Origin of the sequence: Variovorax endophyticus, assembly GCF_025376855.1 — a bacterium.
Taxonomy (GTDB): Bacteria; Pseudomonadota; Gammaproteobacteria; order Burkholderiales; family Burkholderiaceae_C; genus Variovorax.
On record NZ_JAHUTH010000029.1, the window covers coordinates 1 to 56,511 of the forward strand.

At 65.2% G+C, this 56,511-nt stretch carries 51 protein-coding genes, 1 tRNA gene and 2 pseudogenes (1 of these 54 only partly in view); 24 read left to right on the forward strand and 30 right to left on the reverse strand.

Features of this window, described 5'->3' with window-relative positions:
• The first annotated feature begins 172 nt into the window (after positions 1-172).
• The gene (locus KV106_RS30300; protein ID WP_261214721.1) at positions 173-1,135 is read left to right on the forward strand and encodes a 3-hydroxyacyl-CoA dehydrogenase; all 963 of its coding nucleotides are present in this window, start codon (positions 173-175) and stop codon (positions 1,133-1,135) included.
• Positions 1,136-1,193: 58 nt separating this feature from the next.
• Here the strand turns inward: KV106_RS30300 and KV106_RS40020 are convergent, their stop codons facing one another.
• Both KV106_RS40020 and KV106_RS30310 read right to left on the reverse strand, forming a co-directional pair.
• Positions 1,194-1,733, reverse strand: coding sequence for a DUF6351 family protein (locus KV106_RS40020; RefSeq protein ID WP_314733658.1), 540 nt, complete (start codon positions 1,731-1,733; stop codon positions 1,194-1,196).
• Between the two features lie 575 nt (positions 1,734-2,308).
• A pseudogene (locus tag KV106_RS30310) lies at positions 2,309-2,641 on the reverse strand (acyl-CoA dehydrogenase family protein); the annotation flags it as partial.
• Positions 2,642-3,026: 385 nt separating this feature from the next.
• Here KV106_RS30310 and KV106_RS30315 point away from each other — a divergent pair.
• The 5 genes from KV106_RS30315 (at position 3,027) to KV106_RS30335 (ending at position 8,048) form a co-directional block, all read left to right on the forward strand.
• Positions 3,027-3,392: a hypothetical protein gene (locus tag KV106_RS30315; protein WP_261214723.1), complete on the forward strand. Its 366-nt coding sequence runs from the start codon at positions 3,027-3,029 to the stop codon at positions 3,390-3,392.
• Between the two features lie 544 nt (positions 3,393-3,936).
• A complete protein-coding gene (locus KV106_RS30320; protein ID WP_261214724.1) occupies positions 3,937-5,136 on the forward strand; it encodes a cation:proton antiporter in 1,200 nt (399 codons plus the stop codon).
• A gap of 270 nt (positions 5,137-5,406) precedes the next feature.
• The gene (locus KV106_RS30325; protein WP_261214725.1) at positions 5,407-7,041 is read left to right on the forward strand and encodes a histidine kinase famiy protein; all 1,635 of its coding nucleotides are present in this window, start codon (positions 5,407-5,409) and stop codon (positions 7,039-7,041) included.
• A gap of 469 nt (positions 7,042-7,510) precedes the next feature.
• Positions 7,511-7,720, forward strand: coding sequence for a hypothetical protein (locus KV106_RS30330; protein ID WP_261214727.1), 210 nt, complete (start codon positions 7,511-7,513; stop codon positions 7,718-7,720).
• A gap of 121 nt (positions 7,721-7,841) precedes the next feature.
• On the forward strand, positions 7,842-8,048 hold the full coding sequence (locus KV106_RS30335; RefSeq protein ID WP_261214729.1) for a hypothetical protein: 207 nt from the start codon (positions 7,842-7,844) through the stop codon (positions 8,046-8,048).
• 1,503 nt (positions 8,049-9,551) lie between these two features.
• On the opposite strand, the gene KV106_RS30340 is transcribed toward KV106_RS30335, so the two are convergent.
• A complete protein-coding gene (locus KV106_RS30340; RefSeq protein WP_261214735.1) occupies positions 9,552-9,800 on the reverse strand; it encodes a hypothetical protein in 249 nt (82 codons plus the stop codon).
• A 604-nt stretch (positions 9,801-10,404) separates the two neighbouring features.
• Here KV106_RS30340 and KV106_RS30345 point away from each other — a divergent pair.
• A complete protein-coding gene (locus KV106_RS30345) occupies positions 10,405-10,737 on the forward strand; it encodes a hypothetical protein (RefSeq protein ID WP_261214737.1) in 333 nt (110 codons plus the stop codon).
• Positions 10,738-11,723: 986 nt separating this feature from the next.
• The gene (locus tag KV106_RS30350) at positions 11,724-12,107 is read left to right on the forward strand and encodes a hypothetical protein (protein ID WP_261214739.1); all 384 of its coding nucleotides are present in this window, start codon (positions 11,724-11,726) and stop codon (positions 12,105-12,107) included.
• Positions 12,108-12,659: 552 nt separating this feature from the next.
• On the opposite strand, the gene KV106_RS30355 is transcribed toward KV106_RS30350, so the two are convergent.
• The 8 genes from KV106_RS30355 to KV106_RS30390 all read right to left on the reverse strand — a co-directional run bounded on the left by KV106_RS30355 (position 12,660) and on the right by KV106_RS30390 (position 22,784).
• Positions 12,660-12,965 (reverse strand): hypothetical protein, encoded by a 306-nt coding sequence (locus tag KV106_RS30355; RefSeq protein WP_261214741.1) that lies wholly within the window; start codon positions 12,963-12,965, stop codon positions 12,660-12,662.
• A 589-nt stretch (positions 12,966-13,554) separates the two neighbouring features.
• Entirely contained in the window at positions 13,555-15,510 is a 1,956-nt protein-coding gene (locus tag KV106_RS30360; protein ID WP_261214743.1) for an Ig-like domain-containing protein, read from the reverse strand.
• 246 nt (positions 15,511-15,756) lie between these two features.
• Entirely contained in the window at positions 15,757-17,052 is a 1,296-nt protein-coding gene (locus KV106_RS30365; protein ID WP_261214744.1) for a porin, read from the reverse strand.
• A 73-nt stretch (positions 17,053-17,125) separates the two neighbouring features.
• Positions 17,126-18,739 carry an AMP-binding protein gene (locus KV106_RS30370; RefSeq protein WP_261214746.1) on the reverse strand — a complete coding sequence of 538 codons (1,614 nt, stop codon included), beginning with the start codon at positions 18,737-18,739 and terminating at the stop codon, positions 17,126-17,128.
• A gap of 1 nt (position 18,740) precedes the next feature.
• Positions 18,741-19,736 (reverse strand): Bug family tripartite tricarboxylate transporter substrate binding protein, encoded by a 996-nt coding sequence (locus KV106_RS30375; RefSeq protein ID WP_261214748.1) that lies wholly within the window; start codon positions 19,734-19,736, stop codon positions 18,741-18,743.
• On the reverse strand, positions 19,733-20,977 hold the full coding sequence (locus KV106_RS30380) for a thiolase family protein (RefSeq protein ID WP_261214749.1): 1,245 nt from the start codon (positions 20,975-20,977) through the stop codon (positions 19,733-19,735). The genes KV106_RS30375 and KV106_RS30380 overlap by 4 nt, the downstream gene beginning before the upstream one ends.
• Position 20,978: 1 nt before the next feature.
• The gene (locus tag KV106_RS30385) at positions 20,979-21,971 is read right to left on the reverse strand and encodes a fumarylacetoacetate hydrolase family protein (RefSeq protein WP_261214752.1); all 993 of its coding nucleotides are present in this window, start codon (positions 21,969-21,971) and stop codon (positions 20,979-20,981) included.
• A 12-nt stretch (positions 21,972-21,983) separates the two neighbouring features.
• A complete protein-coding gene (locus KV106_RS30390) occupies positions 21,984-22,784 on the reverse strand; it encodes a cyclase family protein (RefSeq protein WP_261214753.1) in 801 nt (266 codons plus the stop codon).
• Between the two features lie 94 nt (positions 22,785-22,878).
• On the opposite strand from KV106_RS30390, the gene KV106_RS30395 reads away from it, so the two are divergent.
• A complete protein-coding gene (locus KV106_RS30395) occupies positions 22,879-23,565 on the forward strand; it encodes a TetR/AcrR family transcriptional regulator (protein WP_261214754.1) in 687 nt (228 codons plus the stop codon).
• A 91-nt stretch (positions 23,566-23,656) separates the two neighbouring features.
• Here the strand turns inward: KV106_RS30395 and KV106_RS30400 are convergent.
• Positions 23,657-23,923: pseudogene (locus KV106_RS30400) on the reverse strand (IS5/IS1182 family transposase); the annotation flags it as partial.
• Between the two features lie 129 nt (positions 23,924-24,052).
• Here KV106_RS30400 and KV106_RS30405 point away from each other — a divergent pair.
• Together KV106_RS30405 and KV106_RS30410 are read left to right on the forward strand one after the other, a co-directional pair.
• The gene (locus KV106_RS30405) at positions 24,053-24,490 is read left to right on the forward strand and encodes a VOC family protein (protein WP_261214756.1); all 438 of its coding nucleotides are present in this window, start codon (positions 24,053-24,055) and stop codon (positions 24,488-24,490) included.
• A gap of 260 nt (positions 24,491-24,750) precedes the next feature.
• Positions 24,751-26,541 carry an MORN repeat-containing protein gene (locus tag KV106_RS30410; protein WP_261214758.1) on the forward strand — a complete coding sequence of 597 codons (1,791 nt, stop codon included), beginning with the start codon at positions 24,751-24,753 and terminating at the stop codon, positions 26,539-26,541.
• Positions 26,542-26,606: 65 nt separating this feature from the next.
• On the opposite strand, the gene KV106_RS30415 is transcribed toward KV106_RS30410, so the two are convergent.
• The 3 genes from KV106_RS30415 to KV106_RS30425 form a co-directional block, all read right to left on the reverse strand.
• The gene (locus tag KV106_RS30415) at positions 26,607-26,804 is read right to left on the reverse strand and encodes a hypothetical protein (protein WP_261214760.1); all 198 of its coding nucleotides are present in this window, start codon (positions 26,802-26,804) and stop codon (positions 26,607-26,609) included.
• Positions 26,805-28,132: 1,328 nt separating this feature from the next.
• Positions 28,133-28,660, reverse strand: coding sequence for an ankyrin repeat domain-containing protein (locus KV106_RS30420; RefSeq protein ID WP_261214762.1), 528 nt, complete (start codon positions 28,658-28,660; stop codon positions 28,133-28,135).
• A gap of 210 nt (positions 28,661-28,870) precedes the next feature.
• A complete protein-coding gene (locus KV106_RS30425) occupies positions 28,871-29,110 on the reverse strand; it encodes a hypothetical protein (protein ID WP_261214764.1) in 240 nt (79 codons plus the stop codon).
• A gap of 375 nt (positions 29,111-29,485) precedes the next feature.
• On the opposite strand from KV106_RS30425, the gene KV106_RS30430 reads away from it, so the two are divergent.
• Positions 29,486-30,715: a YbdK family carboxylate-amine ligase gene (locus tag KV106_RS30430; protein WP_261214766.1), complete on the forward strand. Its 1,230-nt coding sequence runs from the start codon at positions 29,486-29,488 to the stop codon at positions 30,713-30,715.
• Here KV106_RS30430 and KV106_RS30435 read toward each other — a convergent pair.
• From KV106_RS30435 to KV106_RS30450, 4 genes are all read right to left on the reverse strand, one after another.
• Complete coding sequence (locus tag KV106_RS30435; protein ID WP_261214769.1) at positions 30,687-31,298, reverse strand: urea carboxylase-associated family protein; 612 nt, start codon at positions 31,296-31,298, stop codon at positions 30,687-30,689. The genes KV106_RS30430 and KV106_RS30435 overlap by 29 nt on opposite strands.
• Positions 31,299-31,308: 10 nt before the next feature.
• Complete coding sequence (gntA, locus tag KV106_RS30440) at positions 31,309-32,004, reverse strand: guanitoxin biosynthesis heme-dependent pre-guanitoxin N-hydroxylase GntA (protein WP_261214771.1); 696 nt, start codon at positions 32,002-32,004, stop codon at positions 31,309-31,311.
• Positions 32,005-32,320: 316 nt separating this feature from the next.
• Positions 32,321-33,634, reverse strand: coding sequence for an Nramp family divalent metal transporter (locus tag KV106_RS30445; protein ID WP_261214773.1), 1,314 nt, complete (start codon positions 33,632-33,634; stop codon positions 32,321-32,323).
• A gap of 250 nt (positions 33,635-33,884) precedes the next feature.
• Positions 33,885-35,207 (reverse strand): aspartate aminotransferase family protein, encoded by a 1,323-nt coding sequence (locus tag KV106_RS30450; protein WP_261214775.1) that lies wholly within the window; start codon positions 35,205-35,207, stop codon positions 33,885-33,887.
• 95 nt (positions 35,208-35,302) lie between these two features.
• On the opposite strand from KV106_RS30450, the gene KV106_RS30455 reads away from it, so the two are divergent.
• On the forward strand, positions 35,303-36,160 hold the full coding sequence (locus KV106_RS30455; RefSeq protein ID WP_057594756.1) for a LysR family transcriptional regulator: 858 nt from the start codon (positions 35,303-35,305) through the stop codon (positions 36,158-36,160).
• An 89-nt stretch (positions 36,161-36,249) separates the two neighbouring features.
• The gene (locus KV106_RS30460) at positions 36,250-36,444 is read left to right on the forward strand and encodes a hypothetical protein (RefSeq protein ID WP_057594757.1); all 195 of its coding nucleotides are present in this window, start codon (positions 36,250-36,252) and stop codon (positions 36,442-36,444) included.
• Between the two features lie 22 nt (positions 36,445-36,466).
• On the opposite strand, the gene KV106_RS30465 is transcribed toward KV106_RS30460, so the two are convergent.
• The gene (locus KV106_RS30465) at positions 36,467-37,051 is read right to left on the reverse strand and encodes a TetR/AcrR family transcriptional regulator (RefSeq protein ID WP_261214778.1); all 585 of its coding nucleotides are present in this window, start codon (positions 37,049-37,051) and stop codon (positions 36,467-36,469) included.
• 230 nt (positions 37,052-37,281) lie between these two features.
• Here KV106_RS30465 and KV106_RS30470 point away from each other — a divergent pair, with 230 nt between their 5' ends.
• Positions 37,282-38,541, forward strand: a complete 1,260-nt coding sequence (locus KV106_RS30470) for a porin (protein ID WP_261214780.1) — start codon at positions 37,282-37,284, stop codon at positions 38,539-38,541.
• A gap of 161 nt (positions 38,542-38,702) precedes the next feature.
• Here the strand turns inward: KV106_RS30470 and KV106_RS30475 are convergent, their stop codons facing one another.
• Positions 38,703-39,932 carry a glutamate carboxypeptidase gene (locus KV106_RS30475; RefSeq protein ID WP_261214782.1) on the reverse strand — a complete coding sequence of 410 codons (1,230 nt, stop codon included), beginning with the start codon at positions 39,930-39,932 and terminating at the stop codon, positions 38,703-38,705.
• A gap of 169 nt (positions 39,933-40,101) precedes the next feature.
• Here KV106_RS30475 and KV106_RS30480 point away from each other — a divergent pair, with 169 nt between their 5' ends.
• Positions 40,102-40,344, forward strand: a complete 243-nt coding sequence (locus KV106_RS30480; protein ID WP_261214784.1) for a hypothetical protein — start codon at positions 40,102-40,104, stop codon at positions 40,342-40,344.
• Between the two features lie 113 nt (positions 40,345-40,457).
• Positions 40,458-42,413: an alpha/beta hydrolase domain-containing protein gene (locus KV106_RS30485; protein ID WP_261214786.1), complete on the forward strand. Its 1,956-nt coding sequence runs from the start codon at positions 40,458-40,460 to the stop codon at positions 42,411-42,413.
• Between the two features lie 141 nt (positions 42,414-42,554).
• On the opposite strand, the gene KV106_RS30490 is transcribed toward KV106_RS30485, so the two are convergent.
• The 5 genes from KV106_RS30490 to KV106_RS30510 all read right to left on the reverse strand — a co-directional run bounded on the left by KV106_RS30490 (position 42,555) and on the right by KV106_RS30510 (position 46,522).
• A tRNA-Ser gene (locus tag KV106_RS30490) sits at positions 42,555-42,644 on the reverse strand.
• A gap of 81 nt (positions 42,645-42,725) precedes the next feature.
• Positions 42,726-44,057: a serine--tRNA ligase gene (gene serS, locus KV106_RS30495; RefSeq protein WP_261214788.1), complete on the reverse strand. Its 1,332-nt coding sequence runs from the start codon at positions 44,055-44,057 to the stop codon at positions 42,726-42,728.
• A gap of 50 nt (positions 44,058-44,107) precedes the next feature.
• Positions 44,108-45,073: a threonine/serine dehydratase gene (locus tag KV106_RS30500; RefSeq protein ID WP_409976572.1), complete on the reverse strand. Its 966-nt coding sequence runs from the start codon at positions 45,071-45,073 to the stop codon at positions 44,108-44,110.
• On the reverse strand, positions 45,070-46,038 hold the full coding sequence (ispH, locus tag KV106_RS30505; RefSeq protein WP_057597300.1) for a 4-hydroxy-3-methylbut-2-enyl diphosphate reductase: 969 nt from the start codon (positions 46,036-46,038) through the stop codon (positions 45,070-45,072). Before ispH ends, KV106_RS30500 begins: the two co-directional genes overlap by 4 nt.
• Before the next feature lie 31 nt (positions 46,039-46,069).
• Positions 46,070-46,522: an FKBP-type peptidyl-prolyl cis-trans isomerase gene (locus KV106_RS30510; protein ID WP_057597301.1), complete on the reverse strand. Its 453-nt coding sequence runs from the start codon at positions 46,520-46,522 to the stop codon at positions 46,070-46,072.
• A gap of 107 nt (positions 46,523-46,629) precedes the next feature.
• Between KV106_RS30510 and radC the strand changes: the two genes are divergently transcribed.
• Together radC and KV106_RS30520 are read left to right on the forward strand one after the other, a co-directional pair.
• Entirely contained in the window at positions 46,630-47,307 is a 678-nt protein-coding gene (radC, locus tag KV106_RS30515; protein WP_261214797.1) for a RadC family protein, read from the forward strand.
• Entirely contained in the window at positions 47,307-47,978 is a 672-nt protein-coding gene (locus tag KV106_RS30520; RefSeq protein WP_057597303.1) for a Smr/MutS family protein, read from the forward strand. The genes radC and KV106_RS30520 overlap by 1 nt, the downstream gene beginning before the upstream one ends.
• Positions 47,979-48,010: 32 nt before the next feature.
• Here KV106_RS30520 and KV106_RS30525 read toward each other — a convergent pair whose 3' ends face one another.
• From KV106_RS30525 to fabV, 4 genes are all read right to left on the reverse strand, one after another.
• Complete coding sequence (locus tag KV106_RS30525) at positions 48,011-50,086, reverse strand: bifunctional 2',3'-cyclic-nucleotide 2'-phosphodiesterase/3'-nucleotidase (RefSeq protein WP_261214800.1); 2,076 nt, start codon at positions 50,084-50,086, stop codon at positions 48,011-48,013.
• 151 nt (positions 50,087-50,237) lie between these two features.
• Complete coding sequence (locus KV106_RS30530) at positions 50,238-51,461, reverse strand: NAD(P)/FAD-dependent oxidoreductase (protein ID WP_261214801.1); 1,224 nt, start codon at positions 51,459-51,461, stop codon at positions 50,238-50,240.
• A gap of 28 nt (positions 51,462-51,489) precedes the next feature.
• A complete protein-coding gene (locus KV106_RS30535) occupies positions 51,490-51,909 on the reverse strand; it encodes a group II truncated hemoglobin (RefSeq protein ID WP_261214803.1) in 420 nt (139 codons plus the stop codon).
• A 3-nt stretch (positions 51,910-51,912) separates the two neighbouring features.
• Positions 51,913-53,115: an enoyl-ACP reductase FabV gene (fabV, locus tag KV106_RS30540; RefSeq protein ID WP_261214805.1), complete on the reverse strand. Its 1,203-nt coding sequence runs from the start codon at positions 53,113-53,115 to the stop codon at positions 51,913-51,915.
• Positions 53,116-53,316: 201 nt separating this feature from the next.
• Between fabV and KV106_RS30545 the strand changes: the two genes are divergently transcribed.
• The 5 genes from KV106_RS30545 to KV106_RS30565 form a co-directional block, all read left to right on the forward strand.
• Complete coding sequence (locus tag KV106_RS30545) at positions 53,317-54,144, forward strand: ABC transporter substrate-binding protein (RefSeq protein WP_261214807.1); 828 nt, start codon at positions 53,317-53,319, stop codon at positions 54,142-54,144.
• 162 nt (positions 54,145-54,306) lie between these two features.
• Complete coding sequence (locus KV106_RS30550; protein WP_261214815.1) at positions 54,307-55,002, forward strand: amino acid ABC transporter permease; 696 nt, start codon at positions 54,307-54,309, stop codon at positions 55,000-55,002.
• A gap of 19 nt (positions 55,003-55,021) precedes the next feature.
• On the forward strand, positions 55,022-55,756 hold the full coding sequence (locus KV106_RS30555; RefSeq protein ID WP_093340827.1) for an amino acid ABC transporter permease: 735 nt from the start codon (positions 55,022-55,024) through the stop codon (positions 55,754-55,756).
• On the forward strand, positions 55,753-56,496 hold the full coding sequence (locus tag KV106_RS30560) for an amino acid ABC transporter ATP-binding protein (RefSeq protein ID WP_261214818.1): 744 nt from the start codon (positions 55,753-55,755) through the stop codon (positions 56,494-56,496). Before KV106_RS30555 ends, KV106_RS30560 begins: the two co-directional genes overlap by 4 nt.
• Positions 56,493-56,511: the beginning of an isopenicillin N synthase family dioxygenase gene (locus KV106_RS30565; RefSeq protein ID WP_261214820.1), read on the forward strand. The gene runs 1,007 nt beyond the window's last position; the window shows 19 of its 1,026 coding nt (coding positions 1-19); its start codon is at positions 56,493-56,495; its stop codon lies off the right edge, out of view. The genes KV106_RS30560 and KV106_RS30565 overlap by 4 nt, the downstream gene beginning before the upstream one ends.

A 56,511-nucleotide genomic window follows, 5' to 3' on the forward strand; every position in this document is an offset into this window, starting at 1 on the left:
GCAGATCCGCGCGATCCAGGAAGGCGCCATCCCCGAGGGCACCGGGCCCGATTCGCAACGAGTGATCGTGCGAGCGGGCAACTACTTCGAGTGAGGTTCGAGGCGACGACGGCATGGCCGCGTCGCTCTGGGCCTCGTTCGCCCGCATTGCAACAGCCGATGAGCAAAGATCATGATGAATGGAAACAACGAGAACTCCCGGGTCGCCGTCGTTGGCGCGGGGCTGATCGGCCGCGCGTGGGCGGTCGTATTCGCGCGATCGGGCTTCGACGTGTGCCTCTACGACATGTCGGCGCAGGCCTTGAAGGATTGCGAACAAGCGGTCCTGGCAAGCCTCGAGGACCTGAATGGCTATGGTCTTCTTAAGGAGAGCCCGGAGGCGATCGTGCGAAGGATTTCGACCACTACTTCCTTGCTGGAGGCCGTGAACGGGGCGATCTTCGTGCAGGAGAACGTTAAAGAGACGCTGGAGATGAAGAGGCAGATCTTCTCGGAGTTGGACCAACTGGTGGCGCCGGGCGTCCCCATCGCGAGTTCGACCTCGTGGATTCCGTCTTCGCGATTCACCGAGGATCTGTTGCATCGTGATCGTTGCCTCGTCGGGCACCCGATCAATCCGCCCCATGTCGTTCCTCTCGTGGAAGTCTGTCCAGCCCCCTGGACCTCGCGCGAGGCGGTCGAGTGCGCGCAGCGTATCTACCGGGCTGCCGGACAGTCGCCGGTGCTCCTGCGCCAGGAGATCGAAGGTTTTCTCGTCAACCGTGTTCAGGGCGCGGTGCTCAACGAAATGATGTCGCTGCACGAGCAAGGGTATGCCTCGGTGGAAGATCTCGATGCGGTGATGCGGGATGGGCTGGGCATGCGGTGGGCGTTCATGGGGCCGTTTGAAACCATCGACCTGAATGCGCCTGGCGGTCTGCTCGACTACGCGGATCGGTTCGGGCCGACCTACCAGCGCGTCGCTCGGGAAAGCATACTGTTCGATTGGAATGCCGAGGCTCTCGGGCTGATGGAGGCAGAGCGCCGCGACCGGTTGCCGCTATCGCGGATTACGGAGCGATCGGGGTGGCGGGACCGCTGCCTGATGCAACTCGCGGCGCAGAAGCGAAAGTTCGTCGCCGACGGCGCGGACTGACGCGGTCCGGCGCGCCGTGGCGATATTGAACGAGTGGCAGTGTCGACGCCCATGCGCATCAAGGCACTGCTACTGATACGGGCGCCGTGCCCAGGGGCCGGCCGCCAGGGCCGGCAGCGAAGCTCAGCCAGGGCGTGACCGGCACTTGGCCGACGCCGAGTTTGTCCCAGTCGCACACGCTGTCTGGGAAGACGATTGCCAGCCGCGCCTTCTGATCGTCGGTGAACCGCGCGCCGCCATCGGTAGCGTCGCCGAGGTCCAAGGGCTTCACCTGACACTTGTAGATGCTCTCGGCGCCTGGGCCGCCAGCCACCTGGCGCGGCGACGACCGCTGCTTCACGGGCAGGCCGCGTCTTCGACGCCGATGGTGGTGGCGAGGTCGGCGGCGTTGGCGCTGTACGTCTGCGAAACTTGCCGCAGGCCAGTCGATGGCCCGCCATCGCTCTGTCGGGCTTTGGCCGGCCCGAAGACATGGAGCGGTCAAAGGCCGCGGGTTTCGATCTACATCTGCACAAGCCTTTGTCGATGGAGGCTTTGAGCGAAGCCATGACGAGATTGGGACAGCGCCCGTAGAAGTCGGCGTGAGATCTTCACTCACTGTCGGCGCGGAACAGGCCGATCCACATTACCTAGCAGCCTCGGCGAAAGAGTCAGAATGATGGCGATGACGCTTCTCTCCCCTGAGCGGGTGCAGCCACAGAGGATGACAAGCCAATGCTGGCGAAGCCGCGTCGCTTGCTCGGCGCTCATTAACGCTGGCGAATATGGAGCCAGCGCGCCGAAGTCTGACGGGGCCCGCTGCAGGCTCGGCTGAAGGTCAGAACACGCAGCCACTCCGCCACCTCGCCGCCACTGTCATCCAGTCCGCCGACAAGGCCTACCGTTGGCGCGTCGCGGAGCTCAACCCAGACGGGAGGTGGTTTACGGTTGATGAGCAACAAAATTCCGAGGAGACCTACAGCGCGGCCATGGCAGCCGGTTTGGTGCAGTTGCAGGGCCTGGTCGAAGACCTTGCCCTCGGTCCGCGGGAGGATGATTCGGAAGTGCATCCTGTCAAGCAGAAGGGCGGGCTGTTGGGATTCGGGTTTGGTATACAGAGGGACTGAAGTCGTGTAGTCGAGGCAAACACCGTTACGAAAGGCGCGATCAAGCCCAGGCGCTGCAAGGCGCGCGGATCTTGAGGATCTTCGCGTCACGGTAGTGCTGCGCTGCGCCGGTCTCCTCGATGAAGCCCATGCAGCCATGCACCTGCACGCATAGCGAGGTGATCTCCAGGCTTATCTCGGTGCCGTAGCCGCTTGACCAGCGACATCATGAATCGGAAAAGGCTTGGTTGTGTTTGCGCGCGCCGGCATCGGGATGGTGCCGCGCGGTTTCCTGGGCCGCGGCGTCCACGATGGGCATTGCACGGCTGCCTTCGGTGTAGGCACGTATGGTCATCAGCGTGCGTTTCACGTCGGAGTTATGGATGATCGCCGCGTTCGCATCGATCGAGTGGCCGACTGGATGGCAGGGTGGCTGTTCCCCCACGTACTGACGCTTTCACCGACCACCGGGCTGGAGCGCAGATTTCAGCAGTCAGCTTCCACGGGAGCCAACACCTCATGGAGCACAAAGAAGCAAACGGCCCAGAAACACATGGATGCTAGGTTACGACCGCTTATGGCGGAGGGGCGAGCCCTGAGGGAATCGAAGGCTCACGCTTCGGTTTACGCATGCCTCCGAGTACAGAACAAGAATTTGCTCTTCTAGATCCGGCCTGTGCCTGTCGGCATCCTTTCCGACATCCGTGGCGAAGGCCGCCGACTATGCTTGTCCAACAGGTTGGAAGTCTTGACTCGGAAGTTCGGTTCCAACTTCGCCCTTATCCGCCCCATCCGAAATGACTTTGATGAACTCACCGTCCTTCCATCCGTTCGTTCTGAGAAAGCAGCCAAAGATGCCCGCCTTAAGCGGTGGCGGGCGCGATGCGCTGTCGCATTCCGAGCGTTATCAGGAATGGGAATTTCACTATAGTCTTATGCCGGTGCCGGTGCCGGTGCCGGTGCCGGTGCCGGTGCCGGTGCCGGTGCCGGCGCGCGCCGCCTTCTTCGGCACCGTGCAAATCCATCGTGAGGGCAAACGTCATTGCGAGCTGCCGATCTTCGAACCGCAGTGCAATGCGCTCGCCTCGATCGACCTGTTGCGCGAGCAATGCCTCGCGTGGATCGAGAACTGCCCGGTCGTGGCGAGTCAGCCGGCGACTTCCGTGAACTGAGCCATGGACTGGATGTCCTGGGTGAGATGGGCCGCGTTCGTCGCCTCGGTCGGCGCCGTTTGGCTGGTTGCATCGAATGCGAAGGACTAACGCAATACTGGGTTCTGGGTATTTCTCGCGAGTAACGCCCTTTGGGTTATCTGGGACCTATATTCACACGCTTGGGCGCTGAATGCGCTCCAGGTTTGCCTGGCCGCCATGAATCTGCGCGGCCTCCACAAGACTGAGAGTGCTTCGCAGAGTTGATCGGCGAGGGACCCGGGCCGGAAAATGGCCTCGTCGGGAGAACACCCCCAGCGTCTTCGGTCGAGCAAGGCTTAGCCATATGGAAAGCACAAGGGCATCTATGGGTTCTGCCCGTTACTAGGATCGCGCCTGCGAACCAGATCTGCGCAGTGGCACTTCTGAATTTTGGTTACCCTCTCCGCTGCTTTCGGATGCCCCAGCAGCTCGACTTACGATTGAACACAGGTCTATGGAGCTGTTTCACGCCGCCGGGATCGCTGGCTCCTGCACTTCCGATCTTCTCTTCAACGTCGCTTGAATGACTACCTCCGAGATCTTCCTCGTCGCGATGTTGATCATCTTCTCGGTGCCATACCTTGTCTGGCGTCTGGGGCGGACCGACTACTTCGCGCCGTTGGTGGTGGTGCAGATCATTACTGGCATCGTGCTGGGGCCGGGCGTGCTGGGCGCGGCGTTTCCGGATTACTATACGTTCGTCTTCAACGGTCCAGTGATCCAGTCGCTCAACGCCGTCGCGCAGTGGGCCGTGATGATGTTCGTATGGATCGCGGGCATCGAGCTCGACTTGCGCAAGGCTTGGGTGCACCGCCGAGAAAGCGGCATCACGGCAGGCTTGGCGCTCGGCGTGCCGTTGGCCTTCGGTGCCGTGGCAGCGCTTGCCTTGCTGCCCTACCCGGGCTGGATGGGCGCCCGTGGCACGTCCTGGCAGTTCGTGCTGGGTATCGGCATGTCGTGCGCAGTGACGGCCCTGCCCATCCTGATCCTGCTGATGGAGAAGCTGCAGATCCTGCGTCAGCCGATAGGCCAGCGCATCCTGCGCTACGCGAGCCTGGACGACATCGCCATCTGGGGCGTCTTGGCGCTGATCCTCATGGACTGGGAACGGGTCGGCAGGCAGGCGGGCTTCCTGGCAGTCTTCGCCGTTGCTTCGATCCTGTTCCGCCGGCTGATGATCCGCGTCCCGGAGCGCGATCGCTGGTACGCCGGGCTGATCTGGTTGGCGGCCTGCGGGCTCGGCGCCGACTGGTCGGGGCTGCACTACATGGTGGGGGCCTTCATCGCCGGGGCAGTCATGGACGCGGAGTGGTTTGATCAGCACCAGATGGACTGGCTGCGTCACAACGTGCTGTTGGTGATCATGCCGGTGTTCTTCCTGAGCACCGGCCTGCGAACCAATTGGCAGGCCGGCGGCGCCGCGGTGTTCCTCGTGGCGGCAGTGCTGTTGGTTGCGGCGGTGGCCGGAAAACTGATCGGGCTTCGCTTAGCCGGGCGGCTGTTGCGTTGGCAACCGGGTGAGGCTTCGTTGATCGGCTGGCTGCTGCAGACCAAGGCCCTCATCATGATCATCTTCGCCAACGTGCTGCTGGACAAGGCGATCATCACCAATGAGACGTTTACTGCGCTGCTAATCATGGCCGTGGCGAGCACCATGCTGACAGTGCCGGTCGTGTCGCCAAAGCTGCAGCGCATGAGAGAGCTTGTCCTGCGCTCACGCTGAATCGAGATTTCTGGCGCCTATGGCTCCCCTCCAGGGCGCTCGAGGGGGCCGACACAGCAACGTCTACGCTGTCCTCCGGACATCGCCGTGTAGACCATTGGTTTGTGCGACGTCCAGAAAACCAGCTCCCTATGTCTTTTGACATGCGCGAAGCGAGCAAACGCGCGCATAGTGCGTGACGTTGACCGTTACTCACATTACGAAGTTCCCTTCGAAAGAATCGGGGAAAATTGGAGAGTCATATGGGCGAAGGCCCTAAAAATCTAATCCATGGAAATTCCCGAGAAGCCGTCTTTTACATCCACAAGCGTTCGTGCTGAAGGAGGTCCGAACGAGTTTCGAGACCACAAAGACGACATTTTCTTTGCCGCAATCGAGACGACGCGGATGCCAATGCTGGTGACTGACCCGCGGCAAGAAGATAATCCAATCGTCTTTGCCAACAGGGCATTCGTCGCCATGGTTGGCTATTCCATGGAAGAAATTATCGGCAATAACTGCCGATTTCTGCAGGGCGCGGCTACCGACCGTGCATCGGTTGCTGCCATCCGGGAAGCAGTTCTTGCGCGCAAGCAGATCAATATCGAGATATTGAACTATCGCAAGGACGGGACCAGCTTTTGGAATGCGCTCTTCATCTCTCCTGTATACGATCCGACTGGTCAGCTGATTTACTTCTTTGCCTCGCAGCTCGATGTCAGCCGCAGACGAGACGCCGAGGATGCGTTGGCGCAGGCACAAAAGATGGAGGCGCTTGGTCAGCTCACCGGCGGCATCTCGCACGATTTCAACAACCTTCTGCAGGTCATGTCAGGCCACCTGGATATTCTTGCCGTGAGGCTGGACAAGGGCGCGTTGGATGAGCAGAGCATGCGTCGCGGCGTCGAGAATCTGAGATCGGCCATTTCGAAGGCTTCGAATCTGACGCAGCAGTTGCTCGCTTTCTCTCGCCGTCAACGTCTGCGCGGTCGGGTCGTCAGCCTGAATGCGGTCGCGCGTGGCATGTCCGAACTCGCTGCGCGAACGCTCGGTGAGTCGATCAGAATCGACTTCGACCTGGCTGAGGATGCGGGGAACATCGAGATCGATACGACACAGCTCGAAGTCGCGATTCTCAACGTGCTGGTGAACTCCCGGGATGCAATGCCCAACGGTGGCACGATCACCTTGCGGACGCGGCAGGTGGTCGTCGCCTCGAATGCCGGCACAGGGCCGGACATTCTGGCGCCCGGGACTTACGCATCTCTGTGCGTGTCTGACGAGGGCGAAGGGATCGATCCGGCGATGTTGCCGAGGGTCATGGATCCGTTCTTCACGACCAAGGCGGAAGGCAAGGGCACCGGGCTTGGCTTGTCGATGGTCTACGGTTTCGTGAAGCAGTCTGGTGGTGCCACGTCGATCGAATCGAAGATCGGCTCGGGCACGACGATTTGCATGTATTTTCCGACCGCCGCTTCCGCGCTTTCGGTCGACATCACTTCGCCTACGCGTTCGACGATGCGTGGCGGAGATGAAACGATCCTCCTCGTCGAGGATCGCGAGGAGGTCGCAACGGTTGCACAGGGTATGCTGGAAGGCCTTGGGTACGCGGTCCACATCGCGGAGGATGGGGAGTCGGCGCTGAAAAAAGTCGAAGAAATCGGCGCAGATCGGATCGACCTGTTGTTCAGCGACGTGATGATGCCTGGCAGGATGAACGGGTACATGCTCGCCAGAGAAATACAGAAGGTGTCGCCTTCAATGCGGATCCTTCTTACCAGTGGATTCGACCGCGACCTGAGCACGTATGAGGCGGCTGCGCCGTCGGAGTTTGAGCTTATCAAGAAGCCGTACCGGCTCCTTGATTTGGCTCGGCGTGTGCGCGATGTGCTTGACGGACCGACCGGCGTCGGCCCGGCGAAATAGGGGAACGGACGAGCTCGACCAGTCTTGTCCGTTGTTCGCCTGCATGATGCCGATTTCGTTGCTCAAGGTGCTGGCATCAAGTGCCCTCCCGCTCAGGCTCGACGGCGCTTCGAACGCTCAGGTGGTCTCGAAACTCGTGTTTGCGGGGTTGATAGAGGTCGACTTCCATTTCGCTGGCGGGCGTTCTGACCTCTACCGTGGTGACCTCGACGCGACCGTCACTGCAATCACCCCTGCCGGGCGCGAGTTGCTCGCTAGCCTCCAGGGTTCGTGGCGAAGCAGACAGCCGCGCGGTTCTTGACGTCTTCCTGTGGCCCTGGGCCGGCGCGTTGAGCCCTGAAAAGGCGAACACACGCGAAGGCGTTTTCGGGCAAGTCTCTGACACGAAATTCGGATCGACCCTTTAGCATCGCCGCTATGGGCAGAAAAACTGCTACTTCAGCAGTAACCCCCAGGAGAAGGATGAGACATGGCTCGATTCGACGAAAGCCTGTTTGCCGCTTGGGCGGCATCGGAGACGACGATCCACGATCTGCTGCGTCAACTTGGGCCGGACGCACCTATAGGCCTCCTGGACGAAGTTGCAGCTCTCAAGCTTGAGGCTAACAAGCGGTTTATGGACTTGTGGTCCGCTGGAATCCTCGCCTCAGTGGACGGTCCAGTCCGCGTTCATCACTGACCAACCCGCAGAGAGCGGGACGCTGTCAAAGTCGCACCGGCCTTCGCCTCTTCCCGCATCCGTGGTGCCGAGATCGGCTAAGCCAATCGGGTGTGACGCGTTCTCCTAGGAGCTTTCATCGATGGGGTCGTTCAACAAGCGCTATGACGCCTGGGCCGAAGCAGAGGCCAAAGTCTATGAAGCCATGGACAGGCATGGCCCGCTCGGCCATGACGAGGTTGATCACCTTCGCGAGCGGGCCAATCAGCTGCTGGCGGAACTATGGGGTGAGACAAACCCCCCTGTTCTGCCTGAACCCACTGACGGCGGCAAGCGTGAGGGCTTTTGAGTGCGCGCCGGCCCTTCGCGCAGGTGGGCTGGCTGTGGCTGATGCTTACCCGTGCGCATCGTTGACGGCGTCGCCTTTGGTCAGTTGAACTGGCCAGGCCGCCGGAGCGCGAGCGATGGAGCGGGTCCTTTGTGAGGGCGCTGCGTTGGGCTGGAAGTGAGTTGCGCCTCCGCCGTGGGCACCGGCGAGGGGGCACTCGGACGGTCGCGCGAGACGTGAACGGCGCTAGGGCAGCAAACGACTCGGCTCGCTATGATTTGCGCGAGGGGAGTTTGGGACCTGCAATCGAGGTGTCAGCGATGCGCAAACTTTTGACAGTCGAAGACTCTTTTCAGATTTCCGGACGCGGGTTGGTCGTCGTTCCCTGCCCGAAAATTGACGAGTACGCTGGGCCAGACGCGCCTCAGGCTGAACTGCGTTTGCCCGACGGGGAAGTCGCCACGGCGACGCTCAGGATCGAGCGTTCTTTTTTCTCTCCGCCACCTGTCGAGCCTCGCTGGACCTGCGTCCTGCCGAGCGCGTCGAAGGCTGACGTTCCAGTCGGCACCGAGATCTGGGTTCCGGAGCGATTTCGTCCGGACTCGGCCACGGGCGCGAGCATCTGAGAAGCGCTCGCAACGAGGGACTGCAGTAGCGCGGGGGCTCTGATGCGAACCCTGCATTGCATACCGAGTCGTGCTCCTCTGATCGTGGCGAGAGGATGGGAGGTCCTCGTGCGAGCAACGATAAGGAACCTTGCGCTCGGGGTGCGTCGCTCTTAGAGGCTGAGAGCGCTGCATGCGGTGACTTCCTAAATCACACACTGACCTAGCTCTTTTAGATTCTCGCCTCGCCAATTTGACTCAGGAGGATGCGAATGTCGGGCGGGACGTTTGAGAAGCTGTTCGGAGCGTGGACCGCTGCGGAGGCGGATTTATACGAGGCTCTGGATCAGTGGCCGTTGGAGCACTGCACCGAGTGGGAGGAAAAGTTCAAGTTGATGAAGGCTATAGCCGATGAGAGGTATACCGCTCTCTTTGGCGCACGGACCTCGGTCTCGCCCACTTTCAACGTGGGTCGTGGGAACTTGGGCGCAGTTCCGTCGGATCGCGATGATCGGTAGCCTGGCAGACCGGAGTTCAATGATGCCGAATCCCTCTCTCGCGCAACGCTATGCTGAGTGGGCAGCTGCCGAAGCGGCCGTCATCGAGGCCCAAAACGATCCTGGAGGTGTCGATGCGGAAGCGTTGGCGGCGTTGAAAGCCCGATCTGGGAGCCTGTGGGTGGCGCTTTGGTCGGAACCAAACGAGAGCGCGGCCAGCGACCCATCCCCTCAATGAAACTGGCATCTGGGCTCGAGCGCGAGAGATCCTACGAGATGAACCGCCCTGAGATTCGTTGCTCGCGCCGCCCCCGCCTGATCACGGGAGCAGGCGGCGCTCCTCACCAAAGCCTGCGCCGTAGGCCGCCCCGCTGGTCCTCGTGTCGAGCGACGGCATCGCGCCTTGTGGAGCCTGATTTCCATCAGCTCGCCCCGCGGCTGAAGGCAGGCGTTTGCATCTCGTCCAACGCTTTGCGCCCGGCCGGGGTGATCGCGGTAACGGTCGCGGTCTGCGCGCTGCTGCGCCGGAGAGCACCTTGGTCGTCAGGGTCAAACTGAGCCTCGACCAGCCCGGCGAACACCAGTTTCGATAGAAGGCGAAGTTCTCCGCCATCCGTGATCACGCAGGGGACTGAGCGCTTGGCAATTAACGAAAGAAGATGGAGGGCCATCGGAGACGTAGGCATGAAGTTTTCGACGGGGCAAAAGTGTCGAATGGTCTCCGGCTCAACCTTGTAGGCAAACTCCGCGACGCGTCACGCGTACCCCTGGCCTAGCCTCTTTGGGCTGGCTGCTCACTCGTCCGGCGTCGTCGTGAGAGCTCGAAGTGTGTGCAGCCGCTCGGCCGCGTTCGTGAACGCTGCCTCGATGTCCGCTCCTGTCGGTATTGGATACCCAGCAGGAGGGGTGAGCGCCACCCGGAGCCGCTCGCAGGCCGCCTCCCAGGCAACTAAAGCGATGGCTCTTCTTTTGGAAAGAGGCATGCTGGAATTTTAGAGACCTGTTCTATGTCTTTTCATATAGAAGAGGTCAGTCCGCTGAGCACGAAAAGTCAAACTTGTCCGACACGTCTCAAAAGGCGCAAGTCCTACATTTCCCACGCTGCGGCTCCTGCCGTAGCACCTTGCTGTAAACCTCAGCCCGGCCGCGTGCCGGGCTCTTTTTTGGGGGCAGCGCTCGATTGGGACCTGCTGGGCAACTGGGTCTTGAAAGTTTCCGCAGCCGCTCCTAAATTGATCACCGTCGAAGTTTTGGTCAACCGAAAAGGAGGCTTCTATGACCATGAACTTGCTGCGGCAGATCGCGAGTTCCCGCCTGCCAATCTCGTTCTATCGAACCGAAGACATCGATCAAGTACGGATCCTCAGGGCGGCCGGACTCGTCGTGGCGCTGATCCCTGCACCCTCCAATCCGCTCACGCTTTCGGGTGACGGTCTGGCTGCTCAGGTACTGGCGGTCACGCAGAAGGGGCGGGAAGAACTGGCCAGGTTCGACTACCCGGAAGCTCGGCCACCCCTGTGGCGGAAACGTATGCCGCGAATTTTCACGAAGCATCGCTGGCCCCCGCGGCCACATAGTGGGCCTGCCGCGCCAACCAGGATGCAGTAGGCCAGCGGTCGTCAACAAGCTGCGGCGCTTGCGGTTAGACACGCCGGTGTTCAAAAGCTTGTCAGGGATCGCACTGGTCGACAGAACTTAAACGCAAAGGGCGCGCTGACGGGCGACCCCTACCCGCCGTGTCTGTCGATCGGCAGTCGAGCGCACGGGGGAGCCGCCACTACTTGGCCGGCGTCCTCCGCCTGCGAGCCCATGACTCGCCGATGTGCCAGTTGCCGCCGCCTCTCACCCGGGTTTCGCCTGACGAGGGGCGTTCTTCTGAAGCGATCGAGACGAGAATTCGACCTGGGCACGAGTGACCTCATCCTCGGATCGGAGCTGCAGCTTTTTGCAATTCGCGCATTGGTACAGCCGCCAAGGAAGCAGACGCATCCAGGGACGACGTTCGACGCGATATAGGTGGTTGGGGGTACAGCCGCACGATTGAAAAACGGACATGTCTAGGACTAGTTCGAAAGTTGCACTCATTATTTCGAGGCAACCGTGACAAAGGTCACCGTTTTCCGTGGGAAGTTGTGATCCGGCTAACAGGTTGGACCGCAAGTTCACGAAGGGCGGCTCTTACAGGCCCTGACAAGCTGGTGGGGCGGAGCTATGCGTGTGGTCCTGCACCGGCGCATGCGCGGGTGAACGCTGCCGTGCGGCTGCCTTACGGGGGAGTAGTCGACGGAGGCTGGTGGAGAAACATGATCTTCGTCTCCACATTGTTAAAACCTAGTCCTACAGTCTGTTTCGAGACTTCCAAGTCACATCGCAGCTTGTGTGTGCAACTTGGAGGAACAGCATGCCGATGGATTTGCTTCGTCGGATTGAGCGCGTCGCGCTGCCGCTCGTGCTTCGGGATGAGAGAGACGTGCGAAGCACGATCGTGCTTGAGGCCGCGGCGATGATCAAAGCCCACCTCCCGGCGAATGAGCACATGAGCACGCGCCCGGCAGTGGTCTTTCGGATCACTGACACTGGGCGGCAGGCATTGAGTGAACTTCGCCCCCTGGACGCTGGTGAGCCAACGCGTGGATAACTCCCCCTTCCCGTCGGCTCACGAGCCCTCCAGCAGGCCGGAGCTTCTGGGGGACCTGGCCTGCAAGTTTGATCTCGCCATCCAGGCTGGAGATACCGGCCGCGTGAAAAGGCCCGTGCGGGCCGTCTTTCGGGCAGCGTATCGCAGTGAGGTGGAGGCTTGGTTGCTTACTCCAGGCGAGCGGTCCAGAACAGACCAGGATCTGGTGCGGCAGTATTTGCTAGAGCTGCGCGATCTGTCGTATGAGGACGAGCCGCTGATGTGTGTCGCCGAGGTGGTGGAAGACAGACGAGCGGCTGCGATGATCGCCGCGGTTTTCCTAAAGTACTTGGTTGAGTAATGGGAGGGGCGACGGTGCCGTAGGCCCGACGTCCGAGCGCGGCGTCGACTTGCTAACGTCCGCCGGGCTCGAATCGCAGCGATGCGCTTCCGCCGCGCTCGGCGATGTAGGCGAGGACCTCTGCCTCCAACCGCGTGCGCACTTCCGCCTCGCTTTCATACATGAACGCAGCAAACACGCTGACCAATCGAAGCCCACACCACACTTCTGCGCGCCCGCCCCAAGCGCCCCCGGAAAGCGGGTGAACGGCCAGCGTGAAGCGCCAAAGTGGTGGAGTATCGAGAGGCATGGGCAGTGAGTAAATTTCCTCTCACAGTGCCAGGCGTTGCGACGTGTCTGATCCAAACGTCGGACGAGAACTCAGGGCGGTTGCTGCGCGCCAGCGTCGCCGACCGAAGGACGAGTGTGATCGGGCGCTGCCGCTCAGCAACTGCCCATCCTCCGGGCTGGGCGAGATCCTGGAGCGTTCGGGGCAGGGCGGCGAAGAAGCTTCATCGGAGCGGCCGAAATCGCTATGCAAGTGGGCTAGGTTTCAAGCGCCACGCCCGAACTCTAGTAAGGAAGGAATGAAGGCCCGCCTGCACGCTTCTCGTTCGGCGAGTCAGAGTTTTGCCGTCCGTAGTCATCGTCAAGGTCGAACTCCGCCTGCAGTTCCTGGATCGCTCGCACAACTCCGCTGTGCTGATGACGATTGAGCAGCACCGGCACGGCCCACTGTCTCGTTTCCCCCGGCCCTAACTTGGGGCGCACAGCCCCGAGGTGAACGTCTCTCGCCAGATCATCCGGCGGAAGAATGGCGCCTAGGCGCTCGAGCAGGAGTCGTTTCAGCTCTCTTGCGGTGCGGATTGGCTTGGACATGACGAGAGCATAGTTGTTGCCGTCAAGCCCGATGAGAGTCCGGAGAAGTACCGGGGCGCCCAGCGGCCGCATCACGCGCCGGCGTCTGACGGCCGAAGGTCCGCTGACAGGGCCTACCGTTGGCACGTGGCGAAGCTCGCCACAGTCGGCCACTGCGGTGGTGGTTGCGCTGGCCAACGTACTGTCGACCTATTCGTTTCCGGTTGCTATGGGGAGCGCATCCGCTAAACGCATGGAGGGAGCGTGTCAGGAATCTTGTGTGTGAGGCGTACATGACCATTCGGAGCATGTATGCCAAACAACAAGAAGCCGATGCCGCAGTTACCGGCGATCTTGCCAGCCAAATCCACAGTGCGCGTGCTCCGCCCGATGTAGCGGCGCATCGCATCGTCCGACCCGACACCGACAACATCCCGTCTTTGGCGGCCACGACGTGCGCGATCGAGAAGTTCTTGTCGGGCGTGATGACCGTGCCGTGGAGGTGCCCGGTATCGGGGATGGAGGAGGCCTCTCGGCTCTCTCAGTCCCGTCGAATACTGCGGGCCTCGGACTTGCGGCCGGCGCAAGGTCGCCGACTGCAGCCGCAGCATCAATAAATGATCGTGACGGAGCCGTCGCCGCCGATGCCGAGTGCGCTGCCGAGGTTGCTGCCGTTGGTGCCGGTGGCATAGGTCGCGCCGCCGGGTCCCATGCTGCCGCCGCCGCCGCCGCCACTTCCGTAATTGCCATTGAAGCCGCCGCCGCCGCCACCACCGAAGCCGCCGCCTCCGCCCCCGCCCAACTGCGCGCCGCTTCCACCCGCGCTGCTGTCGCCGTTGCCGCCGGTACTCGAGGTGCCGACCCCTCCTTGTCCACCGATGCCGTTGTTACCACCGGCCGCGTTGCCCCAGCCGGAGCCGGGCGATCCCGAAGCCGTGCCGTGTCCTCCTCCATCGCCGCCGCCTGTTCCGCCGGAACTGGCACCGGCGCCGCCACCGCCACCGGCAATGATGAGGTCGGTCGCAGCCCGCTTGACGCGCGTTGCGCCGCCGCCGCCAGCACCGCCGAATGTGGCGTTGCCGCCGCCGCCGACCCCGGCTTGGCTGGGACTGCCACCGCCGCCCACGAACATGGTCAGTGTTTCCCCGGGCACGACCGTCAACGTCGCAGTCACCTGGCCGCCATTGCCCCCGTTGTTGTCCGAATACCCACCGCCGCCGCCGCCGAGTGCGACCACCTGAATGGATGTGACGCCGGCCGGCACGGTCCATGCCGCGCTGCCTGCCGCGGAGAAAACGGTCCTGGGCTGGACTGTCAGCAAGGCGGACACATGTAAACCGCCGGATGAGGCGGTGATGGCCGCGTTGCCGCTGCTCACGCTCGTGGCGAGGCCTTCCGATCCAGCCGCGTTGCTGATGGTCGCGACCGCGGGCGCATCGGATGCCCAGGTCACCAGGCTCGTGATGTCCTGCGTGCTGCCATCGCTGTAGGTGCCCGTTGCAGTGAACTGCGTCTTTCCACCGGAGGTTCCGCCGATGGAGGCCGTCGCCGAAGAAGGCGTCACCGCAATCGATGCCAGGGTCGCCGGTGCGACCGTCAGCCTCGCGGTCGCGACAGTCCCGGCCAGAGTGGCCGTGATGTCCGTGGCGCCGATGCCCACCGCGGTGGCGAGGCCCAGCGCGTTCACGGTGGCCTTGGAGGCATCGCCCGATCCCCAAGTGACCTGGGTGGTGAGATCCTGGGTCGACTGGTCGCTGTATGTTCCCGTGGCCGTGAACTGCTGCGTCGTGCCGAGCGCAATGCTCGGCGTTGCCGGTGTGACGGAAAGCGAAGACAGCGCGGCTGCGCTGACATCGAGGATCGCCGTGGCGAACGGCGACGATGGGCAGAGGGTCGCGCTCCGGCACGTCGCGGTGATCGTTGCCGTGCCCATACCCAACCCGTTCGCCATTCCGGTCCCGTCCACCGTCGCCACGCTGGCGCTGGACGAGCTCCAGTCCACCTGGGTGGAGATGTTCTGGGTCGTCCGGTCCGAAAGAGTGGCCGTCGCGGTGAACTGCGCGATTGTGCCCTTGGCGATGCTTGCAGTGGCCGGCGTGAGGGCGATGCTTTCCACCGTCGCTGCCGTCACCGAGAGCGTGGTGCTGCCGCTCTGTCCGCCGAGGCTGGCCGTGACCGTGGTCGAGCCCGGCCCGACGCCGACGGCCTTGCCGGACGTGTCCACGCGGGCCACGCCCGCGTCTGAGACGGTCCATGCGGCGGTGGCCGTGACGTCGCTGTGCGTGTCGTCGCTGTAGATGGCCGTGGCGGCCAATTGAACCGATGTGCCGGCTGCAAGGGCGGGGTTCACCGGCGTGACCTCGATCGCGACCAGCGTCGGCGGCGGAGCCGGGGTTGCAGGCGGCGTAACCGGCACGAAGGACGCTCCTGCGGAACCGCCGCCTCCACCGCAGGCGCCCAGCGCCGACAGCAGCAGGGACGCGAGGACGATCTGCAAAGCCCGGAGCACGCGCCGGCACAACGAGAACTGAAATTGCGGCGAGCGCATCGTGGCAACGGAGGTCATGCGGGGTTCCTGTCGGGCAGGTCTTGTTCGAAGCGGCGAAGCTCGCATGGGCGCGAGCTTCAGGGGCGCAGCCGGGGCGGTTGCGAGGCTGGAATGTCGCTGGATGCTACGGAAAAGCTCGTGCCAGTTGAATACCCGAAAACTGGTACGAGAGGGCCGGCCCCGACCCCGAAGGACCGCGGCCTGCCATCGAAAGCTGCCTCGGCTTGACGTCACGCCTCCCTTGGACGGACCGCACGGCGCTCCTCAGAATGCGTGCCGGATTCCCAGGTCGTAGCCGACGCTGCTCGAGGGGGCATAGCCGGCAGTGGCCCCTGGCATGACAGTTGCGAACCTGACCCCTCCTCCAGGGCTGATGGCCATGGGCGGATTCAGAGCGCCATTCCATTGGAACCTGGTTCGCGCGATGGTGGCGTAGAGCGCCGTACGCTTCGACAGGTTGTGCACATAGCCGACGGCGAACTTCTCGATCCTGGCATCGTTGTCGTGCACCCATCCGGCAGGACTCAGGGCATTCACCGCGCGCGCAGAGGCATGGTGGATGCGCGAATAGGACGCACGGATCAATCCAGGACCGACCGGTGCCGTGATGCCGATCAGGCCGCCCGTGTACTTCCCATTGCTTTCGCTCCTGAAGGTGTATGGAATGCCGCCGGACTGGCCCGCGGTCAGCTTGCTGCGCTCGTCCCTGATCTGCGACAACTGGCCGAACAACTTGACGACATCGAAATCGTAGGAGAGCCCCGCGTTGAGGGTCTTCAAGCGGTCCTTGTCGAATCCGCCGAGGTCGTCCTTGGTGTCCTCCTGGTAGGCGATGGCCAGGTTGAGGGGACCACGCTGATAGCCAAAACGGCCCCCGACATTTCGCCCGCCCTTGCTCGGGCTGTTGCTCACTCCGTCCTGCTTCGGGTTCTCGTGCATGGAGTACATGAGCTGCCCGTAGAACCCGCCGAGGTTGCCCGGCAGGAAGTAGCCGACGCTGTTGGAGGCACGAACGTAGTTGTCGAAGGGCATCAGGTTCGCGGGCGACTTTCCGTGGCTGGTCGCGAGCCCCGTGCCGATCGGATTCCAAAGGTTTGCGCCGACCCCTACCGTGCCGAAGGGATCGAAGACCGTCAGGTTCCAATAGGTCGGCACGTAGTCGCGGCCGAGGCGAAGTTCGCCGAAAGGTCCGGACAGGCTCACCGTCGAGCGGCGGTCGAAAACGCCGAGACCTTGGACCCCGTCGTCGGGCGTCAGCGTGGACTCCAGCCAGAAGCCCGCAGCCAGGCCGCCGCCGAGGTCCTCCTGCCCGCGAATTCCCAGGAGAGAGGGTGTGTATGCGCCCGAGGCGAGTTTGGTGGCGCTTTGCGACAGGGTGCCTGGCGCCAGGAGCAAGGCGGAAGGCAGGCCGGCACGCAGCGAGCTCCTGGTCTGGTAGTGACTCAGGGAGACGTCGACGACACCGTAAAGCGTGACGGATGATTGAGCCCAGCTCGCAGGGCCAATGGAAAGCGATGCGAGTGAGATCGGAAGAAAAAGCGAACGCCAATGGTTGTGCATGAATGTTTCTTCGGTTGTTCTTGATGGGGGAAGGGAGCAACGGCCTGTCGCCGTCTGCGGGCTGGTCGGTCGGCTAGGCTGAAGGCGCCAGGGACACCGTCCTGGCCATCCCGTTGCGCAGCCACTCCTCCAGCACCCGCGCGAGCGGCTTTTCCGATGCGGTCTTGGGGATCGCGGCGACCACCATCAGCGTTCCGGGCACGGCGTTCTTCGGCAGGGTCTCGCGCAACCGTGTGTGGAGCGTGGAGAGATCCAGGTCGACGCGACGGGGAACGATGGCCGCGACGACATCTCGCTCGCCGGGCGCCCCCGATGCCGCGGCGATGCCGAACACAAAGGCATCGCGGACCAGGCCGGTGTCGGCGATCGCCTTCTCGATGACCGCCGGATCGATGAATTCGCCATTGCGGCGAATGCCGTGCCCCCGGCGATGCTCGAAGTAGAGCCATCCTTCGGCATCGGAGCGCACGATGTCGCCGGTCCACAGCCAACCGCCATGCCCTTTTCTCTGCGAGGCCTCCGGGTCCTGGAAATAGGCGATGTCGTAGGGTGCGCCGCTGGCTGGGCGAAACGCCAGCTCGCCTGGCGTGCCCGCGGGTGCATCGTTGCCATCTTCAGTGACGATGCGGATGGAAAACGCCGGGTGCGGCCGGCCGATGCTGCCGATCGGACCTTCGTCGAAAGGATTGACCGTCAGCCCGCCTTCGGCGGTGCCGTAGAACTCCAGGACCTTGACGCCGAAGCGTTGTTCGAAATCGCACCAGATGAACTTTGGCATGCCCGCGGCGACGACGAAGCGCACGACATGGTCCCGATCGCCAGGCGACGGCGGCTCGCAGTAGACAGCGGTGGTCATGCCGCCCAGCAAGGTGAAGGCAGTGCATTGGTGCCGACGCACGATTTCCCATAGCCTCGACTTGGTGAAGCGACGAGAAATGACGCAATCGATCCCCAGCCTCAGCGCGGCGCCAAGCGTCACGAGCTGGGCATTGGCGTGCGTCAGCGACAGGCCCGAATAGAGGCGATCCTCGAGGGTGTAGCCGAAGGCAGACGCCGCCAGGGCGGCCGTGTCGAGGAAACGGCGATGGGTGATCACGATCCCCTTGGGCTCCCCGGTCGTGCCGGAGGTGAAGAGGATCTGCATCGGGTCGTTGGGATCGACCGGCGCGAAGTGGGCTGCGGGCATGTCCGTCCGCATGTGGCCGGCCAGCAACTGTGCGTAGTCCAGCGCTTCGCGAGCGCGTGTCGCATCATCGAAAGATTCGCCGGAGGCGACGCGCAGGGTCCAGCGAAGGCTGGCGCAGCGCGGTCGAATCTGCGCGACCGCTGTGGCGGCATAGTCCGCCGCGATCACCCCGACGCAGTGCGTGCGATCGATCAGTGCCGCAAGCCGATCGCCTTGCGCCCGCGCATCGATCGGGACCAGCACCGCCCCGATGCGAGCGGCAGCCACCATCGCCTCGACGAACTCGGGATGATTCGCCATGACCAGCGCCACGGCGTCGCCGCGCCGGACACCGAGGCCTTGCAGGGCCAGTGCCAGCGCCAATCCGTTTTCGCGCAGTTGCAGGAAGCTGCGCCGCTGCTCGGGCAGGCTGGGCCCTGCCTCGAAGGTGAGCGCCGTCGCATGGGGACGCGTGCGTGCGTGGAGGCCGACGAGGTCGGCCAGCGTCTTGAAATCTGCCATCTCAGTCCGCCTTGATGCCCGTCTTTTCGATCAGGGCCTTCCATTGCGCCGTCTCTCTTGCCGTCAGCGCAGCCAGCTCGCCCGGCGTGGAGCCTTCGGGTGCCAGGCCGAGATCCAGCAGGTGTCGTCGGAATGCGTCGCTCCCGAGCACCGCCTGGACCTCGGCGTGAAGCCGCTCGATGACCGGCGCGGGTGTTCCCGCCGGTGCCCACAGGGCGTTCCAGCCGCTCAGCTCGAACCCTGGCAAGGTGTCCTGGACCGTCGGAACTTGGGGCAGAGCAGGGAGTCGCTGGCGCGTGGTCACCGCCAGGGCCTTGACGCGACCACCGCGGATGAGGGCCAGTGCAGAGGCCTGCGGCTCCAGCCGAACCTGCACCCGCCCGGCCATCAGTTCGGTGTTGGCGTTGGCACCGCTGCGGTACGGCACGTGCAGCAGGTCGATGCCGCATCGAAGCTTGATCAGCTCCATGCCCAGGTGGAATGCGCTGCCATTGCCCGTGGAGGCATAGGCCAGCTTGCCGGGCTCGCGCTTTGCCAGGGCAATCAGCGACGGCAGGTCGGGGGCCGGCAGACCGCTGTAGGCGAGCAGCACGTAGCCGCCGCGCGCAACCAGGCTGATCGGTGCCATGTCCCTGGCCGGGTTGTATGGCAGCCGGGGATAGAGGTGCGGGTTCATCGTCGCGACCTGGTTCATGGCATACAGCAGCGTGTGCCCATCGGCGGGTGCCTTGAGCGCCTTGTCGGTGCCGATGATCCCCGAGGCACCCGGCATGCCTTCCACGTAGACCGGGCTCGACAGGCGTGCCGACAATGCTTCGGCAAGCATGCGAGCAACGATCTCGGGTGCACTAGCGGTGGTCGCGGGCACGATCACCTGGATCGGCTTGGACGGCCAGGCCGATGCGGCCCGTGCCGCGCCGCCGGCGAGGCCGGACAGCCCCAGTGCGAGTGACCGTTCGATGAGAGAGCGTCTGGAGTACATGCTGAGCTTCTTCATGCGCGTTGCGCAGGTTTTTCGAGAATCGTGACGGTCGCCGCCGCTTCTTCATGGCCAAGAAAGCCGCCGCCGTTCTCGGCCAGTGCCAGGCGCGCATTGGCCACTTGCCGTCCACCAGCCTCGCCGCGCAATTGCAAGACGAGCTCATGGATCTGCATCAGGCCGGTTGCGCCGATGGGATGGCCCTTCGACTCCAGTCCGCCCGAGGGGTTGACGGGGCGACGACCGCCCAACGTGGTGTGACCTCGTTCCGCAAGCCATCCGCCCTGGCCGGGTTCGCAGAAACCCAGGTGTTCGCACTGGGCGATCTCGCCGAACGCCGTGGCGTCATGGACTTCGCTCACGTCGATGTCTTCTGGCCCGACACTGGCAGCTGCGTAGGCCCTCAATGCGGCGCGGTGGCTGATGGGGGTCTCTCGGCCGGTGGTGCGCTCTGCTCCGCTCACGAGCACACTGGCGCGCACACGCACCGCGCGCTTCACGTCGAAGCGCGCCAGGGCGTCCTCGCGCACGATCAACGCCGCGGCTGCGCCATCGCCGATGGGTGCGCACATCGGGAGGGTCAGGGGCCAGGTGATGGCGCGCGCCGCCAGCACCTCCTCGACCGACATCCCGACGCGGTGCTGCGCCAGAGGGTTGAGTACGGAGTGGCCGCGGTTCTTGGCGGCTACATGAGCCAGTTGCCGTTGCGTCGTGCCGTGTCGCGCCATGTGCGCGCGAGCCAGGGCCGCATAGATGTCCATGAAGACGCTGCGTTGCTGTGCGGTGGCGGCCGGTTGTGCGCGCTCCTCGCAGGCTTGCCGTGCAAGGAAGCGCTGCAGTGCTTCGGGATCCTCGATATCATGCGCACCGTCGAAGATGGAAAAGGTGCGTGCCTTGTCGGGGTGCGACAGCTTCTCTGCCCCCACCGCCAAGGCGACGTCGCACAGCCCGGCACGCAGATGGGCGCAGGCGAGGTAGAAGGCGGTCGAAGCACTGGCACATGCGTTCTCGACGTTGACGATCGGAATGCCATCCAATCCCGATTCGCGCAGCACCACCTGGCCGCCGATCATGTGCTGCCCCTGCAGGAGCGATTGGCCGACGTTGGCAAAGAACGCCGCACCGACCTGGTCGGCCGTCGCGCCAGCGTCCGCCAGGGCCAGACCGATGGCGTCGCGCGCCATCGCGCGCAGCGGAACCTCGGCGAAGCGGCCCGTGGGCGTACTGCCCACACCCACGATGTAGAGTGGAACCGTCATCTCAACCCCTTGCGGCCGCTGCGCTGGTCAGCGGTGCCGCGCGACGGATCCTGTTGCGCAAAGTGCCGATGCCCTGAGCTTCGAGTTCGATGACATCGCCATCCTGCAGCAGGCGCCCCGTCTCCACGCCGCAGCCGCCTTCAAAGGTGCCGGAAGCGAAGAGTTCGCCAGGGTGCAGCGTGCACGAGCGGCTGGCATAGCTCACGATGTCCTCGAAGCCCAACTGCATGTCGACAGTGCTCCGGGTGGTCTGCACGACACCGTTGAGCCGCGACTGCACCTGCAGTTGGTAAAGATCGGGGATCTCGTCCAGCGTCGCGATGCACGGGCCGATGGCATACGCGCCGTCGAAGTCCTTGCTCTTGCCGGCCGGACTGCCCTCCGCCACCTGCGTGTCGCGTGCGGTGAAGTCGTTGAACAGCGTGACACCGAAGATGTGGTCTCGTGCCCGCGATGCCGCGATGTCCTTGCCACCCACGCCGAGAACGACCGCCAGTTCGAGTTCGTAGTCCAGAGATTCGGCGAACCCGGGCCAGGCAATCTCGGCATCCGGCCCCGTCATGTTGAGGGGATTGCCGGTGTAGAAGCGAGGCACGGTGAACCAGTTCGGGGGAAGTTCAAGCGAACCATCGCGTTCCGCGGCGGCCATCGCCGCTTCGGGATCCTGCGACTTGGCGGCCAGTTGCTCGGCACGTCTGCGCAGGAAGAACTTGAGATGCCCGATCATGGTTCCCCAATCCCGGATCAACGGAGGATTGAGGAGCGGGGCCAGCAGCGTTGCGCCGGCCATGGCATCGACGGCGGCACCTTGATGGGCCACCTGCGTGCGCGCACGATCCCAGAATTCGGGCCCCGCGCGCAGGAAGGCCAGGGCCGAACCAAAGGCCTCTTCGCCAGGGTGGTGGGCCGTGAAGTCCAGCATGCCGTCGACGCCGATGAGGGCCCCGAGGTGGGGTGCGTCGAAGCCCTCACGCACGAAAGTCACGATACGCATCGCAGTCGCTCCTCAGTTGGACAGGAAGGCCACGGCGCGGGCGGGGGCGGCGCTGGCGCGTGCCAGCTTCAACGGGAAGAAGCCAACGTGGAAGCCGCGAAGGGGCAACGCGCCGAGGTTGCACAGCTGCTGGACGATGAAGGCCTCCTTTTCGCGGATCGCCTTGTGACCGTCCCAGAGCTGTTGCTTGTCGCCCGTGTCCTTGAAGGCCTGAGCCATCACGGCAAAGGGACGGTCCCAGCCGACCGCATCGGTGCCGAGCACGGTGGCGCCTTGCTCCGACAGGAACAGCGTGCCTTCGCGGCTCATCCCCGGGTATTGGAAGAAGGCTGACTCGCCCAGGCGATATCGCTCCTGTCCGGTCCGGATCAGCACCGCATCGCCCGGACGGATGGGCTCACCCACTGCGGACAGCGCCTCACGAAGCGCAGCGACTGGAATCGCCTGCCCGGGCTGCGCCCAGGGGCGTACGTCGAGCACCTTGCCGGGGCAGAAGAGTTCTTTCAGCTCGACCTGGTCGATGGTGCGCGAGGTTCGCCCCTCGCAGGTCGATCCGCTGTGCAGCGGCGCATCCACATGCGTGCCGCAATGCGACGACATGTCGTTGAGCACCTCGGAGCCCCAACCCTCGCCGTCGGGCAGGTCATCGTGGGTGCAGCCGAAGAAGTGACAGAAGCGGTCCCGACCGTCCGGTGTTGCCGGGTGGGAGTAATCCACCCGTGGCGCCACGACGCCTGCGGCGGCCGCCATGGCGGGAGGAAGCAGTTCGCGGTCGTGCGGATCCAGCGTCGAGGACAGGTCGATCAATCTCATGGGTCTCCTTTAAGTCATACGTGCGTATAAATATACAACTGTATGATTCCGAGGATTGGCTGTCAACGAACTTCGATACCTCGCCACTTCTCTCATGCCCAAGCCCGCCGCAGCGAAAACCGCCACCTCTTCGAAGCGGCAGGCGCTTTCCGACACCACCGCAACGCAGATCCTCGACGCCGCAGAGGCCTTGTTTGCGGCACACGGCTACGAGGGCACGAGCATGCGAGCGATCGCGGAACGGGCCGGCGCCAACCTGGGCGCCTTCCACTACTACTGGGGATCGAAGCAGGCGCTGTGCAAGGCAGTGTTGGAGCGTCGCCTCGGGCCGGTGATGAAGGAGCGCAAGGAGCGCCTGGATGCATTCGAGGGCCGGAAGGTCCCGTTGCGAGACATCCTGCGGGCGTCCATGGCGCCCTCGCTGCTGGTTACGGGAGCCAGTGTCGAGGAGCGCGAGTCGTTCCGGGCGTTCTACGGCCGCATGCTGATGGACCCTGCCGATGAAGTACATGCGCTGACGGCATCCATCGTGGACGACTTCGCGCGGCGCTTCGTGGATGTCGTGAGCCACGAGCTTCCTCACTTGAGCAGCGAGGAGTTCTACTGGCGCGTCATCTTCGTCTACGGCGCCTTCTTCTATGCGCACAGTACGCACACCAGGGTGCAGTCACTGTGGCCCGAGAAACTGCGGCAGACGAGCATCGAGGCCGGTGTCGACTACCTGGTGAACTTCATTGAGGCGGGCCTCAAGGCGAAACCCGCCACCCGCTCCGAGGGGTGAGCGGCTCGTCGGTCGCCGAGCTTTGGAGAGCCGTCCCTCGTCTCGTGAGGCTTGAGGTTGGTCTGCACAGCGTGATGCACCGAGCAGGTCGTAACGCATGGCGGAACCCCAGGATCGTTGTCTCGTCCGGCACCCGTGCTGCGCCCCTTCTATCGCCGGATCGCTCAGCGCGAACCACTGGTGCAGGTAATGGATGCCGCAGCTCCCCCTCGATGGCAAACGGTGGCCGCCCCGTCCTAGCCTTCGGGTAGTACGGCTCCACATCTGCACCAGCGTCATCCACGGCACCATGCGCTCCATCTCTTCCAAGAACTCGCGCTTACGTGTGCAGGTTCGAGCCCAATCCGAGATGCTTCATGCCGAGATCATCGCAGGCGACAACTGACTCAGGGGATTCGGCCAGCGCGTGAGTTGTGCAGACCATCCATAAGGTTGGCTTCAGGTCATTTCGCGTCACAGGGGATAGGCTCGGCGAATGAAATGTGACATGAAGCGAATGCCTGCCTCGGAGACGACGATGGCCATCGGAAGGATCGTTCTTCTCGTCAAAGCTTATGACGAGGCGATCACTTTTTATACCGATGTGCTGGGGATGGAAGTTTTCGTCGATGTCCAGGTGCGGCGCTCGCGCTTTGTCCACCTGCGGTTTTCATCTCAACCCGACGTAGGCGTTTGGCTGATCCGAGCTGAGGGACCAGAACAGGAAGCTCGGGTTGGAAATCAGACGGGAGGTCAGCCGCTAGCCGTCTTTTACACGCAGCGACTTTCGGACGACTTGACGCGGCTGCGAGCGTTGGGAGTGCGCATTGTTCGCGAAGAAGCCAGTGATGGCGAAGCGAGCTATGCCCATTTCCTGGACGTCTATGGAAATGAACTCGTGCTTGTCGAACTTCGACAAAACGGCGTCAAGACCGCCTCAGGATAGTGGTCTGTGGTGTGGGTGCAGTCAGGATGGATGCGTCCTTCGGCTCTCCGGGCACCGACAACGCTGACCCAAGCGCATGCAAGGCACGTGGCGGGAAGACCCTGACATGGCACGGCTTGCCAGCAGTCTCGTGCCAACCGTTCGAAGGGCGGCGTTCGGCAAAGACCGTCCGAACTGTCGAGTCCTCGTCTGGGGATTGCTTCGCCTTCCTTTTCTGTAATACTGAGGTATGCAGTCGAGGGGCTATTCTCATGAGATTCATGACAAAGCTGGATGGGGTGCATTTGCCGATCGCGGCCGCCGCATTGTCTTGCGCGATGGTCGTCTCGCCCATTGCACATGGTCATGCGACCCCCGAGATCGCCAACTGCAGTGAGCTGAAGGACGAGGCCACCGTCCCCTTGACGGATCTGTGCCTGGGCCACACCGGCTGCCGCTTCATGCTGAATGCGCAGAAGACCTGCGCACAGGCCAAGGGCTATCTGGAGCGCTTGCAGGCGGCAATCGGCGAGGGCACGAAGACGCTGTTCGGCTATCGCAAGGAAGTGACGCCCGATGCGGTGTTCACTGCGGCGCTGGGCGCTGATGAGATGCAAAAGCAGCGATCGCTTGGCGAGCGCTCGGACGTCCAGAAGGAGGCGCAGGCCATAGCCTCACGCGTGAGAGGCGTCGGCAACGGCGATACCCTCACGGGAACCCATGGCTATGGCATCGCCCTCCGTCAATGGGTCTACTACGGTCAGACCTCGGGAGGCCAGGCGAATGGCATTGGAACGCGCATCTATTCCGATGGGGAGATTCAACGGGGCCAGACGATGAATGACACGCTTGCCGGCGCAGGAGAAGTGTTGGCGAAATCAGGAAGCCGCTTCGTTGGCAGCTACTCGGAACTAGGGAGCGGGCAGCGAACTGGAATCGAGTTCGGGCAAGACGGCAGTTGGTTCAAAGGAACACGCACCGGCGGCTATACGGACGGAACCTTTGCTCGGGCAGATGGGACGTATTTCGTCGGCCTCAGGGATCCAAACGGAGCGCGCATTCAAGGTCGTGAAATTCGGGCAGATAACTCCTTGGTCGAAGAAGGTCGCTTCGAAGGCAAGGTCTTGTCCGTCGGCACGCAGTATGACGCAACAGGTGTGGCGACAACAGTCAATCGACCGGCGGAGCGCGAAGCTACGGCGCGCGCGGCCAGCGAGACGGTACGGCTCGCGGCCGACGCTGAACAGCAACGCAAGCGTGAGCAGGCAGCTCAGGCCGAGCAACAGTTCCGCGCCAGTCTGCAGACCATGAATCCCGGGCAGTTGTTTGCCAAGGCCGGCGAGCTGCAAACCCAGGGCGATCAAGCTCGCTCGCGTGAAGTGCAACGGGTCCTGGTGAGCCGATTTCCGGATCATCCGCTTGCGGCCAGCGCTGCGAGGCAAATGACGGGCGAATCCGCTGGCGGCTTGGCGCCACGTGTCGGAGGTTCGACGCCGGCGGACTCGGACAACGCGACAAACCGTCCCGAAGCCATGCGCATCTCCGCTCAGGCATGCGATGCCATGAAGCGCTCGGTCATCACGACCAGGATCCCGTCCAACGCCTCGATCACCGCCAGCCAGGAAACGGTGATGTTCATGACGAAGACGGTGCTCGACATGATCGCTGGCGGCTGCCCTACGGACGGCGCGACGCCTGCGCAGATCAGGGCCGAAAGGCAAGAGCGTCAACAACAGTACACGGCTGCTGAGAACGGTTGCAATGCCGTGCAATCCGGCGGCCGCCGGTGTGTTGCGCACAATCACTTTGGGCTTGGTGGGGCACCTCCCTCTTCGACGTCCGCGGCCTCTGCCAGGTCAACCGCCACCACCAGCCCGGCTCAACACATCTGCGATGAGAGCGAAAAAGCCGATCGCACTGTCAGCAAATCGTATGACCCGGTCAGTGGGCAAATGATCTGCGGTGCCCGATTGGGACAGTCCGGAGGGACTGCAGGACCATCGTCGGGCGGAGGAGGAGCACGCCGCCCACAGGAAGACAACCGTACGTGCAAGAACTGTACTGCCAACTAGTGTGATGTCCCGCCGATGCGCGAGTGGCGCAAGGCGGGCACCTCGGCCTGCACCTTAAGTGAAGGTCAGGCCTGGTCTCGCCGCAAATTGTCGGTGGGCCGCGCGGCCCCGACGCCGTCCAGGCCCTTGTCGTCAGCCTCTGGCTGGAACGTCGGGCTGGTGTTCTTGCGCCCCTGCAGCGCGACCGTTGCTTCCTGCTGGCCGCCTGCGTCACCGCGAAGCGCCCTGACCTTGGATGTACGGGTCTGGATGTTCATGGTCATGGTGGCCGTCTGCGCTGGCGTCGGGCCGCAGTACCACACAGGGGCGACAAGAACCGAGGCTTCGGAAGTGAAAAAGCCCCCGAGGCGAAGCAGGGTGGTTTGGGGATGGTGGGAATGCGTCCTCCGTCCAGCACGGTGGTATGTGGGAGACAGCGCTTCTCGGCGCAGCGCCATCGTGTCGCATAGGGAAATCCCTTGCTGAAATGGCGAAGTCTTCTGACGAGCAACCACAGCAACGTTTGCAATACTGCAACGGGTGCGAAGGCCCATGAGCGCCGTGCCGGTCCAACCGTGACGGTGTGTCTATTGACTTGACTCTCTCTGTGAGGTCCCCATGAAGTACATGAAGCTCATCTTCACGACGGCCTTGTGCGCGTCCGCGATGTCTGCTGCACTTGCGCAAAACCCGGCACCTCCGATTACCCCTGGTCCGGCTGGAGGTAACGCCGCAACCGCCAATGCTCAAGGCGGATTGACGTCAGAGCAATGGCTCGCGGCAGGAGCGGGTGTCGCCATGTTTGCAGCGGCTATTAGCGGGAGCAATGGCAACTCGGGCGGGGGCTTTGGCCTGCTACCTGGCACAGGCACCACTGGCACGACCGGAACACGCTAACTGCGGTGCGACCGGGCTTGTTTCCATTGTGATGGCGATTTTGGCGTCCCTTTGAAACAACGCCTCTCGTTGGCGCCCGCCTCCTGAACACTGTGTAATTCCCGGCACCATCACAGACGATGGTCAAGGAAAAAGGGCGTCCACAGGCGACGCGTCCTTTTCCTCGACACTGGTACTGGGGCCGTGTCGGTCATCTTCCGCAAGGCCAGCAGCGCGAAAGTGGCAATCGCTAGGCTTGACACCAGCATTTGTAGATGTGCGGGCTTGAGGTTTTTGTCCCAGCCGACGCTAGCCGTCTTTCTGCATCGGCACCCAGTCGAACGTCCCAGGATCCGGTTCGTCAAACGTGCACCGAGATTCCCCGACGGTGGGGTGCGTCCGCTCGCTGGAATCCACCCGCACCCGTCTGGCGGAACAGTCCATTGTCCTCTTCGCGTCCGGCATCTGGCATTTGCTGCGGCCAAGTACTTCGGCTCAACACCCCACTCGGCGACTTCTCTTCAAGTCGATCAGCTTTCTGATGAGTCCGGATTTCTTCGGCTCGTCAACCATAGAAGCCTCCAGTGCCTCAGAACAACTCGCTTCTCCTGCATTCGCGTTGGGTGCCACGTGCGGGATTCGGAGTGTCCAGCTAACGGCCGAGGCCGAATGACCGCCAAGTCTCTTCCCAAGTTGCTCGGAATCACCAATCGGTCCGTCGTTTGACGGATCAACGTCAGGCCGGCCTCAGCGCTTCCAAGAAGGCCACCGAGTCGGGTGCTCGCATAGTTCGAGCGAGGTCAAGTGCCGACAAACCTTCTGTGCTCCGAGCATCGATGTCCGCGCCATGCTCCAGAAGCACTTTCAAAATATCGAGTCGGTTGAACATTGCTGCGAACATGACCGGCGTCTTTGCGCCGGTCGGCGCAAAGCCGGGCTGAGCTCCGTGTGCCAGTAGCAACTCAACGATGGGTTGAAACCCCTTGAATATTGCTCCAGCCAGTGGCGTCTGGCCCTTGTCATTGAATCGATCAGGTTCGGCACCGGCCTCCAGCAATGCCTTCGCAGCTTCCGCGTGGCCGTGATACGCGGCGAGCATCAGGAGCGTATCGCCGTTGTGATTGCTCATGTTGGGCGGCAGCCCCTTTATCAACAAGCGCTCCAACATTTCAGCATCGCCGGTGCGCGCCAACTGAAAAACCCGTTGCGCGAATTCGAGGAATTCGGTATCGGAGGCCGAGGTGTTTCTGTCTGTGTTGATCATGCGAAGATTTTTGGCGCGATGGGAGAGCACAGTGGCTTCTTATGGACCTCTCGGGCGTACGCCGAGCAGCCAGTACACCGCAGGAAAACCGTCCCCTCGGGAACCGAAGAGATTTCTGTTGCAAATTCAGGTGTCACAGCGAATGACCTGCAGTGCGATGGCATTGTGGGATAAGTTCGGGGTGCAACGGAGCTGTGCGCGCGAAGCTGTTCAAGCCCTTCGGTCGCGCTCCTGGCCGGTGATCCACCTGAAGGCATCTTTCTTCAGAGCTTCAGCGAGCTCGAGCCGCGTCTTATAGACCCCAGACGAATTGATTGTGGATCTGACCAGATCGCCTTGAACAATCTCTGCGCGGCCGGATAGGTTGCCACCGGGAGCGGCGCGAGTCACTGCGCAACGCACCTCCCAGCCATCGCGGAAAAACTGAGCGAAGAAGTCTGGTGTGGTCATGATCCTCTCGTCGTGTAGTGAGGCGCAGTAGATTAGGGATCGAAAGCGTAAGAGGCGTCGGCCGACATCGGGCGGTCTTGTAATCCCGTATCCATTTATCAATAGACCAAGTCGCGACCGATGCCTGTTTCAGGAAGACAGATCCTTACGATCGGGGGGAGCGTCAATGAGGCGGACCCACAACGTCAATCACTGCGCTGTTGGATCTCGCGCCTGCCTACGGTGCTCCACATGCGTCCCCGCACATGAGCAATTCGACTTTGTCCTACGTGGAGTTCACTTTAAGGCTTGTGTGATCTGGGACACCGAGACAGGACCTTCCACCAATCACGACAGGCGTCGTCTGCGAGGTTCATCAGAAAAACCGAGGCCACCATGTCAAACTCTGCTCAACATTCATTCGACTTTGCACCGTCCGCGGATATGAGCCTCGGTGTCGAACTCGAACTGCAGCTCATAGATGCAGAGACGGGCGATCTCGCTCAGCGGAGCCCGCAGATCCTTGAGGCTGCACGTCTTCCCAGGCCTTTGGCACGAGGGGCAATCGTTCCCGAGGTGAGCGCTGGCATGATCGAAATCTCCACAGGCGTCTGTGCGAATGCCTGTGAGGTAGCTACCGACCTCGAAACTCTGCGGAGCAGGGTCTCGCGCGCAGCCGCCGAACACGGCGCCCGCATATCCGGCGGCGGGCTGCACCCTTCCAAGCACTGGTCGGAACAGCAGATCTTCGACAGCCCCCGCTATCGCGCCCTGACTTCGCTGTATGGGGAGGTACTTAAGCAGACCACTGTATTCGGGCAGCATATTCATCTTGGATGCGCTGACGTTGAGCGCGTCCCGCTATTGATGCATCAGCTCGCCAGATACGTGCCGCACTTTATTGCGCTCTCGGCGTCCAGTCCCTTCATGGAAGGGAGGGACACCGGATTCGACTCCACACGGACGTACTGCCCGAACCCATTTCCTACAGGACCCCGCGCGCCATTTACGAACTCCTGGCACGAACTCACCGAGTACCTGTCCAAATGGCTTGCGTGCGGGGTCATCAAGTCAATCAAGGACTTGCATTGGGACATCCGACCGAAGCCTGAGTATGGAACTGTCGAGATTCGCGTCCTTGATAGCCCGTTGTCTATCGAGCGAGCCGCCGCACTCGCCAGCTTCGCGCAACTTCTTGGAACGTGGCTGCTGGAGTCACAACCGTTTATCCCCCGGGACGAAGATTACCTCGTGTACGAGTACAACAAGTATCAAGCCGCGAAGTTCGGCCTGCAAGCAATCTACGTCGATCCGATGACAAGGAACCAGTTGCTTCTGAGAGACCACCTCGGGAACCTGCTGTCGACTTTGGCGCGCCACGCGTCGGCGCCGAGAGATGAAGAACGACTCGCAACCCTGCGCAAGGTGGTGAGCACCATCCAGAACGACGCAACCGTGCTGCGCAGCTTGAGAGGGCGCTGCCGCAGCGTCAAAGAAATGGCGCTGCTTGCAGCGGGGATGATGGAGACATCTCCAAAGCTGGACGATCCTCTGCGCGCCTCGATGCCTCGCTTGACTGCTGTACCCCGCGAACCTTTTAGCGTATCTCGTAGTCGATGGGCTTGAAAGAGCCATTGTTCGAATTCTCGGCCGAACACGCTGTCAATCCGCAGATGAGGTCCATCTCAGCGCGTAGTTCAATAAAGTCGCCGGCGCGAGATATGGGTGGCTTGACCTGAACCTCACCGGTCGCGGTAACGCCGACATTCATGAAAACATTGAACGTCGTTCCAATCTGGTCTGGACGAATTCCGTAGGGTTCCAAAGCTCGGTACAGATTCTCAAAGCAGCTGGGATGATGCCCCTGGTGCTGATACAGAATTTCGAACATTTCCTGGCTGCACGGCGTTAACAGGAAGTCGTGTCGACCGACTGTGTCATCGACAATCCGAAACATTGGACGGCTGTTGTTTGCGTAGAGTAGATCGCCCTTGGTCAGGTAGATCTTTGAAGCATAGTCGATGGACCGTCCGGAGGACAGGCTGCAACCGTGGTCGTCCCGTGCAAACGCGTACAGGTCGGCAACCTGTTCGCCGAATGGATCGTTGATGCGCAGGATCTGGCCGCCTCGCAAGGTGAAGGCGACGCCCGATTGCGGCGGGATACGGCAGCAGCCAGCTGTGTGGGTCAGCGATTTCTCCTCGGTCATTCGAGTCCTTTCAAGAGTGATGATGAAATGGGCACTTCCAATTCGATTCCACGGCCCGGCCCGAGTACTGGCGCGCTTCAGAGGCTTCACCAAAGCGGGCGAGCACAGGATTGATCGATCCCTGCAGCGCAATGTCGCGCTGCCGGATGGCCTCCTGCATCGACTGGTACTTTCCGGACGATTTCATTGCTTCAAACTGATCGTGGAAGTTGAAGACCAAGCAAGGCACGGGCGATTGGCGCGCCTGGCGCGAAGCCTGCGGGTGCATACCCACGACGAAGAAGGCGCGGCCTCCCACGCTAAATGAGAAATCGCAGCGCTCTGGATCGTGGCTAACTTCACCGTTCCACTTATAGCCGCGTGCTCGATCGAGGTCATGCAGCGATTGAAGTTGGGTCCATAGGGCTGTTTCGAACTCGATCTCGGTAGTGGGAAATCCGTTGAATAGGGCAACGAAGCTCACCGGCACGAGGCCTGGGTCAGGAAAGGTCGTTGAGTAGGCGACAAGGGCGTCGAAAAGCGCTGGTGTCTGAGATGGGTCTCCCATCGTCTGCAGCTGGATGAACCGTATGCGCTTCTTGTTGAGCGCGGATTTCGCGCCCACGCACGGAAAACCCTTGGACGAGATGAACGCGCGCATTTCCTCTATGCGAGAGCTGTTGGACGAGGGCTCCGTTTCGGCGGGGGAGAGGAGTTGATCTGTCATGCATCAACGGTCGGCAAGAGCCTTGACCCGCGTCGAAGGCGAATTCGCCATTCGTATGTGCGAAAAAAAAACTTGCGTGTAGGCCGTGCGCGGCGAGCGGCAGGACAGCGCTGACGCGCTTCTGCCGCGGCGACACTTTCTGCGGCTCTCACCTCCATGGTTGTCCAAAGTAAACTGGTCTCCGTGAGTGCCGCAACCGCAAGAAGTCCACGTGCGGAAACATCGCAACTGACGAGGAAGATCACATATTGAGCAGGGGCCCAAAGCCATCGTGCTGACCAGCCTTGCATTGCGGTTGGACTGTTACCGTCTCGTGTCAGGAACGCAGGCTGGTCCAGAGAAAGGCCAGGGTCGCCAGCGCCATGACCGCGGTCGCGGCCCAGCCCAGCACCCGCCAGTGCAGCGGCAGCACCAGCGCGCCCATGAGGCGGCGGCTGCCGGCGGCCCACATCACGCCGACCATGATCGGCACCGACATCAGCGAGTTGAGCACCGCCGCCCACACCAGCGCCTTCATGGGATCGACGCCGCACAGGCTGATGCCGATGCCGCAGACCATGGCCGCGGCGAGGATGCCGTAGAAGGCCGGCGCGGCGCCGACCGGCTGCTCGAGCCCGCGGCGCACGCGCAGGAATTCGGCGCAGGCATAGGCGGCCGAACCGCCGAGCACCGGCAGCGCCAGCAGGCCGGTGCCGACGATGCCCAGCGCGAACAGCGCGAAGGCCGCGCTGCCGGCCACCGGGCGCAGGGCCTCGGCTGCCTGCGCGGTCGAGGCCACGTCGGTCTGGCCATGGGCATGCAGGGTGGCGGCCGAGGCCACGATCATCGAGAAGGCGATCGCGTTGGAGAAGCCCATGCCGACCCAGGTGTCGAGCCGCAGCCGGCGCAGTTGCGCGCGGGCCTGCGCGGGGTGGGTCCGCAACGCGTGGTCCCCGGGGATGCGCTCGATCTCCTCCACCTCCTGCGCCGCCTGCCAGAAGAACAGGTAGGGACTGATCGTGGTGCCGAGGATCGCCACCACCATCTTGATGCTCTCGGCATCCCCGTGCAGGCGCGGCAGCAGCGCACCCGCGAGCGCGGCCTTCCAGTCGACGTGCGCCACCAGCGCCACGCCCACGTAGGCCAGCAGCGAGAGCGTGAGCCACTTGAGCACGCGCACGTAGCGGTGGTAGGGCAGCCAGGCCTGCAGCGCCAGCGACAGCAGGCCGAAGCCCAGCGCATAGAGCGCCTCGGGCCCGCCCAGGCCCAGCCGCGCGACCTCGGCCATGGCACCGATGTCGGCCGCGAGGTTCACGACATTGGCGACCAGCAGCAGCAGGACCGCGAGCAGCACGACCGGGCGCGGCCACAGGGCGGCGAAGGCCGAGGTGAGCCCGCGGCCCGTGGTGCGGCCGATGCGCGCGCTCGCGAGCTGGATGCCCACCATCAGCGGATAGGTCAGCAGCAGGGTCCAGCCCATGCCGTAGCCGAACTGCGCGCCGGCCTGGGTGTAGGTGGCGATGCCGCTGGGATCGTCGTCGGCGGCGCCCGTGATGAGGCCGGGGCCGAGGCGGTTCAGGAAGCCGCGCCTGGCGGGTGGCTGTGCGCCTTCACTGGCGGTCTCTTCGTCCTGCGCGTTCGGCCTCGGCATCTGGATGGCTCGGTGGCTCCGGGGACATCGACCGTAGTGCGCGGTCCCGCGGGCTCCTGTAGGACGCTGCTGCAACTTGGCTGCGTCTGCACGCCGAAGGCGCGCCGCGCCCGTGAATATTGGACGGCCCCAGGCTCGAGGAACCGCTGCAAGCCAGCGGGTGCCGAAGCGACCTCTACCAACGCCGAAAGACCGTCGAAGCCAGTATCGATCGCCAAACTTAAGCCGGCCTGAATGAATGGACGATCGCTCAGGAAGCTCGCTGCGAACGCACCGCGGTGGCGATGGCCTTGTCGAGCAGCTCGAGGCCGAGGTCGATCTCACTGTCGCTGATGGTGAGCGGCGGCGCGATGCGGAACACGCCGCCCATCGAGGGCAGCTTCACGATGTTCATGCTCAGGCCCAGCTTCATGCATTCGCGCGTGACCGCTTCGCCGAGCTCGAAGGCCGGCTCGCGCGTGTCGCGGCTCTTGACCACTTCGAGGCCGAGCAGCAGGCCGCGCCCGCGCACGTCGCCGATGCATTCGTGGCGCGACTGCAGTTGGCGCAGCCCCTGCTGCAGCCGTTCGCCCGCGACGCGCGCGCGCTCGACCAGCCCGTCGCGCTCCACCACCTCGAGCACCTTCAGGCCGACCGCCGCGGGCAGCGGGTCGGAGACGTGCGTGGTGTAGAACAGGAAGCCGCGCGCATGGGCCTCGTCCTCGATCGCGGCCGTGGTCACCATCGCCGCCAGCGGCAGGCCCGCTCCCAGCGTCTTCGACAGGGTCAGGATGTCGGGCGCCACGCCGTCGCGGTCGCACGCGAACATCAGGCCGGTGCGGCCCACGCCGGTCTGCGCCTCGTCCACGATCAGCAGCATGCCGCGCTCCTCGCACTTCTTCTTGAGCGCCGCCATGTAGCCCGGCGGCAGCTCGAGGATGCCGCCGCTGCTGAGGATGGGCTCGGCGATGAAGGCCGCGAGCGCGCCGGTCGACTGGCGGTCGATCTGCTCGAAGCCGTCGTCGAGTTCGCGGCGCCAGTCGAGCTCGCCCTCCTTCGTCGTGAAGCGCGGCCGGTAGGCATTGGGCGCCGGGATCGCGAACGAGCCGGCCGCCGCCGGGCCATAGCCCTTGCGGCCCGCGCTGTAGGTCGCGGCCGCCGCGCTGCCGGTCATGCCGTGCCACGACTGCGTGAAGGCCACCACCTCGTGGCCGCCGGTCACCAGCCTGGCCATGCGCAGCGCCGCCTCGTTCGATTCGGCGCCGGTGCTCAGCAGCAGGCAGCGTTCGAGCGCACCGGGCGCATGGCGCGCGATCTCGGCGGCCAATGCCACCACCGGGCGCGACAGCATGCCGCTGAACAGGTGGTCGAGCGTGCGCACGTGCTCCGACACCACCGAGACGATCTCTGGATGCGCATGCCCGAGCAGCGCGCTCATCTGGCCCGAGGTGAAGTCGAGGATGGCGCGACCGTCGGCGTCGTAGACGAAACAGCCTTGGGCGCGCTCGATGATCAGCGGCTCGAAGCTGCCGCCGTAGCGCACCAGGTGGCGCTGTGCCTGTTGCCAGAACTGGGGGTCGTCGTTCCTGCTCATGCCGATGGTTCCCGATCAAAATGCCCACGTTACGCGGCGTCGCGCGCGCGTGGAAGCGAATTGTTTTGAGATCAGCTATCAAGGGAACTCATGCCGTGAGCCAATCGCTGGACATCGACCTGCTGCGCAGCTTCGTCGCCATCGCCGAGACCGGCGTGCTGGGCCAGGCCGCCCTGCGCGTGGGCCGCACGCAGTCGGCGCTGAGCATGCAGATGCGCAAGCTCGAGGGCATCGTCGCGCAGCCGCTGCTGCACCGCACCGGCCGTGGCGTGACGCTCACCGCGACCGGCGAGCGCCTGCTGGTGCGCGCGGGCGAGCTGCTGCGCCGGCACGACGAGGCACTGGCCGAACTGCGCGGCCAGCAGCTCTCGGGCGTGCTGCGCTTCAGCTGCCCCGACGACTACGCGGTCGTGTTCCTGCCCTTCCTGCTGCAGGGCTTCGCGAGCCTGCACCCGGGCGTGCAGCTCGAGGTGATGTGCGCGCCCACGCCGCGGCTGCACGAACTGCTGGCGCGGCATGCGGTCGATCTCGCGCTGGTGTCGGTGGCCGGCGATGCCGCGGGTGCCGACGCGATCCGGCACGAGCCGCTGGTGTGGGTCGCGCGGCGCGGCAGCACGGCCGTCGCCCTCGATCCGCTGCCGCTGGCGCTCGGCGCGCCCGATGCGCTCGACCACCAGTTGCCCCGGCGCGCGCTCGAGGCCGCGGGCCGCGCCTACCGGCTCGCCTATGCGAGCAGCAGCCTGTCGGGACTCGTGGGCATGGCGCGCTCGGGCCTGGCCGTCACCGTGCTCACGCGCACGGCCGTGCCCGAGGACCTGCAGATCCTCGGCGCGGACGATGGCTTTCCCGAGCTGCCGAGCGTGGGCGTCACGCTGGCCCTGGCGCGCGAGGCACCGACCGCCCTGACCGCGGCCTTCGCGGCGCATGTGCGGAAGTTTCTGCCCCTGGCCTGAACCGGCACGCCCCAAGCATTTCTACCAAAGTGGTTGAAGTTCAACCGATTTGGTTGAATAATCCGGTGCTCCCTCCAAGGAACACCGCATTGACCTTCCTCCACGCCACCCGCTCGATCCTCAAACAGCACGGGAGAGCGCTCGCCGTGCTCGGTCTCGTGGTCGGCGGGCTGGCCGGGGTCGGCGTGTCCTTCGCGGCCTTCATGCCCGAGTTGCGCGTGTCGGTGAGCATGGGCTATGGCGTGTTCGCGCCGAAGCTCAGCGGGATGATCGGCGGCCTCTGAGGCACCGCCCCGGAAGGGAAGGCTAGGCGCGCTTGCGTGCCGGGCGCTTCGGCTTGCCAGCGTGGCCGAGCGCATCCATGGCCGCCTCGACGATGGGGCCGCGCCATTCGCGCTGCAGTCCCACGTGGGCCGCGACCATCGCCGAAGCGCCGAGGCCCGAGAGCGCGCTCGTCACGCGCACGATGCGCTCCATGGTGGTGGCCTGCAGGTCGATGCCGAGCGCCTTGTAGACCATCAGCGCCATCTCGGTCAGCGCGGGATCGGTGCCCTTGCCGTTGTCGGCCAGCCGGTTCGCGAGCGCCGACACGCCGGGCCATTCGTAGGTCTGGTCGACCGAGGCCTCCACCACCACCCGTTCGCGCGCCGCGCCCGGCGGCAGGTGCTCGACGGCATCGAGCAGCGCCTGCGCCTGGTCGCGGCAGGTCTGCAGCGCCGCGTCGTAGATCGCCTGCTTGCTCGGGAAGTGATGCAGCAGCCCGGCCTTCGAATAGTTGACCGCATCCGCGATCTGCTGGAGCGAGGTGTGGTCGAAACCGTGCTTGGCGAACAGGCCGGCGGCGCGGTCGATGATTTCGGCGTCGATCTGGGAGCGGGTGGGCTTGGGCATCGGGTTGCAGTCTATCGCAGGCGCTTACCGGATCGGTCGATATTCGACTGAATCGGTCGAACCCAACCCGGGACGACAGTGCCCGCCGAATGGAAGGGTTGCCGACATTGCGCAGACGTCATCGGGCTGTGCGCCAACTGTTATTCGCGACACGGAGACTCGCCTTCATCGCCCAAGCGGCGGTCCTTCAAAGAGTCTTCATTCATTCTTTTTTTCGATCGGGAGATGTCGTGAAAAATCAGTGTCTTGCCTTCGCCGCATTGCTGGGTGCGGGAGTCGCCCAGGCCCAGTCTTCCGTCACGCTGTTCGGCGTGGTGGACATGGGCCTCAGCAACTACTCGTCCAAATCGCAGGATGCGGGCCGCGCCGCATTCGCCAATCCGTTCTACCTGAACCAGGGCACGCGCACCCTGAGCCAGAGCGCGCTGAGCTCGGGCAACTACTCCTCGAGCCGGCTGGGCTTTCGCGGCACCGAGGACCTCGGTGGCGGCCTCGCGGCCAGCTTCTGGCTCGAGGCGCCGATCAGCCCGGACGATGGCAGGACCGGCATCGCGAGCTTCCAGCGCCGCTCCACCCTCAGCCTGTCGGGCAACTTCGGCGAGATCCGCCTGGGCCGCGACTACACGCCCTCGGCCTGGAACGACATCGTGTTCGACCCCTTCGGCATCGTCGGCGTGGGCCGCAGCCTGATCTACACCGCCGCCAACACGAACACCGTGCCCGGCGGTTCCGGCGGCTTCGGTGGCGACCTCAACTACAACCGCGCCAGCAACTCGATCGGCTATTTCCTGCCGCCGAACCTCGGCGGGGTCTACGGCCAGTTCATGTATGCGCTGCACGAGAACACCAAGTACGACCCCGGCACCAGCACGCCGCCGGGCCTCAATGCCGTGGGCGCGCTCAATGCCGGCAACGTGGCCACGACGCGCGCGGGCCGCTACCTGGGCGGCCGGCTCGGCTATGCCACCGGCCCGTTCGACATCGCCGTCTCGTACGGCAACAGCACGGCGGCCGACAGCTTCTACGCGGGCACCACCGACTCGGTGAAGACTTTCAACCTCGGCAGTTCGTACGACTTCGGCCCGGTCAAGCTGTTCGGCGAGCTGTCGCGGATCAAGAGAACGCGCGACTACGCCACGGCGCCCGCCTTCGGCGGCGTTCCCGACACCGACCTGACCGGCTACCTGATCGGACTGACCGCGCCGGTCGGCCCGGGCCTGATCCGCGCCGCCTATTCGCAGGTCAAGTACGACCTCAATACCGCGAGCCTGCCGTTCGCCGCCAATGTCGCGGACCCGAAGGCCAACAAGCTGGCGCTGGGCTACATCCACAACCTCTCGAAGCGCACCGCGCTCTACGCCACCATCGCGCGGATCAGCAACAAGAACGGCGCCGCGCTCACCGTCGGCGGTCCCGCCTTCGTGAACAACGCGGTGTTCGTGCCCAAGACCTCGACGGGCTACGACATCGGCCTGCGCCACTCCTTCTGACCGCGGCGCGGGCCCGCGGATGCGCGAACGGTCGGGGGCACTGCCGCCTCCGGTCGTTCCGATGTCTCCAGGGAGAGCCCGTCATGCGGGTTCGTTCGGTCCGCCTTCGCGCGGACCTTTTTTCGTGCGTGCGTCATTCGAGCGGCGCATGGCCCGGACCGCTACAGCCCCCGTCCGAGTTCGGAGATCAGGCGCACCGACAGGTAAAGCCGGCGCGGGATCGCGGAGAGCTGCACGTATTCCGCATTGCTGCTGTGATGGTTGGTGCCGATCAGTCCCAGCCCCTCGACCACCGGCTTGCCCGAGAGCGCGGCCCATCCCGCATCCGAGCCACCGCCGACGCGCATTTCCAGGATCGCCAGCTTGCCGCCGACCTCGGTGTAGATGGACATCGCCTTGTCCATCGTTGCGCGGCTGGCCGACGTTGCGTTGTAGGGCGGGATCAGGCGCGTGATCTGGAGATCGATGCGCGTTCCTTCCAGCCGTTTTTTCTGGACGCGTTCCCGCAACGCGGCTTCGAAGGGCGGGAGATCCTCGTTGCGGCCGTAGCGCAGGTCCGCGGTGACGACGGTGCGATCCGGGATGATGTTGGGGGCCGTGCCGCCCTGGATCACCGTCCAGTTGAACACCCGCTCCTGCTTGCGGTCCTGCAGGTCCTGGGTGCGCAGGATGAGGTCCGCCGCCTCGGTCATCGTGTTCACGCCCTTTTCGGACGACGTCCCGGCATGCGAGGCCTTGCCCTGGATCCGGGCCTCGACGAAGGCCACGCCCGAGGTCCCGGAGACGAGCAGCTCGGTCCCTTCGTAGATGGCGCCGGGCTCATAGGACAGCACCACGTCGCTCTGGGATGCGAGCTTCTGGATCACTTCGTTCGATCCCAGCGAGCCCCTTTCCTCGTCGGGGTTGAACATCACGGTGATCGTGCCGAACTGCTGGAAGTTCTCCGCTTTCAGCAGCGCCAGCGCGTGGAGGATGGCGGCGACACCGCCCTTGGCATCGGCGATGCCGGCACCGAAGACCTGGTCGCCTTCGATGCGGAACGGCGCCCTGGCCAGCGAGCCGCGCACATAGACCGTGTCCATGTGCGCCATCAGCAGGACGTTCCGGCCGCCGCGGCCCTTGAGCCGGCCGACGATGACGTCGCCGACCACGCCGCCGGTGGCGGGCGTCCTCGTGACCTCGGCACCGAGCGCCTGGAGGCGCCGCTCGAGGTAATGGCCGATCGCGGGAATGCCGATGGCGTCATTGGTGCCGCTTTCGATGTTGACCAGTTCCTCCAAGGTCTTGAGCACCGCGGGCTGCTCGTCCCTGGTTCTCTGGTCCAGCGTGCTGCCGTGGAAGAGCGTGCTCGCATTCGCCGCCGAGCAGCCGCTCGAGACGATGGACAACACCAGCGCCCCATAGAAATGGAAAGACCGTGATCTCATTGCTCCCCCTCGACGAATCAATGCAATAGCGGGACCGATCCAATGACGGGGGCGATGCTATGAATGCCGCGTATCGCGGTCAATGATTCATGCGGTGCCGTCGGAATTATTCTTTTCGGTATCCATGGATCGAATGCGCGACACCATTCGGCGGCGCCATCGCCGACGCGCGGATCGTGAGCACCGCGCGAACGGCGAGTCGACATGCGAGGCAATGAAGAAAGTCGGATGGATGCCCGATACCAGTTGCAGCACATCGAAGAGGTCCTCCTTCCTGCGCGTCTTCGGCAACCTCGACGACCGGATCACCGATTTCACCGACGGCCGCATCGACGTCAGCTTCCGCAACGGCCGCCTGCCTGGGGAAATTCCTTAGACCGCACGACAACTGCATACAAGCGCGTCGCGCGACCGCTTCCTAGACTGATTCGGATGCATACGGCGTTGGATCGCCCGCAGCGCATTCCATTCAGTTCCAAGGAGATATCGATGCAGAGACAGATGACAGAATCCGGCACGCGATCGGCGCCATTCCATTGGAGTCCGAGGCTGGGCATTGTCGGCATGGCCGTCGGCGCGCTGATCGCGGGCTGCGGCGGCAGCGGCGGCTCCAGCAACGTGCCCTTCATTCCCCCGGTGCAGACGCAACCGCAACCGCAGCCCGAGACGCAACCCGAGGTCGAACCGCAACCGGAAGCCACCACGTCGAAGGTGCCCAACCCGGTCGTGACGGGTCCCATCGCAAAGGGGGCGATGCCGGGTACGGCGCAGGGGCACAAGGAACACGACTATCCATGGCTGGCCACCATGCACAACCTGGCGGCCGTCGGTTACGTCGAAGAGGAATACTTCATCGAGGGCAACGCGAACACCTACAACTTTCCCGCGTCGTACAGCGCCGCGAACAGCGCCACGACGGTCGGCGTGCCGGCCACCGTGGCGACGACCGGCAACCGCTACAAGACGCGCATCCTCGTGCGCCGCCCGGCGTCGGCGGACAAGTTCAATGGCACGGTGATCGCCGAGTGGCAGAACGTCACCGCGGGCTACGACCTCGATGCCCTGTGGGGCTCCGGGTTCGAGCACATGATTCGCGAGGGCTATGTCTACGTGGGCATCTCGGCCCAGCCCGTGGGCGTCAATCAGCTGAAGAAGTGGAGCGCGAAGGCCGACGGTTTCAGCGGGCGCTACGACTCGCTGGATGTGGGCGGCAGCTCCAGCACACTGGGCAATGCGATCTCGCACGACGTCTTCCTGCAGGCGCTGCAGGCCATCCGGTACCCCGGGAAGGGCATCAATCCTCTGGGCCCGCTGCGGGCCAAAAAAATGATCGTCACCGGCGTGTCGCAGTCGGGCGGCTACCTGCAGCGCATCATCAACAGCCTCGATCCGATCTATGGCAACGCACGCACGCCCGACAACAAGGGACCGATCGACTCCTACATGGTCTACATCGCGGGCGGCTACCTCAACCGGAACCTCGCCGTCCCGGTCTGGAAGGTGATCTCCGAGACCGATGTCGCCGGCCAGGTGGCCTCTCGTCCGACGGGCACCGATGAAGCAGGCAACTACCGCAGTTGGGAAGTCGCTGGCGCCACCCACTCGGGACGACGCACCGCGCTGAATTCCCGGCCGCTCGCCGCACGCGACGACTGGCCGCTCACGGGTGTGGATTGCGTCTACCCGGTCCATCCGCGCGTGCCCGTGCAGCACGTGACCAATGCCGTCTACGACCATCTCGTCAAATGGATGGACAACCCCTCCTACAACCCGCCGCGCATGCCGGCGATCCTCACCAGCGGCACCACGATCGTCCGCGACACCACCCCGGGCCACGAGGACAAGAACTCGCAAGGCGGCGTGCGCCTGCCCGAGATGCTGGTTCCCACCGCATGGAACGCCGGCACCGGCAACAGCGCCAGGCCCGGCGGCGAGGGCGGCACCTTCTGCAGCCTCTATGGCAGCTACTACCCCTTCTCTCCGGCCTACACGGAGCAGCTCTACCCGTCCCGCGGGCAATACACCGATCTGGTCTCGCTGGCGATCGATGACAGCGTGAAGGCCGGCATCCTGGTCCCCGAGGATGCCAGGCACACGAAATTCGTGGCGGACCGGCTGGAATTCGATGGCGGAACGACGCGGCCGGAGAACACCGCGGCCTACATGGCCGCGCAGGATCTGCTGGAGATCACCTACTTCTACCTCTGGACCACCCCGGATCAGCTCGACGCCTACATGGATCAGGCGGCCCGCATCGCGAAGAACGTGGCACTCGCGGACAAGAGCAGCGGCTCGCAGTTCGTCTACGACTCGATCCGCAACGACTTGAAGAGCTATGCCGACGGCGTGGAGGCCTTGCGCAAGGCTGGCAAGGTCTCGGATGTCAGCGCCAAGGAGCTCGCGGACGGCGTGAGGCTGGTGATGGACGGGTTGCCCGCCCTGTGACGCCGAGGCCGGCGACGGCCTTCGGCGGCCGGCCCTCCCGGAACGAGGTCTTCGGGCGCTTCTTTTTCGTGACAGGAGACCACGCTTGTCGGGTCTCCAATGGCGAACAGGCAAAAAAATAGCCCCTTGCGGGGCCATTCTTGGAGGAGAGGGAGGGATTCGAACCCTCGGTACTATCGCTAGTACGCCTGATTTCGAGTCAGGTACATTCGACCACTCTGCCACCTCTCCGGTCGCTCTGTCGAGCCTGCGATTATAGCCAGGAAAATCGACACAACCACGCCGTGCAGCGATTTCCCTGTCGTTTTTTCGTCAGCCGCGCAGCACCTCGGTGCCGCCCAGGTAGGGCCGCAGCGCCTTCGGCACGTTGATCGAGCCATCCTCGTTCTGGTGGTTCTCGAGCACCGCGACCAGGGTGCGGCCGACCGCCAGGCCCGAGCCGTTGAGGGTGTGCACCAGCTCGTTCTTGCCCTGGGCGTTCTTGAAGCGCGCCTGCAGGCGCCGCGCCTGGAAGGCCTCGCAGTTCGAGACCGAGCTGATCTCGCGGTAGGTGTCCTGCGCCGGCAGCCAGACCTCGAGGTCGTAGGTCTTGGTCGAGCCGAAGCCCATGTCGCCGGTGCACAGCAGCACGACGCGGTACGGCAGCTCGAGCGCCTGCAGCACCACCTCGGCATGGCCGGTCATCTGCTCGAGCGCCTCGTAGCTCTTCTCGGGATGCACCACCTGCACCATCTCGACCTTGTCGAACTGGTGCTGGCGGATCATGCCGCGGGTGTCGCGGCCCGCGCTGCCGGCTTCCGAGCGGAAGCACGGGGTGTGGGCCGTGAGGCGGATCGGCAGCTGCGCCTCGGGCACGACCTCGTCGCGCACGAAGTTCGTGAGCGGCACCTCGGCGGTCGGGATCAGGTAGAGCGCCGACAGGTCGGGCGCGGGCTCGCCGTCCTGGCCGCCCTTCTTCGCGGCGAACAGGTCGCCCTCGAACTTGGGCAGCTGGCCGGTGCCGCTCAGGGTGGCGGCATTGACGATGTAGGGCACGTAGCACTCGGTGTAGCCGTGCTGCTGCGTCTGGATGTCGAGCATGAACTGGGCAAGCGCGCGATGCAGCCGCGCGATCGGGCCCTTCATGACGGTGAAGCGCGAGCCCGAGAGCTTGGCGCCCATCTCGAAATCGAGGCCGAGCGGCGCGCCCAGGTCGACGTGGTCCCGCGGCGCGAAGCCCAGCGGCGTGGCCGAGGCGCCGGCGCCGCCCTGCGGGCTCCAGCGGCGCTGCTCGACGTTGCCGGTCTCGTCCTCGCCCAGCGGCACGCTGGCGTGCGGCAGGTTGGGCACGGCGAGCAGCAGCGCCTGCAGCTCGGGCTGGATCTCGTCGAGGCGCTTCGATTGCGACTCCTGCTCGGCCTTGAGCGCGTTGACCTCGGCCATCAGCGCGTCGACCGACTCGCCCTTGGCCTTGAGCGGGCCGATCTGCTTGTTGAGTGTGTTGCGGCGCGCCTGGATTTCCTCGGTGCGGGTCTGCAGCGTCTTGCGCTCGGCTTCGAGCGCGGTGAAGGCCGAGACATCGAGGTAGGGCTGGTTCTTCTTGCGTTTTTCGAGGCCGGCCACGGCGGCGGCCAGGTCTTTGCGGAGCAGGGTGATGTCGAGCATCGCCCGATTTTAGGTGGGCGCGCCCGCACCCCGCCCCGCGCGGGGCTGGTTCAGCCGACCGTGGCCGGATCGACGTTCGCGCCGCAGACGATCAGGCAGACCTTCTCGCCCGCGCGCGGCACGTAGGCACCGCTGTGCAGCGCGGCCAGCGGCAGCGCGGCGGCCGGTTCGACGGCCAGCTTCATCTCCTTCCACAGCCACTGCTGGGCGGCGCGGATCGCCTCGTCGGACAGCAGCAGCGCATCGGCGACGTGGCGCTGCGCGATGTCCCAGGCGATGGCGCCGATGCGGCGCGCGCCCAGCGAATCGGCCGCGATGCCGCCGACCTCGACATCGACCGGCGCGCCGGCCTCGCGGGCCCGGAACAGCGTGGGCGCGCCCTCGGGCTCCAGCGCGATCACGCGCGCGCGCCGCTCGAACCAACCGGCGAGGCCGCCGATCAGGCCGCCACCGCCCACGCTCACGAGCACGGCATCGGGCAGGCCGCCCTCGGCCTCGATCTCGCGGCCCAGCGTGCCGGCGCCGGCCACCACCTCGGGCTGGTCGTAGGCATGGGTCAGCAGGGCGCCGGTTTCGGCCTGGCGCGCCAGGCAGGCGGCCAGCGCATCGGGATAGAGCTGGCCGACCACCACCACCTCGGCGCCCAGCGCGCGCAGGCGCGCGCGCTTGGCCTCGGGCGAGACGCCGGGCAGGTAGACCTCGCAGCGCACGCCGAGCGCGCGCGCCGCGGCGGCGGTGGCGATGCCGGCATTGCCGCCCGAGGCGACGATCACGCCACTCTCGGGAATGGGGTTGGCCAGCAGCCGGTTCATCATGCCGCGCGCCTTGAAGCTGCCGCTGACCTGCAGGTGCTCGAGCTTGAGCCAGACCTCGGCCCCCGGCGCCGCGACGCCGAGCGCCGCCGCGGGCAGCTTCCACAGCGGGGTCTGGCGCAGGAAGTGGCCCGAGCGTTCGTTCAGGCGTTGCCAGGCGCTATCGATTTCGGAGCGCCATTGGGTAGGTACGGCAAGGGTCAAGAGATGTGTCCAGGAGGAGGAATGTCGGCCAGCTTGAGGCCCTTGGGCAGCGGGAACTTGATGGTTTCCTCGATGCCGTCCATCTTGCGCACCGAGACCGCGCCGAACGCGCGCACGCGCTCGATCACCTCGCGCACCAGCACCTCGGGCGCCGAGGCGCCGGCGGTCAGGCCGATGCGGGTCTTGCCCTCGAACCATTCGGGCTGGAGCTCGGCGGCCGAATCGACCATGTAGCTCTCGGTGCCCAGGCGCTGGGCCAGCTCGCGCAGGCGGTTGCTGTTGGAGCTGGTGGGGCTGCCGACCACGATCACGAGGTCGACCTGCGGGCTCATGATCTTCACCGCGTCCTGGCGGTTCTGGGTGGCGTAGCAGATGTCCTGCTGCTTGGGCTCGCGCACGGCCGGAAAGCGCGCGCGCACCGCGGCGGCGATCTCGGCCGCGTCGTCCACGCTCAGCGTGGTCTGCGTGACCACCGCGAGCTTCTCGGTCTGGCCCGGCGCGACGCGCGCCACGTCCTCCACGTCTTCCACCAGGTGGATGCCGCTCGAGAGCTGGCCCATCGTGCCCTCGACCTCGGGATGCCCCTTGTGGCCGATCATGATGAACTCGTAGCCTTCCTTGGCGAGCTTGGCGACCTCGACGTGCACCTTGGTCACCAGCGGGCAGGTGGCGTCGAAGATCTCGAAGCCGCGATCGCGCGCCTCCTGCTCCACCGCCTTGCTCACGCCGTGCGCGCTGAACACCAGCGTGGCGCCGGGCGGCACGTCCGACAGTTCCTCGATGAAGATCGCGCCCTTGGCCTTGAGCTCGTTGACCACGTAGGTGTTGTGCACGATCTCGTGGCGCACGTAGATCGGCGCGCCGAACTTGGCGATGGCGCGCTCGACGATCTCGATCGCGCGGTCCACGCCCGCGCAGAAGCCGCGCGGCTCGGCGAGGATGACTTCCTCGATGCCTTCGTTCATCGTGCCTCCCCGGCCGCGGTGCCGCGTGCCATCACAACACCCCGATCAGTTGCACTTCGAAGGTCACGGGCTGGCCTGCGAGCGGATGGTTGAAATCGAAGCGCACGCCGGTCTCGTTGGACTCGATCACCGCGCCGGCATAGCTGCCGGTGCCGTCGGGCGTGGGGAACTGCACCACGTCGCCCACGGCGTACTGCTCGTCGGGGTCGCCGATCTGCGCCAGCAGCTTCTTCGCGACCCACTGCTGCATCTCGGGATTGCGCTCGCCGAAGGCCTCGCCGGCCGGCAGCTCGAAGGTGGCGTGCGCGCCCTCCTCGAGGCCCAGCAGGCGCTGCTCGACGGCGGGCGAGAGCTCGCCGGTGCCCAGCGACAGCGTGGCGGGCTTGTCGGCGAAGGTGTTGATGATGTCGCCCGCGGGCCCGGACAGCCGGTAGTGCAGGGTCAGGAAGGAGCCGGGGGTGACGACGTGGGGCGCTTGGGACATGGGGGCAGCAATGGTTGACAAAGACAAGACGGGTGTCCCGATAAACTGGGCTGCATTTTAAGGACGGGCGCTTCCACCCGCCCCGTTCAAGGTTTAGCAGGCTCTCCATGGCTTTCAAGGATCTCCCCGAACATGCCCGCCCGCGCGAGAAGCTCATCGCGCGCGGCGCCGCCGCGCTGGCCGACACCGAGCTGCTCGCGCTGCTGCTGCGCACCGGCGTGGCCGGCAAGAACGTGCTGCAGCTCGCGCAGGAACTGCACGAGCGCTTCGGCGGCCTCGCGGGCCTGCTGCAGGCCAGTCCCGAGCAACTGCGCGGCGTGCGCGGCATGGGCGGCGCCACCAAGCGTGCCGAGCTCGTCGCGGTGCTCGAGCTCGCGCGTCGCGCCATGGCCGAGCAACTCTCGCAGCGCACCGTGTTCGACGCGCCAGAGGCCGTGCGGCAGTACGTGCAGATGCACATCGGCACGCGGCCGCACGAGGTGTTCGCGGTGCTGTTCCTCGACGCGCAGCACCGGCTGATCGTGCTCGAGGAGCTGTTCCGCGGCACCCTCACCCAGACCAGCGTCTATCCGCGCGAGGTGGTGCTGCGCGCGCTGCACCATCATGCGGCCGCGGTCGTGCTGGCCCACAACCATCCGAGCGGCAGCATCGAGCCCTCGCGCGCCGACGAAACGCTCACGCAGACGCTGCGCGCCGCGCTCTCGCTGGTCGACGTGCGCGTGCTCGACCACGTGATCGTGAGCACGGGCCGCAGCTTCTCGATGGCCGAACGGGGGTTGCTCTGATGGCCGCCGCACGTCCGCCCGCCACCAGGAGCCTGAAGAACCTGGCCGACCTCAAGCAGGTGCAGCGCCAGCTGGCCGAAACCCGCGAGCGCGAGGCGGCCGAGGCTGCCGAGCGCGCCGCGGCCGAGCGCAAGCGCGCGGCCGAAAAGGACCTGTTCGCGCGCGCCGTCGGCGCCACCGAGCCGCTGCGCCAGAAAACGCGCACCGTGCCGCTCGCGCCCGAGCCGCCGGCGCCGATCCCGGTGCAGCACCAGCTCGACGAGCAGCGCGTGCTGCGCGAATCGCTGTCCGACGAGTTCGACGTCACCACGCTGCTCGACGTCGACGACGCCATGAGCTTCCGCCGCCCCGGCATCGGCACCGACGTGACCGCGCGGCTGCGCAAGGGCGACTGGACGATCCAGGCCCAGGTCGACCTGCACGGCCTGCGCAGCGACGAGGCGCGCGAGGCGCTCGGCGGCTTCATCCGCAACGCGCACAAGCAGGGCCTGCGCTGCGTGCGCGTGGTGCACGGCAAGGGCCTGGGCTCGCCCGGCAAGCAGCCGGTGCTCAAGACCAAGACGCAGCGCTGGCTGATCCAGAAGAACGAGGTGCTGGCCTTCGTGCAGGCCAAGCCGGCCGAAGGCGGGGCCGGGGCGCTGGTGGTGCTGCTGGCGCCCGTCAGGCGCTGAGCGGCTCCCTCCGGCAGGAGGGAGCCGCCCCCTCACTTGCCCAGGTCGAGCTTGTAGACCGAGCGCCCCTTCCCGCTCCCGTCGTCCGCCGTCAGCAGCGAGACGTTGTCCAGCCCCGCCGCCGTCGCCGACGCGAGCTGGCCCTGCCCCGAGGTGAACACCACGTTGCCGGCTGTCGCGGCCTTGGTGAAGCGCCAGCTGCGCGCCGCGCCGTTGGCCGCGCGCGTGATGGTCTTCTTCGCCTTCACGTAGGCGATCAGCACGTCGCGGTTGGCATCGGGCGAGGCATAGATCGTCGCGCGGCCGTCGAGCGCGGGTATGAAGCTCGCGCCGCTGGTGGCGCGGTAGTTGTTGGTGGCGATCACGAATTCCTTGGCCGGATCGATGGCCGCGCCCAGGTAGGTGAGGTTCCGGATGCGGCTGCCGACCTCCTGCGTCACGTCGATCTCGTACTGCACGTCGGGCGTGGTGAACATGTCGAAGTTGTAGCCCGGGAAGGTGCTGATCAGCTGCTGGTCGGCCGTGGCCGTGGTGCTGATCTTGTTGAAGCGCTTGGCCGCGGCCTCGAGCCAGGCCTTGATCTCGGCGCCCGTGACCTTCACCGCGTACACCGTGTTCGGGTACAGGTAGAGGTCGGCCGCGTTGAAGATCGCGAGGTTGCCCACGGCCACGTCGGTGTAGTCGCGGCCACCCTCGTAGCCCGACTTGAAGGGCGCGCTGACCGACAGCACCGGCAGGCTCGCGTACTGCGGCAGGTTGGCCTGGATGTAGCTCTTCACGTAGTCGGCCTGGGCCTGGTTCACGATCTGGATCGCGCCCGGGTCGCCGACATCGGCGAAGTAGGTGTTCATGCGGAAGTCGGTGCTGCCGATCGGCGTCTTCACGTAGTCGATCGCGGCCTGGTGCTGGGTCTCGATCAGCGGCGCGATGGCCGGGTCGGCGTCGACGTAGACCGCCTTGCCCGCGTCGTCCTTGCCGGTCTGCGTGGAGCGCGCCTCGACCGCGGTCTTGCTCTTGTCGATGGTCCAGGCCTTGCCGTCCCACGACAGCTCGAGCTTGATCACGCCCAGCGCCTTGCCCCACGAGCTCGGCATCACGGCCGGCACGCCGTTCACGGTGCCGGCGGCGTTGTCCACGCCCGGCTGCTTGAAGCCGGGGCTGGCGCCGCGGTCGGGGAACACGCCGTGCTGGTGGCCCATCAGCAGCGCGTCGATGCCCGGCACCTTCGACAGGTGCAGGCCCGGGTTCTCCATGGTCGGCGTGTAGGCCGCGGCGTCGAGGCCGCCGTGCTGCAGCGCGACCACGATGTCGGCGCCCTTGGCGCGCAGCTCGGGGATGTAGCGCGTGGCGGCTTCCACCGCGCCCTCGGTGCGCAGCTTGCCCTCGAGATAGCGCTTGTCCCAGTTCATGATGCCCGGCGTGGTGAAGCCGATCACGCCGACCTTCAGCGGCACCGTCACGCGCGAGCCGTCGGGCGCGGTCGCGGTGAAGCTCTTGTTGACGATGGTGTAGGGCGCGAGCAGCGGCTTGCCGCTCTTCACGCTCTGCACGTTGGCCAGCACCAGCGGGAAGTTCGGGCCGGCGCACTTCTTCGTGCCGTCCACGCCCTCGACGTCGAGGCCGCCGCCGATCGCCTGGTTGAGGAAATCGAGGCCGTAGTTGAACTCGTGGTTGCCCAGCGTGCCGGCGTCGAAGCCGGCGGCGTTCATCGCCTTGTACATCGACAGCGGCTGGGTGCACGGGATGCGGCTCACCAGCGCCTCGTAGTCGGCCAGCGCGGTGCCCTGGATGGTGTCGCCGTTGTCGAACAGCAGCATGTTCGCGAACTCCTTGCGCGCGGCCGCGATCAGCGTGGCGGTGCGCTCGTAGCCATAGGACTTGTCCTCGGCGAGCTTGAAGTAGTCGTAGCTGCGCACATTGAAGTGCAGGTCGGTGGTCTCGAGCAGCGCGACGGTGGCGCGCGTGCCGGCCGCGATCGGCGCGGGGGCGGGCGCCGGGGACGGCGCCGGTGCGGGTGGCGGCACCGGCAGGAACACGCCGCCGCCGCCATCCCCGCCGCCGCATGCGCTCAGCATGGCGGTGGCGATCAAGGCAGCACAGGCGGTCATGGACGCGGTGCGTGGAAAACGGGTGTTTGCAAGTGGCTTCATCGAAAGGTCTCCCTCCTGTTCAAGGAAGACCAGTCTCCGAAGCCGAGGTGACAGTCCGGTGAATGAAGCCTGAAATGCAGCCGCGTTGCGACAAGCCGTGACCGGATGTTTACGCGAGGTGATTCTTAAGTGGTACCGAAGCATCCGCGACCGCCGCGGGATCGGGGCTGCGGCCCGCGTCGAGCAGCTTGCGGCTCATCATGTGGTCGACCGGCGCGTTCACCGATTCCACGCACGCGAGCTGCCCGTCGACGGAATGGAACAGCGAGAAGGCATCGGGCTTCGGCCCCGCGCGGCGCACCGTGACATGGCCCGGCGTGCCCTCGGCCGGCACCAGCCCCACCATCTGCAGCCGCATGCCGCCCTGGTCGGACCAGAACCACGGCACCACGTCGTGCGCGCGCGCCGTGCCCAGCAGGGTGGCGACCGCGGTGCGCGCCTGGTCGTTGGCGTTCTGCACCGACTCGAGCCGCAGCGCGCGGCCCGCGCGCCGGTCGGGGAAGCGCGTGCAGTCGCCGACCGCGAGCACGCCGGCCGCGCTGGTTTGCATGTGCTCGTCGACCACGATGCCGTCGGCGCACTCGATGCCCGCGGCCTGCGCGAGCGCGGTCTCGGGCACCGCGCCGATGCCCAGCAGCAGCAGGTCGACCGGCTGCCGTGCGCCGTTCACGCGCAGCGACACCAGCCGGTCGCCCTCGACCTCGAAGTCGTCGGCGGTCGCGCCCAGCACGATGTCGATGCCGGCGGCGCGGTGCGTGGCCAGCACGTGGTCCGAGAGCTCGGGCGAGACCGCGCGGCCCAGCAGGCGCGGCGCGCTCTCGATCACCTGCACCGCCTTGCCGAGCGCCTTGGCGGTGGCCGCGACCTCGAGGCCGATGAAGCCGCCGCCGAGCACCGTGACGCGCTGCGCCTCGGCCAGCCGCGCACGCAGCCGATGCGCCTCGTCGGCCGCGCGCAGGCTCGCGACGTTGACCAGCTCGTGCGAGAGCGCGGCGATCCGGCGCGCGCGCGTGCCGGTGGCCAGCACCAGCGCTTCCCACGGCAGCACCGCGCCCGAGCGCAGGGTCACGTTGCGCGCCTCGCGGTCGATGGCCACGGCCGCATCGCCCAGGTGCAGCGTGATGCCCGCCTCGCGGTACCAGCCGGCCGCCTTGTGCGGCTGCGTGGCTTCCTCGGCGCTCTTGAGGAAGGCCTTCGACAGCGGCGGACGGTGGTAGGGCTCGCAGGCCTCCTCGCAGACCAGGTGCACGCGCGCGCCCTGCCCCGCCTCGGCGAGGCCGGCGCACAGCTGGGCCGCCGCGTGGCCGCCGCCGATGATGACGATGGAATTCATGAAGTGAGTCTTTCGAAAATCGTTGTGCTCAGCCGGCGCGGTTGCGCATCCAGTCGGCGGTCTTGAAGAAGGAGTCGCGCAGCCGCGCGCGCAGGTCCGCGGGCACTTCGGTCTCGCCCATGGCCTGGTCCATGCACGCCAGCCACTGGTCGCGTTCCTTGATGCCGATGCTGTGGCCGCCGATGCTCTGCGGCAGGTGGCGCGCGCGCAGCATCGGATGGCCGAAGCGGTCGGTGTAGTACGCGGGGCCGCCGAGCCAGCCGCAGAGGAACCAGAACAGCCGCTGGCGCGCGTTGTCGAGGTCGCTGCCGTGCACCGCGCGCAGTTGCGCGTAGCCGGGCTCGAGGTCCATCAGGTCGTAGAAGCGCTCGACCAGCGCGCGCACTTTCTCCTCGCCGCCGATCCATTCGAAGGGCGTGTCGAAGGGCGGCTTGTCCTGGATCTGCATCGCTCAACCCACCTGCACGAGACCGGGGATCGGCACGTCGGGGTTGGCATCGGCCGCGTAGTCCACGCCCTCGATGCCGAAGCCGAACAGGCGCAGGAACTCGGCCTTGTAGCCGGCGAAGTCGGTCAGCGCCTGCAGGTTCTCGCTCGTGACCTGGGGCCACAGTTCGAGCACGCGCGCCTGCACCGCAGGTGCGAGCTCCTTGCGGTCGGCGCGCAGCCGGCCTTCCTCGTCGAGCGGCGGCGCGCTGCCGTAGAGGCCCTCGCGGAACAGGCCGTCGACCTGCTCGATGCAGCCCTCGTGCGTGCCCTCTTCCTTCATCACCTTGAACAGCAGCGAGAGGTACAGCGGCATCATCGGGATCGCCGAGCTGGCCTGCGTGACCACCGCCTTGAGCACCGCCACGCGCGCATCGCCGCCGCCATGGGCCGCGAGCTTGGCGCGGATCGCGGGCACGGTGCGGTCGAGGTCCTTCTTGGCCGCGCCGATCGAGCCGTTCCAGTAGATGTCCTGCGTGATCTTCTCGCCGAGGTAGGTGAAGGCCGTGGTCTTCGCGCCCTCGGCCAGCACGCCGGCCTCGTGCAGCGCGTCGATCCACAGCTGCCAGTCCTCGCCGCCCATCACAGCCACCGTGTTGTCGATCTCCTCCTGCGTCGCGGGCTCGAGCACGGTCTCCTTGACCGTGCCGCTGTCGGTGTCGATGCCGCGCAGGCTCACCGCCTGGCCGATGGGCTTGAGGGTGGAGTTGAAGACCTGGCCGGTCTTCGGATGGGTGCGCCGCGGCGCCGCGAGACTGTAGACCACGAGGTCGACCTGGCCCAGGTCCTGGCGGAGGGTCTCGATCGTCTGTTGCTTGACCGCATCGGAGAAGCCGTCGCCGTTGATGCTCTTCGCATAGCGGCCCTCGGCCGTGGCGAGGCGCTCGAAGGCGGCCGTGTTGTACCAGCCGGGCGTGCCGGTCCTGGTGGCGCTTCCGGCGCGCTCGAAGAACACGCCCAGCGTGTCGGCGCCGCCGCCGAAGGCCGCGACGATGCGCGCCGCGAGGCCATAGCCGGTGGAGGCACCGATCACCAGCACCCGCTTCGGCGCGCCCGCGACCGGGCCCTGGGCCCGCACGTGCTCGATCTGTTGCCGGACATTGGCCTCGCAGCCGACGGGATGGGTCGTGACGCAGATGAAGCCACGCACGCGCGGTTGGATGATCATGGGGAGGAAGGCAGTCTGGGAAAGGAAAAGGACGGGTGGCGCGCGAGGCGCCGGGCACCGGTCTTCTGGCCGGCGCGCGGGCGCGAATTTACCGCACGTTCATTCCCATGCGGCCATGTACATATATGGATTGACCATTTAATGAACCGAAGTTTTGTTGATAAGGTGCCGCCCTTGCATTCCCAGAAGGAGAAGAAACACATGCGCCCGAACATCCTCGCCGCGGCCCTCGCCGCCTCCGCCCTGCTCGCGGGCACCGTGGCCCACGCCGACCAGTTGGCCGACATCAAGAAGAAGGGCGAACTCGTGGTCGGCGTGCTCGGCACCGACGAGCCCGCCACCTTCATCGACCCCAAGACGCGCCAGATCGTGGGCTACGAGGTCGACCTCGCCAACGCCATCGCGAAGAAGATCGGCGTGAAGACCACGCTCAAGCAGATCGCCGTGGCCGCGCGCATTCCCGAGCTGCAGCAGGGCCACGTCGACCTGGTCGCCGCCGGGCTCACGCACAACAAGGAACGCGAGGCGCAGATCGACTTCTCGCTGACCACCTTCGTGACCGGCCAGAAGGCCATCGTGAAGAAGGACAGCGGCATTGCCGAGGTATCGCAACTCGGCGGCAAGAAGGTGCTGACCATCCGCGGCGGCACCCAGGAACCCAACATCCGCAAGGCCGTGCCCACGGCCGAGGTCGTGACCTTCGACACCAGCCAGCAGGCCTTCCAGGCGCTGCAGCAGGGCAAGGGCGTGGGCTACGTCGACGACGAGGCCGCGCTGCTGCGCAGCTACGCCAAGCTCGGCCCGCAGAAGGCCCAGTACGTGGTGCTCAAGCAGAACCTCAGCACCGAGGCGCTGGCCATCGGCATCAAGAAGGGCGAGAGCGGCCTGAAGGCGGTGGTGGACGACACGCTGCGCGAGCTCGAGAAGTCGGGCGAGGCCGAGAAGATCTTCGTGAAGTGGTACGGCCCGAACACCGCCTCGGGCTTCCAGACGCGCGACTTCAAGTTCGAGAGCGACAAGATCGACTGATCCCGCATTCCCCCTCCTTCCCCCTCTGGGGGAAGGCCGGGATGGGGGCATGCGGCCTTCGCACCGGCCACGAGCGAATCGACCGCCCGGTGCCCCCACCCCAACCCTCCCCCAGCGGGGGAGGGAGCCAATCCCCCACGCGGCAGCGATACTGTCGCCCCCATGCCCCTGTTCGACTATTCCTTGCTGCTGACCGGCAAGTACCACGACATGCTCGTCGCGGGCTTGTGGCTGTCGCTGCAGCTGCTCGCGGCCTCGCTGATGTGCGCGCTGCCGATCGCGCTCGTGGTGGCCATGCTGCGCCTGTCGCCGCTGGCGCCGCTGCGCTGGCTCGGCTTCGCCTACGTGGAGTCGATCCGCAACATACCGTTGCTGGCCCACATGCTGTTCTGGTATTTCGGCGCGCCCGAGCTGCTGCCCGAAGGCTTCAAGCAATGGCTCTACGCGGGCCACATCGAGGCCTACAGCGCGATCGTCGCGCTGTCGCTCTACACGGCCGCCTTCATGGCCGAAGACATGCGCAGCGGCATCCGCTCGATCCCCGCGGTGCAGTTCGAGGCCGGCCGCGCGCTGGGCTTCGGCTGGCTCGCGACGATGCGCCGCGTGGTGCTGCCGCAGGCGCTGCGCGTGACCGTGCCGCCGCTGATCTCGCAGACCCTGAGCCTGTGGAAGAACACCTCGATCGCCACCGTGATCGGCGTGGCCGAACTCATGTACCAGGCCGGTCAGGTCGAGAGCGCGACCTTCCGCAGCTTCGAGTCCTTCGCCTTCGCGAGCGCGGCCTACCTCACGGTCTCGCTCGCGATCACGGCGCTCGCGAGCTGGTACCACCACCGCTTCCCGGTGAGGACGCTGTGATGCGCACGGAGGCTTCGCGATGATCGAACTGATCCAGGACTACTGGCTCTACTTCCTGATCGGCCAGTACCCCAACGGCCCGCTCGGCGGGCTGGTGCTGACCCTGCTGCTGGCCTCGTGCGGGCTGGTGCTCGCGCTGCCGCTGGGCATCGTGCTCGGGCTGGCGCGCGTGAGCCCGTGGCGCTGGCTGCGCTGGCCGGTCAGCGGCTTCGTGTTCGTGGTGCGCGGGCTGCCGCTGTTGATGGTGATCTTCTGGGCCTACTTCTTCCTGCCCAGCGTCACCGGCGTGAAGACCGACCAGTTCGCCACCATGCTGATCGCGCTGGTGGTGTTCGACGCCGCCTACCTGGCCGAGATCGTGCGCGCCGGCATCCAGGGCCTGCCGCGCGGCCAGATGGAGACCGCGCGCGCACTCGGCCTGAGCTGGAGCCGCGCGATGCGCCTGGTAGTGCTGCCGCAGGCGCTGCGCAGCATGCTGCCCTCGCTGGTGAACCAGTTCGTCTCGACCATCAAGGAGACCTCGCTGGGCTACATCATCGGCCTGGCCGAGGTCTCGTTCATCGCCACCCAGATCAACACCCAGGTGTTCACCAAGCCGGCCCAGGTCTTCGGCATCCTCGGGCTGACCTATTTCATCCTCTGCTTCGGCCTCTCGCGCTTCGCCTACTGGCTCGAGCGCCGCCTCGCGCGGCGCGGCCTGCCGGTGGTCGCGGTCACCGAGGGCCGGGCCGCCGCCCGCAAGGCTTCCGCATGATCGAACTCCAGAACGTCAACAAGTGGTACGGCAGCTACCACGCGCTCGTGGACGTGAGCGAAACCATCCACAAGGGCGAGGTGGTCGTGGTCTGCGGCCCCTCGGGCTCGGGCAAGTCCACGCTGATCCGCACCTTCAACCGGCTCGAGGCCATCCAGTCGGGCCGCATCCTGGTCGAGGGCAAGGACATCCACGCACCGGGCACCGACGTGAACGCCTTCCGCTCGCGCATCGGCTTCGTGTTCCAGCAGTTCAACCTGTTCCCGCACCTCACGGTGCTGCAGAACTGCACCATGGCGCCGATGCAGCTGCACGACCTCTCGCGCGCGCAGGCCGAGGAACGCGCCATGGCGCTGCTCACGCGCGTGGGCCTCGCGAACAAGGCCCGGGCCTGGCCCGGCGAGCTGTCGGGCGGCCAGCAGCAGCGCGTGGCGATCGCGCGCGCGCTCGCGATGCAGCCGCCGGTGATGCTGTTCGACGAACCCACGAGCGCGCTCGACCCCGAGATGGTCGGCGAGGTGCTGCTGGTGATGCGCGACCTGGTGCGCGACGGCATGACCATGGTCTGCGTGACGCACGAGATGGGCTTCGCGCGCGAGGTCGCCGACCGCGTGCTCTTCATGGACGAGGGCAAGGTGCTCGAGCGCGCCACGCCCGACGACTTCTTCAACCGCCCGCAGCATCCGCGCGCGCAGCAGTTCCTGTCCGACATCCGCTCGCCCTTCGCACGCACCCCATGACGAACACCGCTTCCC

Coding starts and splice junctions, on each gene's coding strand:
- KV106_RS30300 (WP_261214721.1), top strand. CDS start 173: ATGATGAATGGAAACAACGAGAACTCCCGGGTCGCCGTCGTTGGCGCG.
- KV106_RS30315 (WP_261214723.1), top strand. CDS start 3,027: ATGAACTCACCGTCCTTCCATCCGTTCGTTCTGAGAAAGCAGCCAAAG.
- KV106_RS30320 (WP_261214724.1), top strand. CDS start 3,937: ATGACTACCTCCGAGATCTTCCTCGTCGCGATGTTGATCATCTTCTCG.
- KV106_RS30325 (WP_261214725.1), top strand. CDS start 5,407: ATGGAAATTCCCGAGAAGCCGTCTTTTACATCCACAAGCGTTCGTGCT.
- KV106_RS30330 (WP_261214727.1), top strand. CDS start 7,511: ATGGCTCGATTCGACGAAAGCCTGTTTGCCGCTTGGGCGGCATCGGAG.
- KV106_RS30335 (WP_261214729.1), top strand. CDS start 7,842: ATGGGGTCGTTCAACAAGCGCTATGACGCCTGGGCCGAAGCAGAGGCC.
- KV106_RS30340 (WP_261214735.1), bottom strand. CDS start 9,800: ATGGCCCTCCATCTTCTTTCGTTAATTGCCAAGCGCTCAGTCCCCTGC.
- KV106_RS30345 (WP_261214737.1), top strand. CDS start 10,405: ATGACCATGAACTTGCTGCGGCAGATCGCGAGTTCCCGCCTGCCAATC.
- KV106_RS30355 (WP_261214741.1), bottom strand. CDS start 12,965: ATGTCCAAGCCAATCCGCACCGCAAGAGAGCTGAAACGACTCCTGCTC.
- KV106_RS30360 (WP_261214743.1), bottom strand. CDS start 15,510: ATGACCTCCGTTGCCACGATGCGCTCGCCGCAATTTCAGTTCTCGTTG.
- KV106_RS30365 (WP_261214744.1), bottom strand. CDS start 17,052: ATGCACAACCATTGGCGTTCGCTTTTTCTTCCGATCTCACTCGCATCG.
- KV106_RS30370 (WP_261214746.1), bottom strand. CDS start 18,739: ATGGCAGATTTCAAGACGCTGGCCGACCTCGTCGGCCTCCACGCACGC.
- KV106_RS30375 (WP_261214748.1), bottom strand. CDS start 19,736: ATGAAGAAGCTCAGCATGTACTCCAGACGCTCTCTCATCGAACGGTCA.
- KV106_RS30380 (WP_261214749.1), bottom strand. CDS start 20,977: ATGACGGTTCCACTCTACATCGTGGGTGTGGGCAGTACGCCCACGGGC.
- KV106_RS30385 (WP_261214752.1), bottom strand. CDS start 21,971: ATGCGTATCGTGACTTTCGTGCGTGAGGGCTTCGACGCACCCCACCTC.
- KV106_RS30390 (WP_261214753.1), bottom strand. CDS start 22,784: ATGAGATTGATCGACCTGTCCTCGACGCTGGATCCGCACGACCGCGAA.
- KV106_RS30395 (WP_261214754.1), top strand. CDS start 22,879: ATGCCCAAGCCCGCCGCAGCGAAAACCGCCACCTCTTCGAAGCGGCAG.
- KV106_RS30405 (WP_261214756.1), top strand. CDS start 24,053: ATGAAGCGAATGCCTGCCTCGGAGACGACGATGGCCATCGGAAGGATC.
- KV106_RS30410 (WP_261214758.1), top strand. CDS start 24,751: ATGACAAAGCTGGATGGGGTGCATTTGCCGATCGCGGCCGCCGCATTG.
- KV106_RS30415 (WP_261214760.1), bottom strand. CDS start 26,804: ATGACCATGAACATCCAGACCCGTACATCCAAGGTCAGGGCGCTTCGC.
- KV106_RS30420 (WP_261214762.1), bottom strand. CDS start 28,660: ATGATCAACACAGACAGAAACACCTCGGCCTCCGATACCGAATTCCTC.
- KV106_RS30425 (WP_261214764.1), bottom strand. CDS start 29,110: ATGACCACACCAGACTTCTTCGCTCAGTTTTTCCGCGATGGCTGGGAG.
- KV106_RS30430 (WP_261214766.1), top strand. CDS start 29,486: ATGTCAAACTCTGCTCAACATTCATTCGACTTTGCACCGTCCGCGGAT.
- KV106_RS30435 (WP_261214769.1), bottom strand. CDS start 31,298: ATGACCGAGGAGAAATCGCTGACCCACACAGCTGGCTGCTGCCGTATC.
- gntA (WP_261214771.1), bottom strand. CDS start 32,004: ATGACAGATCAACTCCTCTCCCCCGCCGAAACGGAGCCCTCGTCCAAC.
- KV106_RS30445 (WP_261214773.1), bottom strand. CDS start 33,634: ATGCCGAGGCCGAACGCGCAGGACGAAGAGACCGCCAGTGAAGGCGCA.
- KV106_RS30450 (WP_261214775.1), bottom strand. CDS start 35,207: ATGAGCAGGAACGACGACCCCCAGTTCTGGCAACAGGCACAGCGCCAC.
- KV106_RS30465 (WP_261214778.1), bottom strand. CDS start 37,051: ATGCCCAAGCCCACCCGCTCCCAGATCGACGCCGAAATCATCGACCGC.
- KV106_RS30480 (WP_261214784.1), top strand. CDS start 40,102: ATGCGCGACACCATTCGGCGGCGCCATCGCCGACGCGCGGATCGTGAG.
- KV106_RS30485 (WP_261214786.1), top strand. CDS start 40,458: ATGCAGAGACAGATGACAGAATCCGGCACGCGATCGGCGCCATTCCAT.
- serS (WP_261214788.1), bottom strand. CDS start 44,057: ATGCTCGACATCACCCTGCTCCGCAAAGACCTGGCCGCCGCCGTGGCC.
- ispH (WP_057597300.1), bottom strand. CDS start 46,038: ATGAACGAAGGCATCGAGGAAGTCATCCTCGCCGAGCCGCGCGGCTTC.
- KV106_RS30510 (WP_057597301.1), bottom strand. CDS start 46,522: ATGTCCCAAGCGCCCCACGTCGTCACCCCCGGCTCCTTCCTGACCCTG.
- radC (WP_261214797.1), top strand. CDS start 46,630: ATGGCTTTCAAGGATCTCCCCGAACATGCCCGCCCGCGCGAGAAGCTC.
- KV106_RS30520 (WP_057597303.1), top strand. CDS start 47,307: ATGGCCGCCGCACGTCCGCCCGCCACCAGGAGCCTGAAGAACCTGGCC.
- KV106_RS30525 (WP_261214800.1), bottom strand. CDS start 50,086: ATGACCGCCTGTGCTGCCTTGATCGCCACCGCCATGCTGAGCGCATGC.
- KV106_RS30530 (WP_261214801.1), bottom strand. CDS start 51,461: ATGAATTCCATCGTCATCATCGGCGGCGGCCACGCGGCGGCCCAGCTG.
- KV106_RS30535 (WP_261214803.1), bottom strand. CDS start 51,909: ATGCAGATCCAGGACAAGCCGCCCTTCGACACGCCCTTCGAATGGATC.
- fabV (WP_261214805.1), bottom strand. CDS start 53,115: ATGATCATCCAACCGCGCGTGCGTGGCTTCATCTGCGTCACGACCCAT.
- KV106_RS30545 (WP_261214807.1), top strand. CDS start 53,317: ATGCGCCCGAACATCCTCGCCGCGGCCCTCGCCGCCTCCGCCCTGCTC.
- KV106_RS30550 (WP_261214815.1), top strand. CDS start 54,307: ATGCCCCTGTTCGACTATTCCTTGCTGCTGACCGGCAAGTACCACGAC.
- KV106_RS30555 (WP_093340827.1), top strand. CDS start 55,022: ATGATCGAACTGATCCAGGACTACTGGCTCTACTTCCTGATCGGCCAG.
- KV106_RS30560 (WP_261214818.1), top strand. CDS start 55,753: ATGATCGAACTCCAGAACGTCAACAAGTGGTACGGCAGCTACCACGCG.